We start from the raw sequence: 55107 nt of genomic DNA, 5'->3' as shown, positions 1-55107 counted from the left end.
CCGCACGGCGCTCGAGCAGAACCACCATGTCGTAACCGTCGAACCCGGGATCGCCGGGCGCGCGCGGCTAGCGGTCGAACGGATGCTGGCAGTTTGAGCGCCGACCTCCGCAGCTTCTTCGGGCGGCCCATCATCATCGGCGGCGGCATCGCCGGACTGATGACCGCGCTTCAACTGTCGCCGGAGCCGGTGCTTCTTCTGTCAAGGTCGCTGCTGGGAGCTGACAACTCGAGCACCTGGGCCCAGGGGGGCCTGGCTGCAAGTTTCGGCGAAGACGACGATCCGGCAATGCACCTGGCCGATACGGTTGCCGCCGGGGATGGTCTCTGCGACAGAGACGTGGCGAGCCGCATCCTCCAAGCCGCGCCCAAGGCCATAGAGGGGCTTGCGGGCTTTGGGGTTCGCTTTGACCGCACGCCGGAAGGATCACTGTGCCTCGGATTGGAGGCCGCACACAGCCGACGTCGCATCGTTCATGCGCATGGGGACGGCACCGGGCGTGAGATCATGCGTGCGCTGATCGCGGCTGTGCGTTCCACTCCGTCGATAGTTGTCGTGGAGGGCGTGGAAGCGCGCCGGCTCGCAGTGCGAGAGAATGCGATCCGAGGCGTCTGGGCGAGCTGTTCGATCGCACCTTTCTTCTTCGGCTCACGGCGGGTGGTTCTCGCCACCGGTGGCATCGGGGGACTGTTTCTCGACACCACGAACCCTTGGGGCAGTTGCGGACAAGGCCTTGCGCTTGCGGCCCGCGCTGGAGCTGTCCTAGCCGACCTCGAATTCATCCAGTTCCACCCGACCGCGCTTGACGGCCCAGAACGCCCTATGGCGCTGGTCAGCGAGGCTGTGCGAGGCGAAGGTGCTGCCCTGATCGATGAAACCGGCCAGGCTTTTCTCCAGAGCGTGCCAGGGGCGGAACTTGCGCCTCGCGATGTCTTGGCCCGCGCCGTGTGGAACCATCTTGCGGACGGCCACCATGTTTTTCTCGATGCCCGACAACGGCCAGGCCCGGCATTCGCTCGACATTTCCCGACAATCGCATCAGCCTGCCTTGGAGCCGGCATCAATCCCGCGCGCGATCTCATCCCCATTCGTCCGGCCCAACACTACCACATGGGTGGCGTTGCCGTGGACAGCTCGGGCAGGACCTCCGTCAAGGGGCTGTGGGCCTGCGGCGAAGTCGCTTCGACAGGACTGCATGGCGCCAACAGGCTCGCCAGCAATTCCTTGACGGAGGCAATCGTGTGCGCCCGCTGGGTCGCTGAAAGCGTCGCCGGAACGCCTGCGCGCAGAACAAGGCCTGCGTTTGCGAACGTTTACCCACCGCCCGCTCCGATAGCCGTGCGCGTTTTTCTGTCGCGCGCACTCGGCATCGTCCGGGATGGTCAAGCGTTGAAAGCAGCTGCGCGTGCCTTATTGCCGCTCGCCGAAAGCAAGGATGCGGTCTCGGATCCGGCGGCTGTCGGGCTAATGATTGCTGTTGCCGCCTTGTTGCGCGAAGAAAGCCGCGGCGCTCATTACCGGACAGATTTTCCTCATCATGCGACTGCCGCCCGACGGTCCGAAATCACGCTCGAAGCCGCCTTGGCGGCTGCGCGGGAACTCGGACACTCGCCAAGCTCCGAAGGTGCAAAGGGATGATGCTCTCACCGCTCCCCACGGTCCTGCTTGAGCCGCTTGTACGGGCATCTCTTCTTGAAGACCTTGGCAGAGCCGGCGACTTGACCACGGACGCCATCGTCCCGAAGGAATGCCAAGCGGGAACCGTGTTGGTGGCGCGACAGTCCGGAGTTGTCGCCGGCATCGATCTGGCGATGCTCGCTTTCGGCTTGATTGATCCTGGTGTCGAAATCTCCGTGGAGCGGGCAGACGGCTGCAATGTCGTGGATGGAGAGGTCATTGCATCAGTGGTTGGCCCGGCCCGGGCCATTCTCACAGCGGAAAGGACGGCACTCAATTTTTTGTGCCATCTGAGCGGCATCGCCACAGCAACGGCATCGATGGTCGCTGCGGTTCGTGGATATGGCGCGAAGATCGTCTGCACCCGCAAGACGACGCCCGGATTGCGGGCAGTCGAAAAGTATGCCGTGCGCGCAGGTGGCGGGTCCAATCACCGCTTCGGCCTGGACGATGCAATTTTGATCAAGGACAACCACATCGCGATCGCAGGCGGCGTCCGGCCAGCGCTCGAGCGAGCACGAAGAGCGGCCGGTCATCTCGTCAAGATCGAAGTCGAGGTCGATACTCTGGCCCAGTTGGAGGAGGTACTTGGCTTCGCTCCCGATGCGGTTCTGCTCGACAACATGTCCCTCCCCGATCTTCGCCGCGCCGTCGCAATGGTCGGTGGCCGCGCTATCACCGAGGCTTCTGGCGGGATCACGTCGCATACAGCGCGAGCGGTTGCCGCGACCGGCGTTGATCTGATTTCGGTCGGCCGACTCATCCACAGCGCGCCGATCCTGGATATCGGCCTCGACCATCGGGGCTCATGATTGTCTGAGTAACGAACAGGATTGGGTCAACTGTCCTTTCCGATCATCATAGTCAGATAGCAAAGACCCGCAAGACAGACCGGAGGAACAGCATGGAGATGCAAACGGCAAGTTCAACGCAGACACCGCCACAGGCCAAATCTCTTGACCCCCCTGACCCTGGAGCGTGGACCTTGGAGAAGGCTCAGGCACTTTACCATGCCCCCTTCAACAATCTCCTCTTCCTGGCGCAAACGGTGCACCGCCAGAATTTCGATCCAAACAAGGTCCAGCTCAGCCGGCTGCTCAGCATCAAGACCGGAGGATGCCCGGAGGATTGTGGCTATTGCAGCCAGTCGGCGCGTCACGAAACCGGGTTGGAGGCGTCCAAGCTGATGGATGTCAGGCGCGTCATCGCCGAAGCGACCAAGGCGCGTGATGCCGGCGCCACCCGTTATTGCATGGGCGCGGCCTGGCGAAACCCCAAGGCGCGCGACATGGATGCGGTGGTGGCGATGGTCGAAGGCGTCAAGGCGCTGGGCCTGGAGACCTGCATGACACTCGGCATGCTCGATCTTGAGCAAGCCGCTCGACTGAAGCAGGCGGGCCTCGACTACTACAACCACAACATCGATACGTCAGAACGCTACTATAGCGAGATCATCGGTACGCGGAGCTTTGCCGAGCGGCTCGAGACGCTTGACCACGTTCGCAAATCCGGCATCAAGGTCTGCTGTGGAGGCATTGTCGGCATGGGCGAGGAGCCGGTGGACCGGATCGACATGCTGGTGACGCTGGCCAATCTGCCGGAACATCCGCAAAGCGTTCCGATCAACATGCTGATCCCGATCGCCGGTACGCCGCTTGCAGACGCCAAGCCCATTGAGCCGATCGAATTCGTGCGCGTGATCGCGCTGGCGCGCATCATGATGCCGAAATCGCATGTCCGTCTGTCCGCCGGCCGCACCGCGATGACTGACGAGATGCAGGCGCTGTGCTTTTTTGCCGGCGCCAACTCGATCTTCTTCGGCGACACGCTGCTGACGGCGGACAATCCCGGTGAGGACAAGGATACCCTGCTGTTCCGGCGCCTTGGCATCGATCCGATGGAACTCGAGGCGCAATGAACGGGGCGCCGCTTGCCCGTTATGATGCGACCTTGCAGGGGCTAGCGCGCAAGGACCGGCTGCGGACGCTTTCGCCCCGCGCCGGGCTGGACTTCTCGTCGAACGACTATCTCGGGCTGGCCGCGTCCAGAAGACTTGGCGATGCGGTTGTGGCGGCGATTGCGCGGGGCACGCCGGTTGGCGCCACCGGGTCGCGGCTGTTGCGCGGCAATGCACCGGAACACGAGCAGCTCGAGGCAGACGCGGCGGCATTCTTTGGAGCCGACCGCGCGCTGTTCTTCGGCAGCGGCTACATCGCCAACTTCGCTCTGCTGAGCGCCCTGCCGCAGAAGGGCGATCTTTTGGTTGTCGATGAGCTCGCCCATGCCAGCATGCATGAGGGTGCGCAGGCCGGGCGCGCACAGTTCGTGCTGGCCGCGCACAACGACGCCACCGCTGTCGAGGATGCGATTACACGTTGGCGCGTCGCAGGTGGCATGGGATGCGTCTGGATCGCGGTGGAAAGCCTTTACAGCATGGATGGCGACTGCGCGCCTTTGGAGAGCCTGGTCGCACTTGCCGATCGGCACGGCGCATTCATCGTCATTGATGAGGCGCATGCCACCGGCGTCTGGGGACCGGATGGCCGGGGGCTTGCCGCCGCTTTCGAGGGCCGCGACAACATCATAGCGCTCCACACCTGCGGCAAGGCGCTCGGCGCATCTGGTGGGCTCGTCACCGGGCCGAGGGCACTGTGCGAATATCTGATCAACCGTTGCCGGCCATTCATCTACGCAACCGCGCCATCGCCACTGATGGCGGTCGTGGCGCGCGAGGCACTCGCAATGCTCGCCGACGAGCCTATGCGGCGTGTTCAGCTGCATGAACGCGTCGCCAGCGCCGGCCGGTTGGTCAATCGCTGGGGTGTGACACCAAGTGGCTCTCAGATCCAGCCCTTAGTAATCGGCGATGTCAGGCGCACCATGGCAGTGGCGGCGCGCCTGCAGGCCCGCGGCTTCGACATACGCGGCGTTCGTCCTCCGACCGTGCCCGAGGGCACGTCGCGGCTGCGCATCTCACTGACGCTCAATATTGGCGAAGCCGACATTTCCGCCATGGTCGAGGCGCTGGTCGAGGTGTTGGCCGAAACATCACCGGAGGCGATATGACCCAACGCATCGTCATCACCGGAACGGATACCGGAGTTGGCAAGACCGTGTTTGCGGCTGGGCTCGCCGGTTTGCTGGACGGCTTTTACTGGAAACCGGTGCAATCGGGCCTCGACGGCGAGACCGACAGCGAGGTTGTCGCGCGGCTTGCCGGCTTGCCCTCAGAGCGCGTGCTGCCGGAAGCCTACCGCTTGCGGAGCCCGCTGTCGCCGCATCGTTCGGCCGAGATCGACGGCGTGGCGATCAAGGCTGCCGATCTTGCTTTTCCCGTCCTACCGACGCCGCTCGTCATCGAAGGCTCCGGCGGCCTAATGGTGCCGCTCAACCGGCGCACAAGGTTAATCGACATCTTCGCTGAATGGCGGCTGCCCGTTATTCTGTGCGCCCGCACCACACTCGGCACCATCAACCACACCTTGCTATCGGTCGAGGCGCTCCGCGCCCGCTCCATCCCGTTGGCGGGCATCGCTTTCATCGGCGATGAGATGGCCGATACGCAACGGACCATCGTGGAATTCAGCGGTGCCCCGCAGCTCGGCAGGCTGCCGCACCTCGATGTGCTGACGGGGAAAACACTGAGGGACGCAATGGTTGCCGGCTTCGCCTTCGCCTCGATTACTGGAGGTGACTGATGTCGCAGTCTCATGTGTGGCATCCCTTCACCCAGCACGCACTCGAGCCTGCGATCCCAGAAATCGTCCTGACTGAGGGCGCCTATCTCCACAGGGCCGACGGCGCCCGCATCCTGGACGCCATCTCCTCCTGGTGGGTCGTCACACATGGCCACCGCCATCCCCGCATCATGAAGGCAATCGAGACAACCGCGTCGAGCCTCGACCAGATTATCTTTGCGGGCTTCACGCACGAGCCGGCAGAGCGCTTGGCCAAGGCGCTTGTCGGCCTCGCTCCCGCTGGACTCGACTGGGTGTTCTATTCCGACAGTGGCTCGACCTCAGTCGAAGTCGCGCTGAAGATGGCGCTCGGTTATTTCCGCAACATCGGCGCGCCGCGCTCGCGCATCGTCGTCATGGAGCACAGCTATCATGGTGACACGATTGGAACGATGAGCGTCGGTGCGCGTGGCGTGTTCAACGCCGCCTATGAACCCTTGCTGTTCGAGGTCGACATCATCCCCTTTCCGGCCGCGGGGCACGAGCAGGAGACGCTGGATCGTTTCGAGGCTGTGACCCGCGATCGACGAGCCGCAGCCTTGATCGTCGAGCCGCTGGTGCTGGGCGCCGGCGGCATGCTGATGTATCCAGCATCGGTTCTGGCCGAATTGAAGAAGATCACTGAGGCCTCCGGCTCGCTGCTGATCGCCGACGAGGTGATGACCGGCTGGGGACGCACCGGAACCATGTTCGCCTGCGAGCAGGCATCGATTTCTCCAGATATCCTGTGCACCTCCAAAGGCTTGACCGGCGGCACCATCCCGCTGGCCGTAACGCTTGTCACCGATGCCATCTTCCGGGCGCACTATTCCGAGGACCGGAAGAAGACGTTTTTCCATTCGAGCTCCTACACCGCCAATCCGATTGCCTGTGCGGCAGCACTCGCCAATGTCGAGATCTGGCGCGACGAGCCAGTGGCCGGGCGGATCACGGCCTTGAGCGTGATGCAGGCCGTCGGGCTGCAACGCTTTCGGGAAAATCCATATTTTGCCGACTGTCGAGCCACGGGAACGATCGCGGCGCTCGACCTGCGAACCGGTTCAGCAGGTTATCTCGCCGAGATTGGTCCGAAGCTGCGCGCTTTCTTCCTCGAGCGCGGCCTACTTGTGCGCCCGCTCGGCAATGTCCTCTATCTTCTGCCACCCTATTGCATCGCAGGCGACGAGCTCGAACGACTCTATGACGCCATCGAGGAGGCCGGGGAGCGCTTCGGGTCAAGGCCATGAGCAAGTCGTCGCGCATTCTCGGACTTGGCCATCACGTGCCTGGGCGCAAGGTGGCCAATGCCGAGATCGAGAGCAATCTCGGCCTCGAGCCGGGCTGGATCGAAAGGCGTACCGGAATCCGTTCGCGCTTCTGGGCAACGGACGAAGACACGCTGTCGGGTCTTGCCACCCGGGCTGGCGACATGGCGCTGGTGAACGCCGGTATTGCGCGCCACGACATCGGTCTGCTGTTGCTTGCCACCTCGACGCCCGACCATCTTCTGCCGCCAAGCGCGCCGCTGGTCGCACACAAGCTTGGCCTTGGCCGCGCAGGCGCGGTCGATCTGACCGGCGCCTGCGCCGGCTTCATCTATGCGCTGATGTTTGCGGACGGGTTCACCCGCCTGCATGGCAAACCAGCGCTGGTCATCGCCGCCAACATCCTCAGCCGCCGCATCAATCCAGCCGAGCGCGCGAGCTCAGTCTTGTTCGCCGATGCCGCCGGCGCCCTGGTGATCGGTCAGTGCGATGATGCTGATCGGGGCATTCTCGGTGCCTCGGTGGCATCGGACGGCTCGCGCTACGGGCTGATCCAGATTCCCGCAGGAGGAAGCAACACGCCGTTCCATGGCGACCTCGACCTCGGGCAGACCCGGATGACGATGACCGACGGGCCCGAAGTGTTCGCAAAGGCCGTCGAGATGATGACCGATTGCTCGACAGCCGCGCTAGCCACTGCGGGAGTGCGGCCACACAATGTCGGCCGGTTTGTGCCGCATCAGGCCAATACTCGGATTTTCGGCGCGGTCGGAAGAAACCTCGGCATTGCGGACCAAGCAATTGTCAAGACGATTGCCGAATACGGCAACTCTTCGGCCGCGACGGTCCCGCTGTCGCTCTCGCTCGCCAACCAGATGAAGCCATTCCAGCCAGGAGAGAAAATCCTTCTGGCGGCGGCGGGTGCGGGTCTCAGCGGCGGCGCTCTCGTGGTTGGAATCTAGCCGGCCGGCTCACGCGCGCAGGATTGGTCATGAACGGCAATAGGAGCAACAGAACCAATGCCAAAAAATGGCCTTCTGAAGCTCGACATGACCAAGCTGACGCAGCACGACCCGTGCGAGCCTCTGGATGAGTTCAAATGCAACACCCGTTGCACCAATCGTACCATCTGAATAAAGCTCAATTACAAAGGGTGAGCCGCCCCATATATGTCGGATACCCGACATTGTTCACATAAAAGGCTCGATGCTTACACGCTCTTTGCTGCCTGCTCTTTGCTGTCTTCTCTTTTCTCTTTGCTCTTTGCTCTTCCGTCTTGACTAGCAGGAGCCTGCGGCTTATCTCATTGCCGCGTTAGCACTCGCTTCGGCTGAGTGCTAGGCATGCTCCGGCAACGGAGCACCGTTCAACATCCGCACCAAGGAAATCCAAAAATGGCAAAGTCGAATTTCCGGCCGCTGCATGACCGCGTGGTCGTACGCCGGGTCGAATCCGAATCCAAGACCGCCGGCGGGATCATCATCCCGGATACGGCAAAGGAAANTGTGCTCTTCCGATCTCCGCATCCTGTTCGGCAAGTGGTCGGGCACCGAAGTCAAGCTCAATGGCGAAGACCTTCTGATCATGAAGGAATCCGACATTATGGGCATCATCGGCTGATTATCGGCCTCACCGTCAACTGAATTTCGGGCTTGATCGCAAGCCCCTGCCAGGAGCTAAAAAATGGCTGCCAAAGACGTAAAATTCTCCCGCGACGCCCGCGAGCGCATGCTTCACGGCATCAACATCCTCGCCGACGCAGTGAAGGTGACCCTCGGTCCCAAGGGCCGCAACGTCGTCATCGACAAGTCGTTCGGCGCACCGCGCATCACCAAGGACGGCGTCACCGTCGCCAAGGAAATCGAGCTTACCGCGCCCGGACCTTCCGTGCCCTTCACGGTCTGCGANGGCCGCAACGTCGTCATCGACAAGTCGTTCGGCGCACCGCGCATCACCAAGGACGGCGTCACCGTCGCCAAGGAAATCGAACTTTCCGACAAGTTCGAAAACATGGGCGCGCAGATGATCCGCGAAGTTGCTTCGAAGACCAACGACATCGCCGGTGATGGCACCACGACCGCGACCGTCCTGGCGCAGTCGATCGTCCAGGAAGGTAACAAGGCCGTTGCCGCCGGCATGAACCCGATGGACCTGAAGCGCGGCATCGACCTGGCCGTGACCGAAGTGGTCGCGGCTCTCGGCAACGCTGCCAAGAAGATCAAGACCTCCGAGGAAGTTGCCCAGGTCGGCACGATCGCCGGCAATGGCGACGAGTCGGTCGGCAAGATGATCGCCGAAGCGATGCAGAAGGTCGGCAATGAAGGCGTCATCACGGTTGAAGAAGCCAAGACCGCCGAGACCGAGCTGGAAGTCGTCGAAGGCATGCAGTTCGACCGCGGCTATCTCTCGCNGAAGAAGCTGTCCAACCTCCAGGCCATGCTGCCGGTTCTCGAAGCCGTCGTGCAGACCTCCAAGCCGCTGCTCATCATCTCGGAAGACGTCGAAGGCGAGGCTCTGGCCACGCTGGTCGTCAACAAGCTGCGCGGTGGCCTGAAGATCGCCGCCGTCAAGGCGCCGGGCTTCGGTGATCGCCGCAAGGCCATGCTGGAAGACATCGCCATCCTGACCGGTGGCCAGGTCATCTCGGAAGACCTCGGCATCAAGCTCGAGAATGTCGGCCTCAACATGCTCGGCCGCGCCAAGAAGGTGTCGATCTCCAAGGAGAACACCACCATTGTCGACGGCGCCGGCAAGAAGGACGAGATCCAGGGCCGCGTTGCCCAGATCAAGCAGCAGATCGAAGAGACCACGTCGGACTACGACAAGGAGAAGCTGCAGGAACGTCTGGCGAAGCTCGCCGGCGGCGTTGCGGTGATCCGTGTCGGCGGCGCGACGGAAGTCGAAGTCAAGGAAAAGAAGGACCGCGTCGATGACGCCCTCAACGCGACCCGTGCGGCCGTGGAAGAAGGCATCGTTGCAGGCGGCGGCGTCGCTCTCCTGCGCGCTTCGGCCAACATCAAGGTCACCGGCGTCAATGCCGACCAGGCTGCCGGAATCAACATCGTTCGCCGTGCACTGCAGGCTCCGGCCCGTCAGATCGCTTCGAACGCAGGTGCTGAAGCTTCGATCGTTGCCGGCAAGNGCGGCCGTGGAAGAAGGCATCGTTGCAGGCGGCGGCGTCGCTCTCCTGCGCGCTTCGGCCAACATCAAGGTCACCGGCGTCAATGCCGACCAGGCTGCCGGCATCAACATCGTTCGTCGTGCACTGCAGGCTCCGGCCCGTCAGATCGCTTCGAACGCAGGTGCTGAAGCTTCGATCGTTGCCGGCAAGATCCTCGACAACAAGGGCGCGACCTACGGCTACAACGCCCAGACCGGCGAGTATGGCGACATGATCGCCATGGGCATCGTCGACCCGGTCAAGGTCGTTCGTACCGCTCTCCAGGACGCGGCTTCGGTCGCCGGCCTGCTCGTCACCACCGAAGCCATGATCGCGGAGGCTCCCAAGAAGGAGTCTGCTGGCGGCGGCATGCCTGGCGGCATGGGCGGCGGCGGCATGGGCGGCATGGGCGGCATGGATTTCTAATCCAAGCTATCCGGCTTATGCATACGGAAAGGGCGCCGAGAGGCGCCCTTTTTGTTTTGGACTGAGCCCGTCAGCCGCATCTGCATACTCGAACAACAGCGCTGCTGGTGAGGCGGCGCGATTATCGCGCCTGTTGCTCGTGAAGGGACGACTATCTGCCAACGCTACTTCACCGGCTGGCAACGGATGCGCGCGCTCACGCCGCTGGTGGGCAAGTTTTCGGAAACGGCTTTTCTGCGCTTTACAAGGATTAGGCATCAATCGCCGGCGTTGTGGGCCAAACTGGACAAGTTAAGCACAGAAAGGGGTGGCGGCTCCCTGTCGGCATTGTTCCCGCGCAACGAAAGCTGGACCGCATTCTGGAAAGCGATGCTCGTACGCGCCGACGCGGTCGCCGATGTCAAGAAGCGCGACGAGGCAAGAAAGGCGATCGTCGAGCAGTTGGCTAGCCAGAACCTTCTCGACAGCGGGACCTAAATTTAGCGATTGGAATGCAGTTCATCCAGAAGCGTCATAGCCTTCGAATAGACGGCGCGCGACCTTGCCTCGCGGCCCTCGATCGGTGCCTGGAAACTGTAGCCAGCGAAAACGGTGCCATCGATCGAAAACGCGACGCGACATCGGTCCAACGAACAATCCATCAAATAGATCGCGTTGTCCGGCAGCCGCCAGCTTGGGTCGGTGCTGACCCAGTATTCAGCATTCGAAGGCATTTTATAGCGGACAAAACCGACTGCCGGCAGCCCAACGATCGGGTTGCCGCTGCCTGCCGATTTGGCAAGTCCTGCAGCAAGTTCTTCTCGCGGCGGCCCGTTGAGGAGAAAGGGATGCCTCAGCGAAAAATCCGACGATAGACCCACGACAAGCGTTTCGGGCCAGTCTGCCAATGCTTCGGGTGCATTGAATCTGTCGCACCACAGAGCGACCCAACCACCGGGTTTAGCCATGGTACAAAATGTTCGCTCGACGAGATTCGGCTTGCGGTGGTTCTTCAGATCGCCAAAGCGCAGGGAGAGTGAACTGGCGGTCAGGGGAATCAAACCATTGTCAGTTGCGCTGCACACCAGGCGCGTGCCTTTGGCACTGCTCAAACCGTAGTCGGCTATATAGCCGTTGCTGATCTGCACCACGGGCGCAGGCGGGGTCGAGAGCAAACGGCCGCCGATCTTGATGTGGATGATCGATGTCAGACAGGCTTGCGATGCCGGCCGTGCGTCAAGTTTCGGTTTGACGACAAACAGCCATGAAAATCCGAGCGCCAAGACCAGAAACGCGACGAGCACAGGCGACTGTACGATGGCCCTCTTCGCGCCGAACGAACTCAATCCCAACCCTATGCCTCGCGCGATGACGCCCACCGCCGCACCTATTGCCATTGCTGCCCACAGCACGGCAGCCAACAAGCCTCCCGGTCCGTCGAAAGAGCCATCGCCACGCAGGTAAGCGATGCCGGCAGCCAGGACGACAGCGCAGACGGCGAGACACACGCGGTTCGGCATTGCCACCGCGATGAAGAAGGGCACAAACAGAAACGGAAGCGGAATCAGGATCAAAGGCGTCAGCAAGACAAGCACTCCTCGGCGTTGGCCGATTGCCATTTGCTTGCCTATGAGCGCGGAACGATGGCGAGCCGGACCAGGCGCCGTGCAGATGCCGCGTAGATTTTCAGCACACGCATAGATCGGATCGGCCGTCCCTGCCCGTCGGCCATTGCCAGTTTGGCGCCGAGCATGACGAAGGCGCCGGCGAAGGTGCGGCGCATCCAGCTCAGCACCATCGGCCGCGACACGACATGGCTGCGGATCGAGGCGGCGAAGCTGGAGCGCCGATTTGCGGGACCGACCTCAGATAGCGGCGTCGGCGTGCCGCGCAACCTTGCCCGCAAGCACCGCCTGCTCGACCAATGCAGCCACCTCATCGGCCACCACCAGCACCGGTGCACGGTCGCGGGTGGCCCGCGCAATCACCATCAGCCCTTCCAGCGAGGATTCGACCAGCAGCGCCAAAGCGTGCGCGCGGCGTTCGGGCACCCCTGCCCTGACAAAGGCCTGTTGCAGCAAGCCGATCCATCGCTCGAAAGCCGATCGGCAGAGTTCCGCCAGTTCCGGCACATCGGTGGGTGAATCCAGCACCACCGGCGCGATGGGGCAACCCAGCGAAAAATCATTGTCCTCCAGCATGCGCCCGACCGACTGGTAGATGTGATGGACGGCCACTGCAGGATCGCTCTCGGCTGCCAGTGCTTCGCCCAGCCTTTTCGTGACGTCGGCAACGCTGTTGCGCGTCACCTCGATGACCAGTTGGTCCTTGCCGCCTGGGAAATGAAAATAGAGCGAGCCGCGCGGCGCCCCGCTGGCGCCCAGAATGTCGTTGAGCGAGGTGCCGTGATAGCCGCGCTGCCTGAGCAACAGGCCTGTGGTCTCGAGTATGCGGGTGCGGGTGTCGTTGGCCATGTCAACCTCTGTCAGCAGTGACGCATTATAGGCCTTGCCAAGAATATGACAATCGGTCTATATAATATGTGGATCAGTCTATATACTATTAAGGAGAGTGACATGCGCAGCTACCGTCTCGAAGGGTTTGGTGGAACCGAATCCCTGGCGATGCGCGACGAGGCGCGGACGGAACCGAAACCGCATGAGATCGTGGTGCGAGTCCGCGCCGCCTCGCTCAATCGGCGCGACACGATGATCCTTGGCGGCACCTATCCCTTGCCGGCGCGGCAAGGCATCGTGCCGCTGAGCGACGGAGCCGGTGACGTCGTCGCAATCGGCGATGCCGTCACCCGTTTTGCCGTCGGCGACCGCGTCACCGGCAGCTACTTCGCCCGCTGGATCGATGGCCGCATCAATGCCGGTCTGATCGACCAGCTCGGCTGTACGCTTGACGGCATGCTGACTGAGTTTGCCGTGCTCGACGAACAATGGGCGGCGCGACTGCCCGATCATCTGAGCTGGCACGAAGCGGCGACGCTGACCTGCGCCGGCGTGACGGCCTGGAACGCGGTGACCGGGACCCGGATTCCGAAGCCTGGTCAATGGGTTCTCACCATCGGTTCGGGTGGCGTTTCGCTGTTTGCTCTGCAGTTCGCCAAGTTGCTCGGCTGCCGGGTTGTCGCCATCACATCGCGCGCGGAGAAGGCCGACAGGCTGCGGGCGCTGGGCGCCGACCTCGTTGTCTCCAGCACCGACATACCGGAATGGGGCGGCTGGGCGCGCGAGCAGACAGGCGGCATCGACCTCGTCGTCGAAACCGGCGGCCCGGCCACCTTCGCGCAGTCGCTGATTGCCAGCACGCTTTATGGACACATCGTGCTGCTGACGCTGCAGGACGCCAGTGGCAGATCGATCGAGATGCCGGCAGCGCTTTATCAGCGCAGCCTCGCTACCATCAGCCGCCTGTTCGTCGGCAGCCGCAGCAATCTCGAGGCCATGCTGCGCGCCGTGTCGCAGCATCGCCTCAAGCCCGTTGTCGACAGGGTCTTCCCCTTTGCCGAAGCCCCCGAAGCGTACCGCCACTTCCAGCAGGGCGACGTGTTCGGGAAGGTTGTCATCGACTGCGCCTGACCCAATTGCCCGCTTTTCAACCCCGAACCAGGAGAACGACCATGACCATCCGTGAAGCTTCCGCAGAATGGCAAGGCACGCTGAAGGAAGGCGGCGGCCGTCTGCGGCTTGGCAGCGGCGTCTTCGAAGGCGCCTATTCCTTTCCGTCGCGGTTCGAGAACGGTCCGGGCACCAATCCCGAAGAGCTGATCGGGGCAGCACATGCCGGCTGCTTCTCGATGGCGCTGACCTTCATCCTCGGCCAGGAAGGCCACGTCGCCCGCACCATCCGCACCGTCGCCAAGGTGCATCTCGGCGCGACCGCCGCCGGGCCGACGATCACCCGCATCGAGCTCGAAACGGAGGCGGAGGTCACGGATCTCGCCGAAGACGAGTTCGAACGCCTGGCGCAGTCGGCCAAGGCGACTTGCCTCGTCTCGCGCGCCTTGGCCGGCGTGCCTCAGATCACCCTAAAGGCCGTGCTGGTCAAAGCCGTCAAAGATCAATGAAACCGGGAGAATATGATGAAACAGGAGCTTATCATGGACGCAGCCGGGAATGATTTGTCCCGGCAGACGGCCGAGATCATGCATCGCTTCAACGATGTGTTCCAGCTGCACGATCCGTCCGCGCTTGCCGAGTTGGTGGCGCAGGATTGCGTTATCGAAAACACCGTGCCGGCGCCGGACGGCGCCCGCCATGCCGGCAAAGAGGCGTGCATTGACCTATGGTCGGCGATCGCCACCCAGCCCGGCACGCGCTTCGACCTCGAGGAAACCTTCGTCGCCGGTGAACGGGCGACGATCCGCTGGCGCTACTTCATGGCCGACGGCAACTCCATCCGCGGCGTCAACCTGATGCGTGTCGCGGACGAGCTGATCGTCGAGGCGATGGGTTACGTCAAAGGATAGAAGCGTTGCCCGGCACTCCCGTTCCCAGCCCGGAATCTCGCTCAAGTCGAGTTTCCGGGCCGGTTTTCTGGTCACTGGATGACGCGGTGCAGCTTCACCGTGGTGCTGGGACTGTTCTGGATCGTCTGGAAGATCACGCAATAGCGATCCGTGAGTTCGAGCAGTTGGTCGAGCTGACTTTGGGGAGCGTCGGTGTCGATGTCGAACCGCAAGCGGATTTCCTTGAAGCCGACTGGAACACCCGCAGTCACGCCGAGCGTGCCGCGAAGATCGACGTCACCTTCCGCGGAAACTTCGGCGGACCTGATCGGAATTTCGAGCACGGCCGCCGCCGCGCGCATCGAGACACCGGCGCATGCGATCAGCGCCTCCAGCAGCATGTCGCCGGAGCACAGTTCCTGGCCGCTGCCCCCGGCCATCGGATGGATGCCGGCAAGCGCCAGCCCGCGTCCGGTCTCGACCTTGCAGGTCACGGTGGACGCGTCGGCGACGCCTTTGGCCTTCAAGGTGAGGAACGCGGCCTTCGCATCCCTGCGATAGAGATCCTTGATCGGCTCCTGCGTGGCGCGAAATGTTGCGATTTCCATGAACAATCTCCTGTCTTGAATTGTCGTTGTCAAAAATGGCGAGCAGTGGCCGGGCCTTATTCCGGCACCGCGATGCCGGAGCCGCCGAGCTCAGCCGGAAAGTCCCTGAGCTTGGGCAGCCCGTCCTTCATCGGCAGCACGGTCTCAGCGTAGTTGACGTGAACTCCAGGCGTAAATTTCACGCCTGGTATCGTTGCCGCATAGACATCGACCAGGCCGAGCGGCGGATGAACGGTCATCAGATGACCACCGCATTTCGTGCAGAACTGGCGATCGCTCATTTCGGTCTTCTCGAACCCGGACAGGAACTCCAGGCCCCCCGTGACCTTGACGTTCTGAGGCTTCCACAGCGTGAATGCGTTCACGGGAGACGCCGACCACGATCGACAAGAACCGCAATGGCAATAGCCCATTGCCTCGGCGGCTCCGTGCACTTCGATTTCCACAGCGCCGCAAAAACACCCGCCCTTATGTACCGTCATGACATTTGTCCCTGGTTGGTTTCGACAGCACTCAGCGCCCTCTCTCGGCAGCGCTTGAGCACCGGTGCAGGTTTAGGAGTTCTGGCCGCGAACTGAATGATACGGCGTCCGCCTCGCTTGACAGCGCGTCCGGAACTCGAAAGGGATGGCTGACCGGCTAGCCGGGTGCGGGACGAAACGGAATGGCCGGGGATGCTCTGTCTGACCTGTTGAGGACGGTACGCCTTACCGGCGCGACGTTTTTTGACGTTGAGGGCCACGAGCCGTGGGCCGTCTGCTCGCCGGCGCCATCGTCCATCCTGCCGAAGATCCTGCCCGGTGCGGACCATCTGATCTCCTACCATGTGGTAACGGCCGGTCGCTGCTTCGCGCGCATCGTCGGCCAGGAAGCGATCGCGCTGGAGGCAGGCGAAGTCGTCGTCTTCACCAGGAGCGACCCGCATATTATGTCCAGCAATCCGGCGCTGCGCGCCGATCCGCCGACAGCCGACGTTCTCGACATCGCAACAGCCGGTCGGATGCCGTTTTACATCAACTGCGCCGGCGACGGCGCGACCTCGGCTAGGCTGGTTTGCGGCTATCTCGCCTGTGATGCACAGCCATTCAATCCCCTGCTCGAGGCTTTGCCCCCGGTGATCAAGGCCGGAGATGCCAAAGGCGATGGCGGCTGGCTCAGCCAGTTCATCAACCTGGCTGTCACGGAGGTGGCGCAAAAGCGCGCAGGCAGTGAAACGGTGCTCACCAAACTGAGCGAACTGATGTTTGTCGACGTGTTGCGCCGTTACTTGGAATCGCTGCCGCCACAAACCACGGGATGGCTGGCTGGCCTGCGCGATCCGCACCTGGCGAGGGCACTGGCGCTGATCCACGACCGGCCGGCGCATAACTGGACGGTGGAGGCGCTGGCGAAGGACTCCGCGCTGTCGCGCAGCGTGCTCGCCGAACGCTTCACCAGGCTGGTCGGCATGCCGCCAATGCATTATCTCGCCAAATGGCGCATGCAGATCGCCTCGGAGCTGCTCAGCGCCGGCTCCAGCAACATGGCCAGCATCGCCGCTGAAATCGGATACGAATCCGAGGCAGCGTTCAGCCGCGCCTTCAAGAAGATGATCGGCCTTCCGCCCTCCGCCTGGCGTCTAGGCATCCGGACCGGATCCGGAACCGACGAAGAGTAGGCCGATGCCTGCCAGATCCTGTTCTATCGATCAGCAAGCGCCAGCTTGGCCCCAAGCATGACAAAGGCGCCGGCGAAGGTGCGGCGCATCCAGGTCAGCACCATCGGCCGCGACACGACATGGCTGCGGATCGAGGCGGCAAAGATGCCGTAAGCGACGAAGACGACGAAGGTCAGCAGCATGAAGACGCTCGAGAGCTCCAGCATCTTGGCAAATGCGTTCGGTTCGGTCGTGCTGACGAATTGCGGCAGGAAGGCAAAGAAGAAGATCGACAGCTTCGGGTTCAGGATGTTGATCAGGATGCCGGAGGTGATGACCTTGGCTGCCGAGCGGGGTGCCGCGTTTTCATCGACGCTCAGGCCGCCCTTCTCCTTCAGCGTGTTCCAGGCCATGTAGAGGAGATAGGCGACGCCGAGATATTTCAGCGTCTCGAAGGCGACAGCACTTGTGTGCAGCAGCGCCGCCAGGCCGGTGATGGCGGCGGCCATATGCGGGATGATGCCAAGCGTGCAGCCGAATGCAGCAGTGATCGAGGCGCGCGCGCCTCGCGAAAGCCCGGCGCTCAGCGTGTAGAGAACGCCGGTGCCGGGCGAAGCCACGACGATCAGCGACGTCAACAGGAATTCGATGCTCATGGTTCCTCCAACGCCCTGCCCGTGGTGGAAGCTATCGGGGGATGTGGGATGAGGCAAGGTGGGCGTCGGCTAGATCGTTGGCATCCCGTGCGCCTTGCGCGCCATCAGGCAATCGTCGCCGCCAGGCATGCAGGCGTGGCAGACGTCCGGGCGGATCTCGTAGATGCCGCAGGCTGTGTGCTTGCCGATCTCGCCCGTAAGCGCCGAACAGCGCACGCCCTCGCAGCGCATCCCGGACAGGTCGGCGGACACGAACTTTTCCGGAATCCGGTCAAGTTGCGCATCGTCCTCGGTCGAGAAGCGCGGCCATTCGGCCGAGTAGGAACAGCAGGCGCCGCAGCTCTGGCAATCGAAAACCGGCTGGTCGTCCTGTTTTGACGACCGGATATCCCTGGCGGCCAACGCGACCAGCCCAGGTGCTGCGAGATTGCGATCGGCTTGGTGCGGCAAGGCGCTATTTCTTCTTGCCTGCCTTGCCCTTGGGCGTGGCGGCTGGCGCCTCGAACAGATCGGTTGCCGACGGTTCGGCGGCCTTCGGCGCGGCAGCGGGCTTGGCCTGCTTTGCAGTGGCAGCAGCCGGCGCTGCCGGCTGGTCCTTGGTGGAAAACTTTATGGCCATGTCAGTCCTCGTCGGAAAAGCGGGATGATGGTGCGCGCGGATTGCGCAAGCGGCCGATCAGCGCCGAGACCGCTGTGATGTTCATTTCCTCGGGCGACCAGTTCCTCGCCTCGGCAATGTGGTGCGCCGCCAGTTCGCGATGCGTGCTGCCGCTATAGGCGGCATCCTGGTAGGTCACGCGCTCCTGGGTCTTTTTGTCCTCGCGGACATATTCGACCAGATAGTTCGGGGCTTCGGCACGGCCGCGCACGCCGACGCGCACCTGGGCATCGCCATGCGCGCGCTTGCAGCGCTCGAGCTTTTCCAGCACACGGCGGACATATTCGACCGGCTTGTCCAGGCCCGGGACCATGGACGCGATGGTCGCATCGGCATCGATCGGCGTCGGCGGTACGCGCTTGGTGGCCATCAGCGTTTGCCTGCCCGCTTTGGCAGCGCCGCAAGGACTGCGGCCGCTGCCATGTCGTCGGCTTCCTTTTCCTTGCGCAGTTCGCGCAAGCGCGCGGTCTTGGCTTCGCGCGCCTCGCTGACGGCATCACGCTCGGACAGGATGCGGTTGAGTGACATGGACTGGGTTTGCGTCTTGCTGAACAGCGAGCCGGCCTGGTCGGCGGTCTTGGATTGCGTGGTCAAAACTTTCTCCTGTCGGGAGCCTGGTGCCGATAGAGCGAGAGCGGTCTTCGATTAGGACCAAAGCAATACGGCAGCGGGGCAGTATGGGCGGTTCAGATTGCTGGAGCGTCCCTTAGCACGTTCCGGCCGGCGTGCGGCGCACTTTTAGCGGCATGACGCACAAAATGAAAAAGGCCAGGCACCGCCTGACCTTCCATGAAAGCGCCGCGCATCCAGTTGGATGCGCAAGGCGCTCCTTTCAGCCTTTCATCGGTGCCAGTACATCCGTGGTCACCGGAAGGCCGAATTCCTTATCAGGCCGCCTTCAACTGGTCGGCGGACATCTTGCCCGACTTGTTGTCGCGGGTCATCTCGTAGCCGAGCTTCTGACCCTCGACGATGTCACGCATGCCGGCGCGCTCTACGGCCGAGATGTGGACAAAAACGTCGGCGGAGCCGTCGTCAGGTTGAATAAAACCAAAACCTTTGGTGGCGTTGAACCATTTCACTGTGCCGGTGGCCATGAAGAACCCTTTCCCTGGCAAATATTCGTTCACCATCGTGCGACTGCACAACAGCGTTTTGTCTCGATTTTTGATGGGGAAGTTCGTCAAAGGCGCGCATCATGCGCGGATAACAAAAGTCGGTCAAACAAATATCGACATATTTCTTATAGACTTCTCTTAGCGCCGAGTCAATTTCTGGTTTGGCCGCAGACCAAATTCAACCTGAGGATGCCTGAGGCATAAGCCTCAACTGACGAGGTGGCGGAGCGCAAGGCGTTCCCAAAAAATATTTCACGCCCCGGAACCAATCGCAAGCCGGCGCATTTCCGTGGTGTCAGCAATTCAGAGAGCAATCTCGGTAATGCTGGCAAAAGGACGCCTCCCGCACATTAAACGGTGCGAGAGGCGTTCTTGTATGTGCCGTTGTCTGACACAATTCCCAAGGGAAAACCGTTTGCACACTTTTCCTTAAACTTACGCTCGCCTACAGGATCGCGCTGATCAGCGGCAGGATCTCGTAGCGGAAACCGCGGCCGGAGCTCGACACCGGATCGCCGTCGGTGACCGCTCTTGCCTCGGCTTCGCTGCCGACACGCAGGATCAGCAGACCCCAAGGGCCGGCGGCCGGGTCGGCGACCGGCCCGGCCAGGATCATGGTGCCCTCGGCAAGCTTGCCGCGCAGATAGTCGGCATGCCGGCCCATCAACTCCCTCTCCTCCTCCGTCAGGGTGAAGGCGAAGTCCGGCCGAGGCGGGATCAGCCGGCAGTGGAAGATTGTTGGCGCGGTAGTCTCACGCGGTCCATCATTGCTGGCCATCGGTCACTCACCGTGATGTCATTAGTGGTCCTATTCGTCCGGGCCGGGTTCCGGCCAAGTCTCCTTCGCTGCTTCCGCATACCAGTGCCGCATCGCCGGCGTTGCCAACACGGCGTCGACGTAGGCGCGCGTGTCGGGCGCGAGCTTGCCGCCATAGGTGTCGAAGCGGGTGACGACAGGTGCATACATGGCATCGGCCGCGGTGAAATGACCGAACAGGAAGGGGCCGCCTTTGCCGTATTGTTCCCGGCACTGGCGCCAGATCGTTTCGATGCGCGCGCGCTGCATTTCGCCTTCGGCGTCGAGCGGCTTGTGGCCCTTCGGCCTGCGCAAATTCATCGGCCAGCCATAGCGCACCTCGCGAAAGCCGGAATGCATCTCGGTCGCTACCGAGCGGGCCAGCGCTCGGGCGCCGATATCCTGAGGCCAAAGCTTTTTCTCCGGAAACAGGTCGGCCAGATATTCAAGGATGGCAAGGGTTTCCCAGACAATCCTGCCATTGTGATTCAACACTGGCACAAGGCCGGTGGGCGAGACTTTCGCCAGAGCGGCAAAGGTTTCGGGCGTGCGCAGGCGCACGAAACCTTCCTCGAAAGGGATGTCCAGATGCTTCATCGCCACCCATGGCCTCAGCGACCAGGACGAAAAGCACTTGTTGGCGATGATGAGCGTAAATTCAGCCAAGGCGGTCTCCCCAAAATTTCGTCACACTAGTCACATGATACGACGCGGCAAAGCGTTTCGGCGACCATATAAGCGACCAGATGCGACGATGATCGCCGCCCAGGGAACCTAAGCCAAGCCGGCCCGTTTGCCTCCTGCGAATGAATCCCCGGAATCCCAGGAGATGCAAAGATGGTGAACAAGGATCAGGTTGCCGGCGTGGCCAAGCAGGTCAAGGGCTCGGTCAAGGAGGCCGGCGGCAAGGCGACCGGCAACAGGCAGACCCAGGCCGAAGGCACTGCAGACAAGACCGCCGGCAAGGTGCAGAAGGTCTATGGCGACGTGAAGGACAAGATCAAAAAGGCGCTCTGACCCGATCTCGCAGGCAATGAGGAAGGCGGCTCAAGGCCGCCTTTTTCTTGTCAGAGGCTGAGACTCTTGCTGAAGGCGCTGGTGAACTTGACCTCGCCGTGGTCGCCGGCCGCCTCGCCCAGCACTACGTCCATGCTGTCCCCGGTTACCCTCACCAGCGCGAAGCCGCCCATATAGGCGGCCTTCGGCTTGAACAGGTCGAGGCCATCGCTCTTGTAGATCATCGGCACTTCGTGCTGATGGCCATGGAAGATGGCGATGACATTGTAGCCCTTCAGCGCCGCCAGCAGCGCCTGGCGGTCGGCCTCGCTCCACCAATGCGGCGCGCCTGCGCCGTCATCGTCATAGGTGCGCTTGGCCGGGTCCCAGCGCTCGACCGAGAAAGTGTCCCAGCCATAGTGCTGGAACAGGATGACGGGACGGCCATCCGCCGCGTAGGTCGCCAGATCCTGCTTCAGCCACGGCAGGCTGCTCACCGCGCCATGGCCGGTGTCGCCGGCAAAGCGGTGGGTCTGGACGAGATGCAGGCCGCCCCAGTCCCAGGAATAGCAGTCGGTGTCGACATCGTATTCGGTGGCCGGCACCGGCGGCTTGAAGAACACGCCGGGGCGGTGGTTGATCTCGACATAGTCGCGCAATTCACGCCGGTACCAGTCGACATGGGGCGGCGAGCCGTTCTGGTCGAGATCGTGATTGCCGAGGCCGACATAGACCGGCATGTGCACGCGATCGGGACCGACGCCCTGTTGATAGCGCTGGCTGAACTGCAACAGTTGCGTGCCTTCGCTGGGCTCGGTGATCTGGCCGCCGCCATCGTCGGTGATGTCGCCGCCGACAACGAGGCCGAGCGGCGCATCGATGCGGCCGCCGGCCGAACGCAGGCGGGTTGCAACGCCATCGATCTCGACTGGCCATTGCCGGCCGGCCAAGCCATTGAGGACAGCGACATTGCGCAGCAAGGCGGCGTCGGTCTTGCCTTCCTCCAGGCAGTTGGGGCTGAGGCCGCTCGACATGCGGCAGGCATGGACGTCGGCGATGAACAGAAAGGTGGCGTCGATGGGCTGGATGCGCTTGCCGGTCTGGCCAAGCGCGGCGCGCGGCAGCATGCCAGCCATGGTAAGGCCGGCTGCCTGTGCGAGGAAATTGCGACGGGAGAGGACGAGCTTGCGATTCATGACCTGAAATTCAGCACAGCCGGCGCCCCACCGTCCAGTTGCCAGGAATGGCAGGTCGACACGGCACTGTGGCTCTGGCATTTCTTGGGTCATGCTGGCGCGTAGCAAATACAAGCAGAGGGGGAGGATTTCATGAGAGCCGTTTCGATAGGCGTGGTGCTGGCTGGGTTGCTGCCGGCGGCTGCGGTGCATGCCGCCGATTGTGTCGACGCAAAATCGGCCAAGGCCGGCTTCGTTCTGGAAATGCCTGGCGTCCGCAGCGAGTTTCGGCCGGTGGCCGGCGGCATGGTGTCCGTCGCCAACAACTACGAATCGCAATCGCCGCAGACACAGTTCCTGTTTGCCGGCCTGGTCGAAGTGTTTCGCGACAGCGATACCGGACGGGTGGCGACGATTCCGTTTTCCGATCTGCGAAAACTGTTTCCGCTGAAGACGGGAGCCAAGAGCACGATCGAATTCGTCGAGTTGTCGCCGAACAAGCAGCCGAAGAGCACCAAGACACTGAGCCTGGTCGTCAAGGGCAAGGAGACGTTCAGCGTCGGCGGCTGCAAATACAACGTGCTGGCGGTCACGGAGACCTTCAAGAACGGCGCCGGCGAAACGCTGGACACATTCACCGCGCTTTATGCTCCCGATCTGCAAGCGTCTCTCGCCCGGCGTTACGACGAAGGGACCAGCGCGGAATCGGTGAACGGTTACGAGACGATCAAGCCGCTTTCCAACTAGAACAGCGCAGTTCCGGCCTCAAGGTTTTCCCGGCCGCAGCAGGATCCTGCGACGCCGCTTCGCTCTGCTCGGGAATGGCGGCGTTGAGCTGCCCTGAAGTTCGGCCAGGCAATCGCGCAGCACGCTGGCATCCTGTGCCGCCTTGGCCATCGACATGGCGCCGGAATAGGCGGCGATGGCGAGTGCCGCAAAGCGCTCGGGGTCGGTGCCCTGCTCCCTCCCCGACTGCTGGTCGGCTCGCACCTTGTCGGCAACCGCCTGACGCCATCCGGCAAAGATATCGTCCAGAGCGGCGCGGAAATCCGGGTCAGCGAGCGACAGTTCATGCGCCAGATTGTTGAGCGGACAGCCGCGCACGAAGCCTTGCTGCTCAAGCTCGGTCGCCACCGCCTCGAACACCGCGCGCACGCCTTCGCGCGCCGAGCCTGCCGCCCGTACAGGGTTGATCCAGGTTTCATCGAGGGCCGCTGCCACGCGCTCCTCGATCACCGCCAGAGCGAGCGCCTTCTTCGTCGGGAAATGATGATGCAGCGCGCCGCCGCTGACGCCTGCGGTCGTCATCAACTCGCCAAGAGCGGATGCATGATAGCCACGCGCCTGGAACGACGCTTCGGCGATATCGAGCACCTTGTTGCGCAGCCCTTCGGGATCGTTGGTGCGTTTTCGCGGCGGCCCTTTCGGAGCCCGAGCAATCTCTGCTGACATTTGCCAACGATAGCAGATTGACAAAACAGGACAACCGGTCTGTTTTATAAACCGGATGATCATCCTGTTTTTGGAGACGACACAATGACCGTACCCCTGAATGCGCCTGCGACGGCAAGCCTGCTCGCTTCGCCTGTCGTCGAGTTGCGGCAGTACACGCTGAAGCCGGGACGGCGCGAGACGCTGATCGACATCTTCGACAGTCGGTTCATCGAAGGCCAGGAACACGCCGGCATGACCATCATCGGACAGTTCCGCGACCTCGACCGCCCCGACATATTCGTCTGGCTGCGCGGCTTCGATGGCATGGAAGCGCGGAAGCAGGCGCTCACCGCCTTCTATGACGGGCCGGTGTGGACGGCGCACCGCGACGCCGCCAATGCGACGATGATCGATTCCGACGATGTGCTGCTCTTGAAGCCGGCATGGCCAGGCGCCGGCTTCGATCTGTCAGGCGCGCAGCGAGGCGCCATGCCGGCGGATGGAAAGCCAAGCGCAGACAATGGCTTGACCGGTGTTGTTGTCATCCAGATTCATCATCTGCGGTCTGGCGCCGAAGCCGATTTCGCCGGCAATTTCGAAACGGATGCCGTTCCGGTCCTTATCGGCGCCGGCGGACGGTTGCTTGGCGCCTTCATCACCGAGCACGCCGAAAACAGCTTTCCCCGCCTGCCGGTGCGCTTGAGCGAAAACGTCTTTATCGCGGTGACGGGTTTCAACAGTCCCGAGGCGCATGCCAGTTACGAAGCCGCAGTTGCCGCTTCGCCCCAATGGCAAGCGGCCGATGTGACCTGGCGGACCGAAACCTTGCGCCTGACGCCGACGTCGCAGTCGCTGCTGCGGTAACCGGATCGGCACGCGGCCAACCGAAGTTCATACTGAGCGATAGGCCGGCGGCTTGACCGCCCTCGCCGATCGGCATTGCCTTCGTGACGCGGGCAACAGCGAGAGCATTCGATGCGACTTGGCCTTCAATGAGACTTTCTGGCAAACGAGCATTGGTGACCGGCGGCTCGGACGGCATCGGCCTGGCGATATCGGAAGCTTTCTTGCGCGAGGGCGCCGACGTGCTGATCGTCGGTCGCGACACCAGCAAGCTCGAGACCGCCCGCGAGACCCTTGCGGCGGAGGGCAACGTCGGCACCCAGTCGGCCGATCTCTCGACCTCTTCCGGCATCGATGCCGTGGTCGATCGCGCGAAAGCAACCGGCCCACTCGACATCCTCGTCAACAATGCCGGCGTCGCCTATCTGGTGCCGTTCGAGACCGTCACCGAGCACCTCTTCCAGCAATCCTTCGCGCTCAATGTGACGGCGGCGTTCTTCCTTACCCAGCGGCTGCTGCCGCATCTCGGCGCCAACGCCTCCGTCATCAAAATCTCGTCCTACTTCGCCGACAAGATGATCCCGAAGCGGCCGTCGAGCCTGTATTCCTTGTCCAAGGGCGCGCTGAATTCGCTGACCAAGTCGCTGGCCTTCGAGCTTGGTCCGCGCGGCATCAGGGTCAATGCGATTGCGCCCGGCACGGTCGACACCGCCATGCGGCGCAAGTCGATCGACAACCTGCCGGCGGCAGCGCAAGCCGAGCTGAAAACCTATGTCGAGCGCAGCTACCCGCTCGGCCGCATCGGCCAGACCAGCGATCTTGCCGGCATCGCCGTCTATCTCGCCAGCGATGAGGCGGCGTGGACCAGCGGCGGCATTTTCGCGATCGATGGCGGGTATACGGCGGGGTGACCGTTTGGACGGCCCTCGGCCTCGAACAAGCGGAGCACTTGACCAAACTTCCGATACCGCGTCTGTCTGCAGATTGAGCAATGCTTCAGACATTCGTGGTGCCATGCCGTCTATCGATCCACTGATCCTCTTCTACACAACGTTCTTCAGCAAACCCGTCGATATCGCGTCGATACAGTGCGAAATGCCCGGGCGGTGGACACTGGACAAACGACGGATTTCCGAGGCCGCGGCAGTCGTCTTCCATATTCCGAACTTTCGCGAAGTTGGCGATGCCTACAAATACCCTGGTCAATATTGGGTCGCCTGGTCGATGGAATGCGGCCAAAACTACAAGCGACTTGCCGACCCCAAAATCATGCGGCACTTCGATATCATCATGACGCATGAATCCCGGTCCGATGTCTGGGTACCCTACCTTCCGCGTGCGGTGTGGTGGAAAGATGCGCTGGCCAGACCAATCGTGCCGAAAACGGAAGAAGCGCCGGTCGCACTCTTCCAGTCGGCCGGCCTGAATTATAGCGGCCGTGTCGATCTGGCGAACGAACTGGCGCGCCACATGAAGATCGATTCTTATGGCCGATATCGCAACAACCGATCGGTCTCTGGCCCCGATCTGGGCTCGAAGACCAAGATCGAAACCATTGCGCGGCACAAATTCTGCCTGGCCATGGAGAACTCGATCGAGGCCGACTATGTCACCGAGAAAATCTATGACGCGTTCATGGCCGGCACGGTGCCGATCTACCTTGGCGCTCCCAATGTGGACGAGTTCGTTCCGGAGCACTCCTTTATTGACGCCAGTGCCTTCGCCAGCGCCAGCGATCTTGCAGCCTATCTCCAGCGCCTGATAGCAACGCCGCAAGACTACGAGGCTTATTTCGACTGGCGCTCAAAGCCATTGCCCGACAATCTCGTCAAACGGGTGCAATCATTGGAAACACCCGCGTTCTGCAGACTGATGAGCGTCGTGCGCCAGCGTCTGGAGGCGCGGACAAGCAAGCCTTCCGGACGGCGAACACTTCCGTTCGGCTATAGATCCTATCTCAGGACAAAGCTGCGCCGTTGGAGGAAAAAGGTTCCGAGCTGACGGTCCGCGATCAGGCGCGCTTTCAGCAAAATACGGAGGACAAAGAGCGTCCCTTGCGACGTCGAGACGGCTTCGACCTTGCCGCCATGCATCTTGGCAATCCCCGAGGCTATGTGGAGGCGCTCCCAGGGTGGACTTGAAATTCTCGGCTTCGCGATCCGAAGCTCGATCCGGATGCGATGCCGGATTTTGGTCGGGAAACTGAACAGAAGGACAAGCGCGTAAGCTACCTCATCGCTGCTGTTGCCTGTGAGACGCCGGTACGGATGGTAGTTTGGATCGTGTGGCAGCGTCGCTCGTAGGTAGACGTGAATTGCGCATTGCTGATCCTGGGGGAAGTTTGCGTAGAGCAATCCGCCAGCTCGACATGATCTCATCGAGCAAATCCGCAAGTTTCCGTCCACTTTATGGGATCAAGCCGCACTGAGGAGCAATTTCCTTCACACGAAAGTGGAGGGTGCAGGATCCCGAAGGCCGGCGCTACCGCTTCAACCGATTTACTGCCTGCCGGCCGCAATCTCTGCTTGAAGGCCATTGTGCAACGCGATACGCCGTTGCCGAATTCGATCGTCGGAGAGACAAGTGACCGCTGCCAGGACCAGAACCGAAACCGACACGTTCGGCCCCATCGAGGTTGCCGCCGACCGTTACTGGGGCGCGCAGGCGCAGCGTTCCCTCGGCAATTTCAGGATAGGCTGGGAAAAGCAGCCGGCCTCGATCGTGCGTGCGCTCGGCATCGTCAAGCGAGCGGCGGCGGAAGCCAATATGGAGCTGAAGCGGCTCGATCCGGAAGTCGGCAAGGCGATCATCGAGGCGGCGCAAGAGGTGATCGACGGCAAGCTCAACGACCATTTCCCGCTGGTCGTGTGGCAGACCGGCTCGGGCACGCAGTCCAACATGAACGCCAACGAGGTGATCTCCAACCGGGCGATCGAACTTCTGGGCGGCGTCATGGGCTCGAAGAAGCCGGTGCACCCCAACGACCACGTCAATATGAGCCAGTCGTCGAACGACACCTACCCGACAGCCATGCACATCGCTTGCGCCGAGCGCATCGTGCACGATCTGCTGCCGGCGCTTAGGCATCTGCACGCCGCGCTCGAGGTCAAGACAAAGGCTTTCGCCCACATCATCAAGATCGGCCGCACCCATACGCAGGATGCCACCCCCCTCACGCTGGGCCAGGAATTTTCCGGCTATGCCGCACAGGTGGCCTCTTCGATCAAGCGCATCGAGATGACGCTGCCCGGCCTGCAGGAACTGGCGCAGGGCGGCACCGCAGTCGGCACCGGCCTCAATGCGCCGGTCGGCTTTGCGGAAAAGGTGGCGGCGCGCATCGCCGACATTACCGGCATTGCCTTCGTCACCGCGCCGAACAAGTTCGAGGCGCTCGCCGCGCACGATTCCATGGTGTTCTCGCATGGCGCCATCAACGCGGCGGCCGCCGCCCTCTTCAAGATCGCCAACGACATCCGCTTCCTCGGCTCCGGCCCGCGCTCGGGCCTCGGCGAACTGTCGCTGCCGGAAAACGAGCCGGGTTCCTCGATCATGCCTGGCAAGGTCAACCCGACGCAGTGCGAGGCTCTGACGCAGGTCTGCGTGCAGGTGTTCGGCAACAACGCCTCGCTGACCTTCGCCGGCAGCCAGGGCCATTTCGAGCTCAACGTCTACAACCCGCTGATGGCCTACAACTTCCTGCAGTCGGTGCAGCTGCTGGCCGACGCTTCGATCTCCTTCACCGACAATTGCGTCGTCGGTATCGAGGCGCGCGAAGACAACATCAAGGCCGCGCTCGACCGCTCGCTGATGCTGGTGACAGCGCTGGCGCCGACGATCGGGTACGACAATGCCGCCAAGATCGCCAAGACCGCGCACAAGAAGGGCACCACCTTGCGCGAGGAAGCACTGGCCACCGGGCTGGTCAGCGAGGCAGACTACGACCGGCTGGTGCGGCCGGAGGACATGACGCATCCGGGTTAAGCGATTCCAGGGAAAGTGCCTTGCGTTTCCTCGGGAAGCGCGCAGCCCCTCTTCTTGGGAATTGCGTCAACTAGAATCCGAATTGTGTGGCGGGACAATTTGCTCCCGCCGCTGCTGGCCGCGACAAGAATTTTGCGTCGGTCGAACGATCCCGAAATGTACGTCCTGTGAACAATGCGTCGCCGGACTGGCGGCTTTGGTGAACAGTCGGCTTGGTCTATCTGACGGGACATCAACCCTTTTCGGAGAGCCACCATGTCCATCAACACTTCCGCTGCCGGCGCCGGCATCGCGTCCAACAGTTCCACCACCATCCTGCTCGGCCGCATCCTGCTCGCCGCCATCTTCCTGCTTTCCGGCTTCGGCAAGCTCACCGCCATTTCGGGCACCGCCGGCTATTTCGGCGCCATGGGCCTGCCGGTGCCGACCATAACGGCCATTGTCGTCGGCCTGATCGAATTGCTCGGCGGCCTTGCCGTGCTCGTTGGCTTTCAGACCCGCATCGCCGCCTGGGTGCTCGCGGTCTTCACCATCGCTTCGGCCTTTGTCGCCCATACCGGCTGGGCCGACCAGAACCAGATGATCCATTTCCTGAAGAACGTCGCCATCACCGGGGGTTTCCTGCTGCTGGCTTCCTCAGGCCCTGGCGCCTACTCGATCGACGCCAAGCGCGGCTGAGCTTTCCCTCCCAAGCCTGAAAAAAGCGGCGTGGAATTTTCCACGCCGCTTTTTCGTTGTCTGCCCAAGCGCGCGCCCGTCCCATCCCTGCTAGGATCGGTCTCGAAACAGCCGGCGGACAGACAACGGAGATGACCATGCCCCGCGATGCATTGCTTCTGATTTCCCGGCTGCTGCTCGCCGCCCTGCTCGTTCCCTCCGGCTACCACGCGCTCGCCGACATTGCCGGGACGACCGGCTATTTCGCCGGCCTCGGCATGCCATTGCCGACGCTTGCCGCCTGGGGCACCGGGCTGTTCGAGTTGATTGCCGGTCTCTTGATACTGGTCGGCTTTCAGACGCCGGTCGTTGCGATACTTCTTGCCGCTTTCTGCATCGTTGCAGGCTCCATCGGCCACTACGGCCAGGGCGGCGATGACCCGATGCTCACCTTCCTGCACCAGCAGATGCTGATGAAGGATATTGCCATCGCCGGCGGATTCCTGGCGCTAGCCATGGCCGGCGCCGGGGCCTGGTCGATCGACGGGCGCGGTGCCGCGGTCTGATATCGTCAAATATCGTCCCGGTTGAACCATCGATGCCCGAGGCAGGTCGACCCCCACTCCGTCTCGGCTTCGCCGAGCCCCCTCTCCCCCGATCGACGGGGTAGAGGAAGGGCGCGAGCCTATTGCCGCCAACGCTTTCCAACGAGGCTCCCTTCCTTTCCCTCCGGGGGGGGAAGGTGGCGGTGCGAAGCAGCGACGGATTGAGGAAGCCGGTCCTCGAACGCGAGGCCGACGACGACATGGTTTTGCTGTCAGGCCGCGCCTACTTCACCGACACGCTCTGCCCACCCTCGACCGCCAGCACCAGCCGGCGGTTGGTGATCCGCGCCAGTTGCGCCAGCCGTCCGGCCGGGCGTTCGCCGTAAAGATCGGAAAGTGAGGCCGGCAGCACCAGCGCCAACGTGCCATTGCCGCGGTTTTCCCATTTCAGCCGCGGCATGACGCCGGGCATGGCCGCAGTCAGCAGATAGACGACGCGCAGCACCGCCGCCAGGATGCGGGCGCGATCGAGATAGCGCGGCGTCGCCAGGCCGCGGATTTCCGGCGCCGCATCGTTGAACACGCCTTCGTGGCGGAACAGGCCGACCAGCGCCAGGAAGGCACGGCCGGGGTGATCGACGCCGATGAAGGAGGCGTGGGCAATGATGTTGAGCGACTGCTTGCCGCGATATTCCGGGTGTGCGCGCCAGCCTATATCGGCCAGCAGACAGGCAGCGTGGCGATAGCGTGCCTCATCCTCCGTCTCGTCGATGCCGAAGGCGGCAAAGGTCTTGTCCGTCCATTCGACAAGCTCATGCGCATGGGTGACCGAGCGCGACCGCAGCCGCGCCAGTTCCTCCGAAGCGGAGACCAGCGGATCGGCCTTCTGCTCGGCAGGGTCGAGCAGCGAATAGAGAAACCCTTCGCGCACGCCCAATGCCGAGACGATGATCTTCGACGGTTGCATCGCCGCCATGATCTCCTGCAGCACGACCGCGCCATAGGGCAGCAGCGAACGGCGGTTCTTCGACACACCTTCGATGCCCTTGACCTTCTCGATCTCGCCTTTCGCCACCTGCTTCAGGAAATTGGCGGCGCTTTCGACACCGATCTCATAGTGGTGCATGACGCCAAGCGGGTAGTTGGTCATTTCCATGTGCAGCCGGGCAAGGTTTCGCCAGGTGCCGCCAACGGCGTAAAAGGGCCGTCCCAGCCCGCCCTTCAACAATTTGGCGCGCGCCAGTTCGTCGCGGGTGATCTTTGCCGCCTGGGCGAGCGAATTCCTGGCCATGTCCTGCAGCCGCAGGCCACCCAGCGGCAGCGTGATGCCGTCGCCGATCGCCTCGCCATTGATGTCGATAAGCTCCAGGCTGCCGCCGCCAAGATCACCGGCAATGCCATTGGCGGGGTGGAAGCCCGAAATGACGCCAAGCGCCGAATAATGCGCCTCCTGCCGGCCAGTGAGCACGCGGATCTCGGTCTTGAGCACATCCTGGGCGCGGTGGATGAAATCGGGGCCGTTGATCGCTTCGCGGGCCGCGGCCGTCGCCAACACATACATGTGCTCCGCGCCGGCCTGGTCGGAGAGCGCACGGAAACGGCGGAACTCCTCCATCGAGCGCGTCACCGCCTCGGGGTCGAGCTTGCCGGTCGAAACGATGCCGCGGCCTAGGCCGGCCAGCATCTTTTCGTTGAACAGCAAGGTCGGCGAGCGCGCCAGCCCCTCATAGACGACAAGGCGGATCGAGTTCGAGCCGATGTCGATAATGGACAGCGGCCGGCGATCCTGCAGCCGGCCTTGGGACGTTGAAATCATCAGCCGGTGTTCTTCTTGCGACGCTTGAACTGCGCGATGCGCTTGGGCGCATGCGACTTCAGCGCGTCACCCCGTCCCGACAGGCTCGGATTGGTCATGAAATATTCCTGCGCGTTGAACGGTTCCTCACCCTCCTCCAGCACGACGCGCCGGGAGGTTCCGTCAGCCAATACGTCGAAACTTTGCTGGTTGTCCATGATGTTGCCCAGCATGATCTGGCCAAGGATCTGTTCATGCACCGTCGGGTTGGTGATCGGCACCATGGTCTCGACGCGGCGGTCGAGATTGCGTGGCATCAAGTCGGCCGAGGCGATGTAGACGATCGCCTCGTCCGACGGCAGGCCATGGCCGTTGCCGAAGCAATAGATGCGGCTGTGTTCGAGGAAGCGGCCGACGATCGACTTGACCCTGATGTTTTCCGACAGGCCGGGCACCTGCGGCCGCAGGCAGCAGATGCCGCGCACGACGAGATCGATCTCGACGCCGGCACGGCTGGCGTCATAGAGCGCATCAATGATGTTGGGATCGACGAGCGCGTTCATCTTCATCCAGATGCGCGCCGGACGGCCAGCCAGCGCGTGGGCGACCTCGTCGGCAATGTGCTTGAGGATACGGCTGCGCAGCGTAAACGGCGAGATGGCGATCCGCATCTCATCGGTCGGCTCGGCATAGCCGGTGATGAAGTTGAACAGCTGGGCGACATCGCGCGCGATCGTCGGATCGGTGGTGAAGAAGGACAGGTCGGTGTAGATGCGCGCGGTCACCGGATGGTAGTTGCCGGTGCCGAGATGGACATAGTTGCGCAGCTTGCCGTCCTCGCGCCGCACCACAAGCGACATTTTCGCATGGGTTTTGAGTTCGAGGAAGCCGAACACGACCTGGACGCCGGCGCGTTCGAGGTCGCGCGCCCAGCGGATGTTGGCTTCCTCGTCGAAGCGCGCCTTGAGCTCGACCAGGGCGGTTACCGACTTGCCGGCCTCGGCCGCGTCGACCAAGGCGCGCACGATCGGGCTGTCGTTGGAGGTGCGGTAGAGCGTCTGCTTGATCGCCACCACCTCCGGGTCGGCCATCGCCTGGCGCAGGAACTGGACCACCACGTCGAAGGATTCATAGGGGTGGTGGACGACGATGTCCTTCTCGCGGATGGCCGCGAAACAGTCGCCGCCATGCTCGCGGATGCGCTCGGGAAAGCGTGGATTGTAGGGGGTGAACTTCAGGTCGTCGCGTGGCACGGCGACGATCTCGGAAATCTGGCTGAGCGCCAGCGGGCCGGTCAGAACGCTGATGCGGCTCGAAGAGACGCCAAGCTCGCCGGCGACGAACTCGCGCAATTCGCCGGGCATCGACTTGTCGAATTCGATGCGGATGACCGAACCGCGGCGGCGCCGCTTCAGCGCCGTCTCGAACAGGCGCACGAGATCTTCCGACTCTTCCTCGACCTCGATATCGCTGTCCCGGATGATGCGGAAGGTGCCGGAACCCTTGACCTCATAGCCGGGGAACAGCTTCCCGATATAGAGGCCGACAGCCTCCTCCAGTGGAATGAAGCGAACGTGCTGCTTGCGGTCGGGCAGGCGGATGAAGCGCTTCAGCGCCACCGGCAGGCGCAGAAGTGCGCTCATCTCCTCGCCATTCTTGCGGTGGCGCAATTGCAGCGCCATCGAGAAGCCGAGATTGGGAATGAACGGAAACGGATGCGCCGGGTCGATCGACAGTGGAGTCAGGACCGGGAAGACCTGGTCCTGGAAATGGTCTTCCAGCCAGACTTTCTCATCCTTGGTCAGTGCATCGCGGGTGATGCTCTCAATGCCTTCCTTGTTGAGCAGCAGCATCAGCGCCGAAAGGCTGTTCTGCTGGTCCTCCTGCAGCCGCTCGACCTCGCGCAGCAATTGTTCCAGCTGCTGCTCCGGCGTGCGGCCGTCGGGGCTCTTGAGCGCAATGCCTTCGCGCACCTGGCCGGCAAGGCCGGCGACGCGGACCATGAAGAATTCGTCGAGATTGGCGGCTGAAATTGACAGGAAACGGACGCGTTCGAGCAGCGGATGGTGCTGGTTCTGGGATTCCTCGAGCACACGCCGGTTGAACTGCAGCCAGGAGAACTCACGGTTGACGAACCGATCGGGGTTGCCGCCCTCGGGGCTCGCCACCTCGACATTGATGAATTCGCTCTGCACCGGCTTCAGTTCGTTCATGGTTCCTGCTCTTCCCCCGCCAACCGTCCCTTGGAGCGCCGCTGGACGTGCCATGCCTCTAACACGCTTTTGTGGCGCATGACCCTTCGGCGAAAACCGTTCCGATTTCAGGGACATGCACTTAACCGGCTCAACGTATCCTCTGACAGGCTTTTGCGACAGTTTCATTTCATCGATCTTGCAAACAGGCCTGTTATGTTCCAGATGCTTTTCGACGAGATCAAGGAGACGACGATGGCAGGCGGTTCCATTCCCCATTTCCAGAACGATGCGGGCCATCCGGCAATCGACATCGGCGTCAAGGAATTCATGTGCACCGGCGCCAACCCGCCCTTCGACCACCCGCATGTGTTCCTCGACATGGGCGACGACAATGAAAAGGTCTGTCCCTACTGCTCGACGCTCTACCGCTATTCGGCGAAGCTGAGGGCGACGGAAACGCTGCCGGCTGGTTGCCTTTATATCGACCAGGCCGCCTGATCCTTCCGCGACAAGCCCGATGGAAGACATCAGGTCCCGGCAGGTCATAATCGCCGGGGCCGGCATCGCCGGGCTGACCGCTGCCCTTGCCTTCGCCGGACGGGGTTATCCGGTAAAGCTTATCGAACAGGCACAGCACCTCGAAGCGGCCGGCGCCGGCATCCAGCTTTCGCCCAACGCAACACGCATTCTTGGAAAACTCGGCGTGCTCGACCGACTGCTGCCCGCAGCGTTGCGGCCGGAAGCGGTCGTGCTCAAGGACGCCGGGACGCTGCGCGAACTGGCGCGGGTACCGCTCGGGCACGCCGCCGAAGCGCGCTGGCAGTCGCCTTATCTCGTTGCTCACCGCGCAGATCTGCAGGCAGCGCTGTTGGCGCAAATGGCTGAACGGCCGGAGATTGAGTTCATCACTGGCGCCCGCGTGACCGGCATCGTCAAAGACGCGCAATATGTCGCCGTGACCGCCGAAGTGGACGGCCGCGAGATCGAGGCACGCGGCAAACTGCTGGTCGGCGCCGACGGCGTCTGGTCGGCGGTCCGGGCGCAACTCGCAGGCGAGGACTTCGTCAAAAGCCGTTTTTCGGGCGAACTCGCCTGGCGAGTCACGATCGCGGCCGAGAGCGCCTCCGGCGAAGCCTTTGTCGCGATCGGCGCCGCCGACTGCGTCACCACGTTCCTGCATCCAGGCTTCCACATGGTCGCCTATCCCGTCAGCAAAGGCCGGGCCTTCAATCTCGCCGCCTTCACCAAGGGCGAGCGCATGGCCGAAGGTTGGTCGGGCCATGCCGATCCCGCGATCCTCACGGCTGCCCTGCGCGGCACCGCGCCGGGCCTGACGAAGCTTGTGGCACTGGCCGGCCCATGGACGGCCTTTCCGATCCACACCGTCGAACAACAGCGGTGGACGAGCCCGCAGGGCATCGCGCTGATCGGCGACGCTGCGCATGCGATGACGCCGTTTGCCGCACAGGGCGCGGCAATGGCGATCGAAGATGCCATCACGCTTGCCGACGCTATCGCCGATTTCCCTGGCGATCTGCCCAGAAGTTTTCAAATCTGGGAAAATCTTCGGCGGCCGCGTGTCGCCAAGGCCGCGCGTCGTGGGGCCGTAAACCGCCTCGCCTGGCATGCTGCCGGCCCGGTGGCGATCGCCCGCAATCTGTTCCTGGCCATGCGCTCGCCCGACAAGCTCGCCGCCGACCTCGACTGGCTCTATGGATGGCGAGCGGACGCTCGGCAGTCTAGATCGTCGACTTAGCGATCCTTCCGACCGCCCTCTGTCCTGCCGGACATCTCCCCCGCAAGGGGGGAGATTGGATGTCGCCGTCGCCTTCGCCAAAATCGCCGGCGTCGCAGCAGGAGCGCCGCGGGCAAAACGGCTGATCTCCCCCCTTGCGGGGGCGATGGCCGGCAGGCCAGAGGGGGGTGCTGTCCCGCTGACTTCAAAAGATCCAACACTGTCGCGGTGCGATGAAGGACTGCTAGTTATAAAACCGCATCGACAAGCCCAGCGAGGCCGGCAGCGGGTTCCACCAGCCGGTGCGCAGGCCGGCGGTGCGCAGGCCGGCGGCTGTCCAGGTGTTACAGCCGACAAGCGCGTTGAAATGGCCGTTCGCCTCGAAGAAGCGGTCGAAGCTGGAATAGGCGGCGTTCTCGATGACGACCGGACCATGCGGCCCTTGCTGGAAACTCGCGTCGATATAGTCGAGCAGCGCTGCAAAACGTTCCTCATCGATGTCGAAACCGGTGACAGCAGGGTGCGGCTCGGCGATGGCCCCGGCGATATCGACATGCATGACCGAGGCGTCCAGTGTCAGCGCCTTGAGGACGGGCACTGCTTTCAGCTGCGACCAGCTCGGCGTCTCCAGATAGAAGGCCCGGCCGCCCCAGCCAAAGACGATGTAGCTCACTTCCGGGGCGTCGACAGGGATGCCGGCAGCGACCAGGAAATGGAAGCGCCGGCGCACCTCGTCATCGACGGGAATGGCGATGTCGGTGTGGATCGGATTCTCCAGCACCAGAATATGGCGCGTGCCCTCACCCGCCGCTGACGCCGGCCACAGCGGACGCGGCACCAGCGTGCCGAGCGTGGCAGCGAGCGCGACCACGATAATCAGCATGGCCACGAAACGCAGGGCTTTTCTCATGCGGCGGCGGCTTTGTGTTTCAATGGAGAAGATCAACCCCGACCCCAGATAGCAAAAGAGCCCGGCCGCATTACGGCCGGGCTCTTTTGGTTCGCATGAAAATGCTCAGTGCAGGATCTGCGACAGAAACAGCTTCGTGCGCTCGTGGCGCGGATGGTCGAAGAACTCGGCCGGCGTGTTCTGTTCGACGATCTGGCCCTGATCCATGAAGATCACCCGGTTGGCGACCTTGCGGGCAAAGCCCATTTCGTGAGTGACGCACAGCATGGTCATGCCTTCCTCGGCCAGGCCCACCATCGTCTCCAGCACTTCCTTGATCATTTCTGGATCGAGCGCCGAGGTCGGCTCATCGAACAGCATGATGCGCGGGTTCATGCACAGCGAACGCGCGATCGCCACGCGCTGCTGCTGGCCGCCCGACAGCTGGCCCGGATATTTGTTGGCCTGTTCGGGGATCTTGACGCGCTTGAGGAAGTGCATCGCGATTTCCTCGGCCTGCTTCTTCGGCGTCTTGCGCACCCAGATCGGCGCCAGCGTGCAGTTCTCCAGGATGGTCAGATGCGGGAACAGGTTGAAGTGCTGGAACACCATGCCGACCTCGCGGCGCACCTCGTCGATCTTCTTGAGATCGTTGGTGAGTTCCTTGCCGTCGACGATGATCTTGCCCTTCTGGTGCTCTTCCAGCCGGTTGATGCAGCGGATCATGGTCGACTTGCCCGAGCCCGAAGGACCGCAGATGACGATGCGCTCGCCGCGCATCACCTTGAGGTTGATGTCCTTCAGCACATGGAACTCGCCATACCATTTGTGCATGCCGATGATGTCGATTGCGACATCGGTGGTCGAGATGTGCATCTTCTTGGCATCGACCTTGATCTCTTCGGCGCTGACGGCGTTTTCTATGACCATGGCAGGTTCCCCTTTTTGTTCTGTCTTTTAGCTATGATGCATGTCGTTGTCCCAAAACCGCTAAACACTTTTGGGCGACATGCATCAACGTTTGTGGCCGGTGTCGAGCCGGCGTTCCGTATACATCGAATAGCGCGACATGCCGAAGCAGAACAGCCAGAAGACGAAGGCTGCGAAGATCAGGCCGGACTTGGTGGTCTGCGGCGTCGCCCAGTTGGGATCGGAGAAGTTCTGCTTGACGACACCGAGCAGGTCGAACATCGAGATGATGATAACCAGGCTTGTGTCTTTCAACATGCCGATGAAGGTGTTGACGATGCCGGGTATGACCAGCTTCAGCGCTTGCGGCAGCACGATAAAGTTCATCTTCTGCCAGTAACCGAGACCAAGCGAATCCGCACCCTCATACTGGCCCTTGGGGATCGCCTGCAGACCGCCGCGCACCACCTCCGCCATGTAGGCGGCGGCAAACAACGAGAAGCCGATCAGCGCCCTGAGGAACTTGTCGAAGGAAACGCCGGGGGGCAGGAACAGCGGCAGCATGACGCTGGCAAAGAACAGGACGGTGATCAGCGGGATGCCGCGAACGAATTCGATGAAGATAACGCACAGCATCTTGACTATCGGCATCTTCGAGCGCCGACCGAGCGCCAGCACGATGCCGAACGGCAGCGACACTGCAATGCCGACGAAGGCCAGGCTGAGCGTCACCAGCAGGCCGCCCCATAGCTGCGTCTCCACATGCGGCAGGCCGAACATGCCGCCGACCAGCAGCACGAAAGCGACGATCGGCAGCACCAGGAAAAGCAGGATCGCGTTCAGCCCCTTGCGCGGCACGCGCGGGATCAGCAGCGGCACCAGCAGCGCCACGAACAGTATGGCGACCAGGATCGGCCGCCAGCGCTCCTCAATAGGATAGCGGCCGAGCATGAATTGGCCGAACTTGGCGTTGACGAACGCCCAGCAAGCGCCGGACCAGCCATCCGGCTGAACGCCGCCTTGCGCCGCCGTGGCGCATACCGAGCGATCGGACCCTACCCACTGGGCGCTGATGAAGGCCCAGTTGATGATTGGCGGCAGGATCATCACCACCAGTGCGATGCCCAGTACGGTCAGGATGGTGTCGCCCACTGAACCGATCAGGTTCTTGCGGACCCAGGCGATGGGGCCCCGCACGCCGGCCGGCGCCTGTTGCGCCAGGGCCATTTCGGTCCGCACCCAGGCGGTATCGTGTTCCTGCATGGCCTTACCTCTCCACCAGCGCCATCCTGGCGTTGACCACATTCATGACCGCCGACGTCACCAGGCTGATGACGAGATAGACGACCATCATGATCAGCACGTTTTCGACCGCCTGCCCCGTCTGGTTGAGCACTGTGCCGGCGGTCGCCGTCAGATCCGGGTACGCAATAGCGATGGCCAGCGATGAGTTCTTGGTCAGGTTGAGATACTGGCTGGTCAGCGGCGGGATGACGATGCGCATGGCTTGCGGCACGACGACAAGCCGCAGGATCGATCCCGGCCGCAATCCCAGAGCACCAGCCGCTTCCGACTGGCCCTTCGAGACGCCGAGAATGCCGGCACGCACGATCTCTGCAATAAAGGAGGCCGTGTAGCAGGACAGCGCCAGATAGAGCGAAAGGAATTCCGGCCCGATGTGGAAACCGCCGGCCAGGTTGAAGGTCGATTGCTTCGGAAAATCGAAGGTCAGGGGAAAGCCGCTCAGCGCATAGGCCAGAAGCGGCAGGCCGACGATCAGCGCCAGGGACGTCCAGAACACGGGAAACTGCTGACCGGTCGCCATCTGCCGCTGGCGCGCCGTGCGGGCGACGAACCATGCCATGGCGATGCCGACAAGCAAGGCGACAAAGATCAGCCAGGAGCCATCACCCCAGATGGCACGAGGAAGATAGAAGCCGCGCTGGTTGAGAAAAGAGCCGAATGGCAGGTTGATGCTTTCGCGCACCACGGGCAAGACCGCCAGCACGCCCGAATACCAGAAGAAGATCACCAGCAGCGGCGGGATGTTGCGGAAAATCTCGACATAGACCGTGCAGATCTTGCGGATCAGCCAGTTGTGCGACAAGCGGCCGATGCCGACGATGAAGCCGATGATGGTTGCGGTGATGATGCCGGCAACGGCGACGATGAGGGTGTTGATCAGCCCGACGACAATGGCTTTGCCATAGGTGTCGTCCGAGTTGTAAGGGATGGCACTGACTGAGATATCGAAGCCGGCACGGCTTTTCAGGTAGCCGAACCCGGAAGAAATGTGCAGGCGCTGCAGATTGTCGATGACGTTGTGGACAATCCACCAGACGCTCGCCACCAGCAAGACGACAACCACCGCCTGGAAGACAACTCCACGGACTTTTGGATCGTTGATGAAGGAACCGCGGCTCGGCTCCTCGCGTAGGACTTCCTGCGACGCCATTGCCCATCCCCTGCAAAGAGAAACCGGAAGGCAGACAATCTGCCTTCCGGATCGCATTTCGATCAGCGGATCGGTGGCGCGTATTGCAGGCCGCCCTTGGTCCACAGCGCATTGATGCCGCGCGCGATCTTCAGCGGGCTGCCGGTGCCGACATTGCGCTCGAACATCTCACCGTAATTGCCGACTGCCTTGACGATGTTGACGACCCAGTCATTGCTAACGCCGAGATCGGTGCCGATCTTGGTTTCGGGTTCCTGGCCGAGCACGCGCTTGATCTCCGGGTTGTCCGAGGTCTTCATCTCGTCGACATTGGCCTGGGTGATGCCCAGTTCCTCTGCCTGCAGCAGCGCGAAATAGGTCCACTTGACAATGTGGTACCACTGGTCGTCCCCCTGGCGCACGGCCGGGCCGAGCGGTTCCTTGGAGATGATCTCGGGCAACACGACATGGTCTGCCGGCGCGCTGAGCGTCAGGCGGATGCCGTAGAGACCCGACTGGTCGGTGGTGTAGACATCGCAACGGCCCGCGTCATAGGCGGCGTTGACCTCTTCAAGCTTTTCGAAGACGACCGGGTTGTACTCCATCTTGTTCGCCTTGAAGTAGTCGGCGAGGTTGAGCTCGGTCGTGGTGCCGCTCTGCACGCAGACTGCCGCACCCGAAAGCTGCAGCGCCGAATTGACGCCCGGCAGCTTCTTGGCGTTGATCATGAAGCCCTGGCCGTCATAATAGGTGACGCCGACGAAGTTCAGGCCAAGTGCCGTATCCCGATTGATGGTCCAGGTGGTGTTGCGCGACAGGATGTCGACTTCGCCCGACTGCAGCGCGGTGAAGCGCTCCTTGGCGCTGAGCGGCGTGAACTTGACCTTGGTGCCGTCGCCGAAGACGGCGGCCGCGACCGCGCGGCAGAAATCCACATCGATGCCTTTCCATTCACCCTTGTCGTCAGGCGCAGCGAAGCCGGCAAGACCTGTATTGGTACCGCACTGGATGAAGCCTTTCGCCTTGACGTCGTCGAGCGTTGTCGCCGACGCGGCCGAAGCCATCCATCCAAGCGCAGCGGCACCGAGAATGCCAATTGCAATGTGTTTCATAACCCACAGACCCTTTTCTGTTTTCAGGTAAACCCTGATCCTCAGGCAAATCCTGATCTTTTCCCGCGTGAACCCGGCTCCCATCCGGCTCATTCCCGGAACCCCGCGTCGTAACCGACGCCCGGCCCCTCCCATTCACGAACTGCATCGAAGGCGATTATCTCTGTGAGGTCAAGGGAAATGACCGTTTCACGACAGCTTTGAAAACCAATTGCCGCAAATGCCTGAATTGCAGACAACAGCATCAGGAAAGCAGCAAGCCCCGCAAATAAAACCGGCAAAGTCCGTCGACGCTAATCCACATCCACTCATGAAATCCGCGGCTCTGGATCGCCACGCATTCCAGACTATTCATGGGGGAATTGGCCTATGCAAAGGGCACCGCCTGGCGGGCGCCCGCTGTTGCACGGCCAATGCCGCCGCTCTATGGCTAGCGCTTTCACCACAAGGCGAAGAGCAATGGCGACTGACGGCAACGAAATGGGTATCAACACGCGGCTTGCCCATTCGGGCAACAATCCGCACGACTATTTCGGCTTCGTCAATCCGCCGATCGTGCATGCCTCGACCGTGCTCTATCCCAATGCGTCGGTGATGGCGGCGCGCAGCCAGAAATACACCTATGGCACACGCGGCACGCCGACCACCGATGCGTTGGCGCATGCGATCGACGCGCTGGAAGGCTCCGCCGGCACAATAATCGTGCCGTCGGGCCTGGCGGCGGTGACCGTCCCGTTGCTGGCGTTTCTCTCGGCAGGCGATCACATCCTGATTGTCGATTCCGTCTACCATCCGACCCGCAATTTCGCCGACACGATGCTGAAGCGGCTGGGTGTCGAGGTCGAGTATTACGATCCGCATGTCGGCGCCGGCATCGCCAGCTTGATCAAGCCGAACACCAAAGTCGTGTTTACGGAATCACCGGCCTCCAACACCTTCGAGGTGCAGGACGTTCCGGCGATCGCCAAGGCGGCGCATGAAACGGGCGCCATCGTCATGATGGACAACACCTGGGCAACGCCGCTCTATTTCCGTCCGCTCGAGCACGGCGTCGATATCTCGATCCATGCGGCGACGAAATATCCGGCCGGGCATTCGGACGTGCTGCTGGGCACAGTGTCTGCCAATGCCAACTGCTGGAAGCAGCTTTGCGAGACGTTCTACACGATGGGCTGCTGCGCGGGCCCCGACGACGTCTACCAAGTCCTGCGCGGCCTGCGCACGATGGGCGTTCGGCTGGATCACCATCAAAAGAGCGCGCTTTCGATTGCCACCTGGCTTGAAGGCCAGCCCGGCGTGGCCCGCGTGCTGCACCCGGCGCTTCCCAGCCACCCCGACCACGCGGTGTGGAAGCGCGATTTTTCCGGCTCTAGCGGCATCTTTTCCATCGTGCTCAAAGGCGGCGGCCAGAGACAGCAGCATGCCTTCCTTGATGCGTTGAAAATCTTCGGTCTCGGCTATTCCTGGGGCGGCTATGAGAGCCTCGCCGTGCCGGTCTTCCTCGGCGACCGTACCGTCGCCAAGGGCCCCTATGACGGCCCGCTGATCCGGCTGCAGATCGGACTCGAGGATGTCGAGGACCTCAAGGCCGATATCCTGCGCGGGCTGGAAGTGGCCGCTGCGGCATGACACCAGCAAACTTGCGAAGCTGATTCCGCTGGTCCGCCCAACCCGTTGAAAGGATTGGCGAGCGACTTTCGCAGGCGATCGACGTCGCAAAGCCGCTCATGGGTCGACCAAGCGCAATGTTATTTCCCCAATGCGCGCTTTTTCGGATCGGTTTGACTTTCAAAATCGTCGGTCCAACGCCATTGCAGGCGCTGCGCGCACAATTCCAGCCGGACCGAGCTTGCCATGGCCTTTCGTCTCTTTGTCCCCATTCTCGCCGGCGCGACGCTGCGCGAGCGCCTCATCGCCTGCATCGGGGCGATGATCGGCATTGCGCTGACCGGCGCGATCGGCGCGCTGGTGCTTGGCAATGGCCCGCATGTGCCGCTGCTGGTGGCGCCGATGGGGGCGTCGGCGGTGCTGCTGTTTGCGGTGCCTGCAAGCCCGCTGGCGCAGCCATGGTCGATCATCGGCGGCAATACAATATCGGCGCTGGTCGGCGTGATCGTGGCCCATTTCGTCCATCAGCCCGTTCTCGCCACGGGCATTGCCGTGGCGATGGCGATCGCCGCCATGTCGTTCTCGCGCTGCCTGCATCCGCCGGGCGGAGCCGCCGCACTGACCGCCGTGCTCGGCGGGCCGGCCGTGATCGGTGCGGGCTTCCTGTTTCCGTTCGTGCCGGTGGCGCTGAACTCCATGATGCTGGTCGCGCTCGGCTATGCTTTCCACAGGCTGTCGCGACGCAGCTACCCGCATGTGCCGGCCCCTGCCCCGAAAAGCACGCACGGAACCATCGATCCGCCGGCTCAGGAGCGCATCGGCTTCCGGGCCGAGGACATCGATGCCGCGCTGGCTGCGCTCGACGAGACCTTCGACATCGACCGCAACGATCTCGAACAGCTACTGCGACAGGTCGAACTGCAAGCGACGATGCGCGCACACCGAACCATGTTGTGCGAGGACATCATGTCCCGCGACGTGATTTCGGTCGATGAACACGCGTCCGCCGATCGGGCGCGTCATCTGCTGCTCGACCACAATATCCGCACGCTGCCGGTTGTCGACAAGGACGCCAGGCTGGTCGGCACCGTTGGATTGAGGGAATTGGCGCGAGCCGACGAAGCCGTCGGAAGCGTTACGTCGACAGCGTCGACCGCCGCCGCCGCTACGCCCGCCATGGCCCTGCTACCGGTGCTCACCGACGGCCGCACCCATGCAGTCATCATCGTGGACGGGGACAGCCGCATCCTTGGCCTGATCACGCAGACGGACCTGCTTGCGGCCACGGCGCGAGTGCAGGCTGCTGACAAGCCGCTGGCGGAAGCAGTATTCTAGGCGCCGTCGGAGCCGGGCGAAAATGGCCGGGAACCTTTTGCCGGCGATGTCATCCAATGTCTTGATCGAGGTTTCGGACGGGGATTGGATCGAGGAACTGGCCATGCCTGCTATGTCTGTACCAATGCCCACGGCTGCTTCAAGCGAGATGCTTCTCGTGCGCCGCGCGCTGGCACGCGAAGGCAACGCCTTCTGCATCATCATGAAGACCCATAATCAGCGGCTCTATCGCATCGCTCGCGGGGTGGTGCGCAACGATGCCGAAGCCGAGGACATCGTCCAGGAGGCCTATGTCAGAGCCTTTGCCCATCTCGATGCCTTTCGCGGGGAGTCCTCATTGGCCACCTGGCTGTCGCGCATCGTCATCAACGAGGCGCTCGGTCGTCTGCGCAAAAGGCGGCGGACGGTGGCGAAAAACCCGCAAGCCGAAATCATCCAGTTCCCCCTCAATCCCAGCGACGATCCGGAGCGGACGATGGCGCAGCGGCAGATCCTCGAGTTGGTGGAACGGGCGACCGACAGCCTACCCGATGTTTATCGGACGGTGTTCGTGGCGCGGGTTATCGAGGGGCTCAGTATCGAGGAGACCGCCGAGCTGCTTGGCGTGCGGCCGGAAACCGTCAAGACAAGGCTACACCGCGCCCGCGCCCTGGTACGCAAGGCGCTCGACGACCAGATCGGGCCGGTGCTGCTCGACGCCTTCCCGTTTGCCGGCCGGCGCTGCGACAGCCTGACCAGCGCCGTCATGCAGCGGCTCGGCCTGGAGAGCTGATCATCGGCTGATTTGGCCGATTTCCCCGGGAACGTTTGCCGCCGCTGCGCATCCAATGACCGTCAACTGAAAAACACGGCCCGGCTCGATCCCGCGTCCGGGCGAAGGAGATGCCATGGTTACCCGACACACCGCCGCCCTCGCTGCCTTGCTGCTGCTTGGCGCTGCCCCGCTCGCGCAAGCCGCCGACAAGCCGACGGACCCGCAGATCGCCCACATCGCCTACACGGCAGGCGTCATCGATGTGGAAGCCGCCAAGCAGGCGATCAAGAAATCGAAGACCAAGGAGGTCGTGGATTTCGCCAACGACATGGTGCGCGACCACGAAGCGGTCAACGCGCAGGCACTGGAACTGGTAAAGAAGCTGAAGGTGACGCCGGAAGACAACGCAACCAGCCAGGCGCTGACCAAGGCTGCGGCCGAGGAGCGGGCGAAGCTCGCCAAACTCGACGGCGCAGCCTTTGACAAAGCCTATGTCGACAACGAGATCGCCTACCACAAACAGGTCGACGGCGCGCTTGAAACCCTTTTGATCCCATCGGCCAGTAATGCCGAGTTGAAGAGCCTGCTGGAGACCGGCCTGAAGATTTTCCAGGGCCATGAACAGCACGCCGAGCATGTTGGAGGTATGCTGAAGTAAGGACCAGGCTATGTCGAAACGGCAGCTGTGGATTGCACTGGCGCTGGTCTTCGGGACCTCACCCGTGCAGGCCGAAACCATCCAGGTCACCATCGACAAACTTGTCTTTTCGCCGGCCACCGTCGACGCGAAGGTCGGCGACACGATCAAGTGGGTGAACAAGGACGTGTTCGCACATACGGCTACCGTCAAGGGTGGCTGGGAAGTGATGATCCCGCCGAAGACAACAGCGAGCCTGACCCTGCGGAAGGCGGAAGCGGTCGAATATTTCTGCCGCTTCCACCCCAACATGAAAGGTCATGTGGCCGTGACGGCGCCTTGATCCCGGTCCGCAAGCCCGTCCTGCTGCGTTGAGGCTCGCCTGGCTTCATCCGGACGGGTGATGTGTGTCCACGAGCCGTCACAGCCCGGCTGGCGCCGTGCGATCCAGGCATCCAGCCCTTCGCGCAGATCAGCGGTCGGAGCCATGCGGGCGAACTGCTCGGCCTCGACAGCCAAGCCTTCCGCGATGCTCTGGTTCAGGCCCCGCGCCACTGCTGTGAGGATTGAGGCAATTGCTGCAGGAGAATGTCTGGTCATGCGCCGGGCAAGATCAATTGCGGTGGACATCAGCTCCTCATGCGGCACCACCTGGTTGACGAGGCCGAGTTCGACGGCGCGCGGCGGCGGGAACCAATCGCCGGTCAACAGCAGCTCGAGCGCCCTCTTGCGCCCTGCCAGTCTCGGAAGCCGCTGCGTGCCGCCGAAAGCAGGCGGCATTGCAAGGTTGATCTCAGGCTTGGCGAACAAGGCGCGGTCGCTGGCGATAGCGAGCGGCACGGCTTCGGTGATCTCGCAGCCGCCGCCGAAGGCGATGCCGTTGACGGCGGCGATGACGGGCTTGCGGAATGCCTCCAGCCTTGCCGTCAGCCGCTGTCCGCGCATGACGAAGTCGCGCAGGGCAACGTCGACGCCGATGGCCACGCTGCCTGAGAATTCATGGATGTCGCCGCCGGCGGAGAAGGCGCGCTCTCCTGCTCCAGTGAGGATGACGGCGCGGATGGCGTCGTCGGTCTCGGCGGCATCGAGGAGCGCAAGCAGGCGATCAATCAGCGCATAGTTCAAGGCGTTGAGCTTTTCCGGCCGATTAAGTGTGAGGATGGCGATCCCGTTGCGGGCCTCGGTGAGCACAAGCTCGGTCATGTCTTTTCCTTCCCTGTGTTTGTCGACGGAGAGGATCAGGCTTTCGGTTGTATGTATATTCACTGGTCGGTATACTTGCCGTATGAGCGAAGCACCGAGCCCTACCCGCAAACGCATTGTCGATGCCGCAACGAAGCTGTTCTATGCCGAGGGGATCGGCCGCGTCAGCGTCGATGCAGTGGCGGAAAAAGCCGGGCTGACCAAGCGCACGCTCTACTATCATTTCAAGAGCAAGGACGATTTGATCGCGGCCTATCTCGACGGTCGCGACCAGCCGAACCTCAAGCAGATGGCCGGCTGGTTCGAGACGGCCGAAGGCGGTGTCGAGCGCAAGGTCGAGGCGATTTTCACCAATCTGGCGCGCGTGGCGAAGCACCCGAAATGGAGAGGCTGCGGCTTTCTGCGCACGGCAGCCGAACTCGCTTCCATGCCCGGACACCCGGCCGTTAAAGCGGGGGCGCGGCATAAGCAGAATTTCGAGACCTGGCTGGCCGGCGAACTCACAGGCCACGGCGTCGACGAGCCGCAGACCCTGGCGCGCGAAATCGTGCTTTTGATGGACGGCGCGTTCTCGATCATGCTGATCCACCGCAACCCCGACTATGTCGAGGCCGCCGGACATGCAGCTGCAACGCTGGTTCGGGCAAGGTCAGGATCGGCGACTATCCGCTAGAGCGTTCACCGTTTAGTGGAGACGGCGAAACACGCTATCTCTTTGTTTTGACGCAATTCCGGACGGAAAAACCGCTTCACACTTTTTCCTGGAATTGCTCTAGAATCCAGCCGCCAGCCATGCCGTCCCGACGGCAAGGGTCAGCAGCGTCAGTGGCAGGCCGACCTTGAAGAAGGCTGAGAAGGACAGCTGCGTGCCGGCCGCCCGCGCCTGTTCGGCGACGATCAGGTTGGCGACCGAGCCAAGCAAGGTGAAGTTGCCGGCCAGCGTCGAGCTCATCGCCACCACCAGCCAGGCACGCCCGGGGTTTTCAAGGCCGGGTATGAATGGCCGCAGCGCCAGCACGGCCGGAACATTGCTCATGATGTTGGAGAGCACCGCGGTGAAGCCCGATAGACGCCAGACGTCGTCCAGCCCGAGGTTCTTGGCCGAGGCGATGATGTCGGGCGTCAGCAGCGTCTTTTCGGCGCCGGCGACAACGATGAACAGGCCGGCGAACATAAACAGCAGCGGGCCGTCGATCTCGCGGTAGATGCGTGCCGGCTTGATGGCGCGGGTGAGCAACAGGATGGCGCCGCCGATGAGCGCTGCCTTGGCAACCGGAACGCCGGCGAAGAAGGCGATGGCCAGGCCGATGCAGACAACCACCGCCTTCAGCACCTGTCCCGGCAGCATGCGGCCGCGATAGACTTCCGGGTTGAGATCGGCGGTGCGGGCGAATTCGGCGCGGTAGACGATGCGCACGATTACGATGACCGCGACGAGGCCGAAGAGGGCAACCGGCGCCAGGGCGGCCGAAAAGGCTGGGTAGGAAATTCCCGACAGCGCGCCGATGACCATGTTCTGCGGGTTGCCGGTGATGGTGGCGACGCTGCCGCAGTTGGACGCGGTGGCGGTGGCGATCAGATAGGGAATGGGATTGCGATTGATGACACGGGTGACGTGGACGACGATCGGCGCCATGACCAGGCAGATGGCGTCGTTGACCAGGAACGCCGACAACACGCCGGTCAACAGCGTCACCATCACCAGCAGCACGAAAGGCGCGTGCGCATGCTCGATAGCGTAGGCGCCAAGCGCCCGGAAGGCGCCGGACACCTTCAGATGCGCCACCACGATCATCATGCCGAGCAGCAGCGTAATGGTGTCGAAATTGATGGCGCGATAGGCATCTTCCATACTGAGTGCGCCGATGGCGATCATCGCCGCACCCCCCAGCAAGGCGATCCCTGCCCGGTCGAGACGGAGGCCTGGAATACGCCCGATTGCGACGCCGGCATAAGTCAGGACAAGGATCAAAAGTGCCGCTGCGCCCATCAATGTCATTGGCAGACATCCTTGTCCAAACGAACCGACGCAGGAACGGACTGTTCCCGCTCAGGCATTTGCCGGGCAGCTTTAACGCCGCTCCAGCAAAGCGAAAGCCTATAACGATCCGAATGCGAAAATCGGTGGTGCAAAATCGCGGGTCGACCGATGCCGGGAGCAACCGGAGCTTGATCTTGAGACGGCCGAGATTGGGAATGAGACACGCGCGGCGGACTGCAGGTGGCCTGAGATTGCCATCCGCGAACTTCCCCTCGGAAGGCTCTCGTGGCGTATGTAATTAAATTCTAATTTAGGCTTTCCGGGTATGGATGCTTAGCCATATTTCGGCCTTGGGGTATCAGATGGTCCAGGTTCTTGAGAGGGAATGCCGTGTCTCGGAGAACGAGGCTCTGCTGGCGCGTCCGATGGAATGTCCACAATGCCACGGAACCCGCAAGGTGTTTGTCTGTGCCCGGTGGGCCAGCTCGAACGGCCATTGCTGCCCCGGAGGAACACACCGGCTCAGTTGCCCCGGTCACAGCGTCGCGTGCACGGAGTGCGAAGAGAACCTTGAGCGTGTCTGAAGCGATCGCGACTATTTCCTGTCGGGAAAACGCAAAAAGCCCGCTCCGGCGAACCGGAGCGGGCTTTGCAACCATACGCCAAGAGTACCCTGCTGAGACCAGTACCCTGCCGAGAGCCGACCCGCTTTGCGTTTCCGCCACGGCAATAAATTGGTAGCGGCACTTCCAGAAAAGCGATTGTTGGCTAACCGCCGTCGAATTACTCGCCCGACTGGCCGTCGCCAGTCACACTGCTCCCCAGAATTCCAAAGTCCTGAGACTTAGTTCCTTGGCCCGCAGTCAGGAATCCATCCGCATCCAGGCCGCGCCGCAGCAGTTCCCGCACCGCCGCGGACCGGCTTGGCATGCGCTTTTCGAAGCGCCAGTTTTCCAAGGCAGCCAATTCCTCGGCTGTCAGCATGATCTGCAGTCGCTCGGGTCGTTCCAGCTCGGCCATTCGCGCCTCCAACCGTCAAGACCAAAAAATATGGTGAGTTAGTATGTGTCTCAATTGCAGTATAGCTAGGGGTCCCCGTGCAGCGCGTCAAGAGAGGCTGATGGGTGACTCACATAGAAGACCAACGATGAGGAAGACACGCCGATAGCACAACCCGCGCAGTCTGCTAACTACTTGATTTACTTAAGAATATTTTATATTCTTCTTGCCATCTGAAGGTCGTTGGCGCATCTTGACCACGACGGGACAACCGGCTCCTGAAAGGAAGGTTTCCATGCGCTACGGATATTCGGCTCGGCTACGGGAGGATCTCAATTCACGGGTCCTGGGCGCGCTGCGCTCGCGCGGAATGGTCAATATTGCGGTGGTTGCCGAGGACATACGATTGCGTAACCTGGACGAGAACGTCGCCCTTGAAGATGTCGAGCGGCTTGTGATGCAGACGGCCCAACTCTACGGCGCGGTGATGGAGTTGGACGGACTGACCTCCGTCGAGGCGGGGAGATTGACTTCGCTTGCCGACGATAAGCACGAACTGTCTGGCATCGGCAATTCCGACACCACAGGCGGTCAAACCGCTCCCCTGCTGGGATTGTCCTAAGGCGCGACCCGCCTTTCAATCGACAAAATCCGCGAGAGAGATTTGGACCGAGCTCAGCGGCGCTTTGAGCGTCCAGACGACGCCTTGTTCCCCAAATTCCAGTTGTCCGGTGCCGCTAAGCGCTTGTGGTGCAACCCGCTTGAGCACGACGGAGCCAAAACCGCGGCGCGTCGTCCCACTCAGGTTCGGCGGCCTCGTTGTAGAAGGTGATGCGGCCCTGTGTGTCGATGGTGTAGGCTGCAACGGGCAACGCTTCCAACAAACTGGCGGGCCCGACACCTGGGATTCCAATCCCCGCATGTTGGATGACGTATTCCCCTACCCCAAATTCCCCACCTGCTCGATTTGCCCGTTCCGCGGTAGCTGAAATGCACGTGCGAGGTTTCGGTTCCCGTCGTCCCCTTGGGACGGCAATTGTTCTCCTGCGAAAGGCGGTCACCCGCCGGGCGGCGGCGGATCTCAGGGCTTGCGCAAATGTCGACAACGAAGCGCAACTCAGGCCGTTTTTGTCGGAACCCCGTCAACCCGAGGCGGTTCTCCCGTTAGCTCGCCTGACGCCAGCAACAAGTCGCCTGGAAACGGTGTCGCCGACGGTAAACGACAACCGTGCGGCAAACAGGCCCTGATCGGCGTTCAGCTTCAAAGGCCGCGGAACGCTGTTTCGGAGCCTTTACGTTGCGCCGGCGGCTTCGCATCGACAGGAACCAATCAACGGTCAGAGCGTTTGCCGCTGCGTACTCTTTTCAGACATGGCCAATCGGAGTGAGGGACATGGCTTCATCGGCACTTATCGGCATTCTGATCACCTTCCTGGTGATCATCCTGGTGCTCTATCTCATCCAGCGTCTGCCGCTCGATGGCCGCACGAGGCAGATCGCGCAGATCGTTGTCATCATTATCGGCATTATTTCGCTGTTGAAATACCTGGCCATATTTTAGGATAAGGATCGCCATGACATCCCAAACAATCGCATGGATCATTGGAACGGCGTTGTTTGCAGCAACAAGCACGGCCTACGCCCGACCCGACACGCGTTCGATGACCTGCGAGGAGACGCAGCGCCTGATCCAGAGCCATCACTCGGCGGTGTTGACGACCGGCCGGAATACTTACGATCGCTATGTCAGCCAATACGGCAACGGGTGCGACTGGCCGGAGGTGCCGGTCGCTGCCTCCGTTCCGACACGTGATGGCCAGTGCCGTGTCTATTGGTGCCGGGAACCGGTGTTCGATTTCCCGAACTGACATATCCAGCAGCCTTGCGGCGGTCGTAGCCAGGCGCTGCCGGGTCCAGACAATGCATTGCGCGAGGCGACATGGAACCGTTGCGCTGCGCGTGAATTGATTGTGCGCATGGCGCTGCAAGATGTAGCGGTGTGATGCCCAACCAGATGGAGGAGCGGTCATGCCCAATGATACAAGGCGGAGCGGCAACTGCCTGTGCGGCGGCATCCAGTTTTCGGTGACGGGAGATCCCTTTCGGATTGGCCTTTGCCATTGCAAGGACTGCCGCAAGGCTAGCGGGTCGGCTTTTTCGACGTTTGGAGTGTGGCCGCTCGAGGCGTTCGAAACGACGGGTATCGTCAACAGCTACGGCGACAGAAGTTTTTGTCCTACCTGCGGCGGCCGGGTGCCTTTGGTTCGGGAGAATGAGGTGGAAGTGACAATTGGCAGCCTCGATGAGGTGCCCACCGAAGGGCTGGAGCCCAGCTATGAACTCTGGGTCAATCGCCGTGAGCACTGGTTGCAACCCTTGCCTGCTGCCCGGCAATTCGAGCACGACCGGGTCGATGACGAGCCGACAAACCGGACAGCCGAACCAATTTCTGACGGTGTCGAGACGCCGTCTAGCTTGCCGCAACGCAAGTCGGCCAGCGCGAGCGGCGCAGACAGCCGGCAGGCAGGAGATCGTTCTCGAAACCGCCCGATGCCGACAGGACCGGGTCCGACAACATTTCACCCGGCAGAAGCCAAACGCAAAAAGCCCGCCTTGGCGTCAATCCAAGGCGGGCGGTAGATCATCCGGCCTGCGCTGCCGTGGAACGATGGGTTGGCCAAAGCCCTGGGCTGAGACCCATGCCGTTTGTAACCGGCGATTGACTACGGAGCGTCCCCGGTCAGCTGGAATTCGTCTTGTGGTTGCAACGATGCTACGTTTGTTTGGAAACGAGAGCTTAAGACCACGCAATATCGTTACGTCAACTATGCTGTCCAAGCATCTCGTGGTGTGAACTGAAGGAATCTTCCTGTCTTGTACAAAAGAAGCTTTGTTTATTTTCTTTCCGTCACATAGTTTAGCGAATCTTGAAGCCGGATCGCGCGGCTTTCATGCAGCCAGCGCCTTCGCAGGATCGCGGTCCGCACCTGCAATATCCACTTCACGGCAATCTTCATGCAAGCATAGTCAGCGCAAAGTTCATGCGCAGACATTGGGGGGCACCAATGGACCAGCCGAGCAAAATGGAGAACCTGCAGTTCGCGCAAGGGATGCTGCGGGAGCTTCGGCAGAAAGCCGAAGCCGACGGCCAGAAGCTTCTGACCTACCTCATCGACATGGCCTACCTTGAAGCCAGCGACCGCATCCGTGCACATTGGGTCGGCAATCACGAGCCCGAAAACCGCAGGGCCAAGGGGTAGTGTCAAGGGGTAAACCCGAAACGGGGCTATGGTTGCCCCCACGGAGCGTTTGATCAGACGCTTGGGGCCGGCGAGGCCACCGGTCAGTTGGCAATACCGGCTGAGAGGTCAGCCAGAACCTCCCTCACCCGAGTTTCGCTGACGCCGCGCGTGTCCTTGACCCAGCTGGGCGTCGAAAGCGGCGGTTCGATAAAGCGAACATGGTTGTTTACAGGCCCATGCACATAGGGGCGATTCAGCCCGTAGATGAGCGCGCATGGGACGTTCAGGGCAGCGGCGGCGTGGGAAATCCCGCCATCAACCCCGAGGAACATGGTCGACGCAGCGATTTGGCACATCGCGTCAGCAATCGACGGGGTCGAGGTGAAGTCGATTGCCTCAGGAATGGCGGCGCGGATTTTTGCGGCACCGGCGTGCTCGCGCGGTCCGCCTACAATCCAGATTGCCCAGCCGCGATCATGATGGTCTCTGGCGATCGAAATGAAGCGCTCGACGGGCCATGAGCGGAAATTCTCAATGTCGGCAGTATAGAGCGCCAGTGCCGGTCGGTCGGCATCGATCTTCTTGTGCTGGCGCCATTCGTCCAGTTCGGCCCGATCGACCACAAGCCGGGGCGCCGGCCACTCTGCGCCCGCAGCCGGCTTTTCGCCAAGCGAGGCAATCGAGCAGACCTCCTCGAACAGCCGCGTCTTGCGGGGTCCGAAGGCCCATAGATGGGCCAACCAGCCGGCGGGGAAGCGATTGAGGAGGCCGAATTGCAACTCCTGCGGATAGCCGATGCGCTCCTCTATTCCGGCCATGAACGCCATCAGCGCCGCCTTGGTGCTGCTGGTCATCAGATAGGCCGTACGGTAATTTTCCTTGCGCAACTCGCCAACCAGGCGGCTGCGCTCGCCAAAACCGGGGCGCTGATGACGCTTGGCAAGCGCCCAGCCCTTCCTGACATGCGGCATCAGGCGCGCCAGCGGCGCTGCAACGGGCGAGGTGACGACATCTATGGGGCGATCAGGAAATCGCGCGGCAATGATCTGGATGGCGGAATGGCAACGGACGAAGTCGCCGACCGCGGGGAAGCCGACGAAGAGGATTGGATCGCCGGTCGTCAAGGAAGCGCTTCGCCGTCAAGGATGCGGGCATAGAGATCCAGATAGCCGCGCGCCGCTTTTTGGATGGGAAATCTCGTCGCGGCCGATTCGCGGCATTGCTGAGGCGTAAGGTCGGCGACGGCCTCGAAAGCGGCCGCAAATTCTTCATCGGTCTCAAAGAAGCGCCCGCTGTCGTCATCGACCGTCTCGGGCAATGCGCCTCGCGTCGTCGTCAGCACCGGAGTGCCGCACAACATGGCTTCGACCGGTGCGTTGCCGAACGGCTCCTCCCAGGCGATGGGGTTGAGGAAGGCTCGCGCTTCGCCGAGAAGGCGAAGCTTCGGCTCGCCGTCAACGATTCCGTGGAAACGGTATCGCCTGCCAAGGCTCTTGAAAAACAACCCTTCGCGGCGGGTCTGACTTCGGCCCAGCAGTTTCCAACGCGAGCCACCGGCGATATCGAGACCGAAATCGAATTTTTTGGCGAGATCGACGGCGCGGTTGAGGCCTTTGCTTGATCGTGCAATGCCGGCGAGAAATAGCAGGCGGTCGCCCTTTGCAGCCGACAAACGATAGGCGTCCACCGGAAAGCCATTGTAGACGAATGTCTCGCGCCCATGCTGGCGGGCATGATTGGCGCTGATAAAGCTCCAGTTCGCAACTGGCATGGGCTGGTCCGGCATAAAGCCGCGCTGCGTATTCAGCGTTGGAAATGGCACCTCGACGGGCCAACTATGGGTGTGGACGATTTGCGTGTCGCGCGGAATGGCTGCCCGGCATTCGGCATCGGTCGAAGCGTGCCGGACTTCGAAGAGCGGGTGGCTGGAGCCAGGGCCAGCGATCACCACGACTTCGTGTCCGAGACGAGCCATCTCCGTGGCCAGCCATTCGACCTGACGCTGAATCCCACCGTAACCTCGGCAGGGTATTACGCCCTTCAAAACGAGCGTCACCCGCATTGACCTTGCCTCACAATGCTCTCAAAGACGGCCCAGTTGCGTCACGGGCTGGGCATTGTCAAGGTCGCGCCAGAAACGCAAAAAGCCGCGGCGGCCTCGATCGGGTTACGGAATCGTTAATCAGCGCTTGCTACTATACCGGATGACCAAGAATCTCGGCAATGCACCCAGGACCATCTCCAGGCAACAGCCAAAGACCTCCGCTCTTGGTGGGCTGACGCCCGCCCTGTTTCCCCTTGTGGTCGTCGCGCTCGGATACATGATCGGTCGGCAATTCTTCGGCTTCTAGGGCGACTCGTCTAGGCGCGCAGGGTAAAGGCTCGCGCCACGCGGGGGACGCCGTCAATGTCCACCCAACCTCCAAAATCAACCGGCGGCACCGTACGCCGCTACCCACTGCCCCGCACGTAAGCAAATTTTGTGCAATAACGGGAA

General features: G+C 62.2%; 61 protein-coding genes and 5 pseudogenes (1 of these 66 only partly in view). 38 read left to right on the top strand and 28 right to left on the bottom strand.

What is annotated here, in order from left to right; translation table 11 throughout:
* The 13 genes and pseudogenes from nadA to X771_RS139995 all read left to right on the top strand — a co-directional run.
* Positions 1-97: the 3' end of a quinolinate synthase NadA gene (gene nadA, locus X771_RS139950; RefSeq protein ID WP_023689934.1), read on the top strand. 878 nt of this gene lie to the left of the window's left edge; the window shows 97 of its 975 coding nt (coding positions 879-975); its start codon lies off the left edge, out of view; it ends in the stop codon at positions 95-97.
* Positions 94-1638 (top strand): L-aspartate oxidase, encoded by a 1545-nt coding sequence (locus X771_RS139955; RefSeq protein ID WP_023689933.1) that lies wholly within the window; start codon positions 94-96, stop codon positions 1636-1638. Before nadA ends, X771_RS139955 begins: the two co-directional genes overlap by 4 nt.
* Positions 1635-2489 (top strand): carboxylating nicotinate-nucleotide diphosphorylase, encoded by an 855-nt coding sequence (gene nadC, locus X771_RS139960; RefSeq protein ID WP_023673637.1) that lies wholly within the window; start codon positions 1635-1637, stop codon positions 2487-2489. Before X771_RS139955 ends, nadC begins: the two co-directional genes overlap by 4 nt.
* A 92-nt stretch (positions 2490-2581) precedes the next feature.
* Entirely contained in the window at positions 2582-3595 is a 1014-nt protein-coding gene (bioB, locus tag X771_RS139965) for a biotin synthase BioB (protein ID WP_031203143.1), read from the top strand.
* The gene (locus X771_RS139970; RefSeq protein ID WP_023673639.1) at positions 3592-4743 is read left to right on the top strand and encodes an 8-amino-7-oxononanoate synthase; all 1152 of its coding nucleotides are present in this window, start codon (positions 3592-3594) and stop codon (positions 4741-4743) included. Before bioB ends, X771_RS139970 begins: the two co-directional genes overlap by 4 nt.
* Positions 4740-5375: a dethiobiotin synthase gene (gene bioD, locus X771_RS139975; RefSeq protein WP_023673640.1), complete on the top strand. Its 636-nt coding sequence runs from the start codon at positions 4740-4742 to the stop codon at positions 5373-5375. The genes X771_RS139970 and bioD overlap by 4 nt, the downstream gene beginning before the upstream one ends.
* Positions 5375-6640, top strand: coding sequence for an adenosylmethionine--8-amino-7-oxononanoate transaminase (locus X771_RS139980; protein WP_023689931.1), 1266 nt, complete (start codon positions 5375-5377; stop codon positions 6638-6640). The genes bioD and X771_RS139980 overlap by 1 nt, the downstream gene beginning before the upstream one ends.
* Positions 6637-7620 (top strand): beta-ketoacyl-ACP synthase III, encoded by a 984-nt coding sequence (locus X771_RS139985; protein ID WP_023685574.1) that lies wholly within the window; start codon positions 6637-6639, stop codon positions 7618-7620. The genes X771_RS139980 and X771_RS139985 overlap by 4 nt, the downstream gene beginning before the upstream one ends.
* A 432-nt stretch (positions 7621-8052) precedes the next feature.
* Positions 8053-8278: pseudogene (locus tag X771_RS04340) on the top strand (co-chaperone GroES).
* A gap of 63 nt (positions 8279-8341) precedes the next feature.
* A pseudogene (locus X771_RS1000000169455) lies at positions 8342-8476 on the top strand (hypothetical protein); the annotation flags it as partial.
* Positions 8477-8518: 42 nt separating this feature from the next.
* Positions 8519-9799 (top strand): annotated as a pseudogene (locus tag X771_RS0135000) (chaperonin GroEL); the annotation flags it as partial.
* A 1-nt stretch (position 9800) separates the two neighbouring features.
* A pseudogene (locus X771_RS139990) lies at positions 9801-10244 on the top strand (TCP-1/cpn60 chaperonin family protein); the annotation flags it as partial.
* A gap of 186 nt (positions 10245-10430) precedes the next feature.
* Positions 10431-10721 carry a hypothetical protein gene (locus X771_RS139995; protein WP_023689927.1) on the top strand — a complete coding sequence of 97 codons (291 nt, stop codon included), beginning with the start codon at positions 10431-10433 and terminating at the stop codon, positions 10719-10721.
* 2 nt (positions 10722-10723) lie between these two features.
* Here the strand turns inward: X771_RS139995 and X771_RS140000 are convergent, their stop codons facing one another.
* The 3 genes and pseudogenes from X771_RS140000 to X771_RS140010 all read right to left on the bottom strand — a co-directional run bounded on the left by X771_RS140000 (position 10724) and on the right by X771_RS140010 (position 12697).
* Positions 10724-11809 (bottom strand): hypothetical protein, encoded by a 1086-nt coding sequence (locus X771_RS140000; protein WP_155923297.1) that lies wholly within the window; start codon positions 11807-11809, stop codon positions 10724-10726.
* Positions 11810-11946: 137 nt separating this feature from the next.
* Positions 11947-12060, bottom strand: a pseudogene (locus tag X771_RS1000000167400) (LysE family translocator); the annotation flags it as partial.
* Between the two features lie 28 nt (positions 12061-12088).
* Entirely contained in the window at positions 12089-12697 is a 609-nt protein-coding gene (locus X771_RS140010; protein WP_023689924.1) for a TetR/AcrR family transcriptional regulator, read from the bottom strand.
* A gap of 102 nt (positions 12698-12799) precedes the next feature.
* Between X771_RS140010 and X771_RS140015 the strand changes: the two genes are divergently transcribed.
* Genes X771_RS140015 through X771_RS140025 form a run of 3 tightly spaced genes read left to right on the top strand, consistent with a single transcriptional unit; the run spans position 12800 to position 14700 of the window.
* On the top strand, positions 12800-13810 hold the full coding sequence (locus tag X771_RS140015; RefSeq protein WP_023689923.1) for an NAD(P)-dependent alcohol dehydrogenase: 1011 nt from the start codon (positions 12800-12802) through the stop codon (positions 13808-13810).
* A 41-nt stretch (positions 13811-13851) separates the two neighbouring features.
* Positions 13852-14298, top strand: a complete 447-nt coding sequence (locus tag X771_RS140020) for an OsmC family peroxiredoxin (protein WP_023689922.1) — start codon at positions 13852-13854, stop codon at positions 14296-14298.
* Between the two features lie 15 nt (positions 14299-14313).
* Positions 14314-14700 carry a nuclear transport factor 2 family protein gene (locus X771_RS140025; RefSeq protein WP_023828901.1) on the top strand — a complete coding sequence of 129 codons (387 nt, stop codon included), beginning with the start codon at positions 14314-14316 and terminating at the stop codon, positions 14698-14700.
* A gap of 71 nt (positions 14701-14771) precedes the next feature.
* Here the strand turns inward: X771_RS140025 and X771_RS140030 are convergent, their stop codons facing one another.
* Together X771_RS140030 and X771_RS0134995 are read right to left on the bottom strand one after the other, a co-directional pair.
* Positions 14772-15287 carry an OsmC family protein gene (locus X771_RS140030; protein ID WP_023671510.1) on the bottom strand — a complete coding sequence of 172 codons (516 nt, stop codon included), beginning with the start codon at positions 15285-15287 and terminating at the stop codon, positions 14772-14774.
* A 56-nt stretch (positions 15288-15343) separates the two neighbouring features.
* Positions 15344-15769: a GFA family protein gene (locus X771_RS0134995; RefSeq protein WP_031203141.1), complete on the bottom strand. Its 426-nt coding sequence runs from the start codon at positions 15767-15769 to the stop codon at positions 15344-15346.
* A gap of 182 nt (positions 15770-15951) precedes the next feature.
* Here X771_RS0134995 and X771_RS140035 point away from each other — a divergent pair, with 182 nt between their 5' ends.
* Positions 15952-16944, top strand: a complete 993-nt coding sequence (locus tag X771_RS140035; RefSeq protein WP_023689919.1) for an AraC family transcriptional regulator — start codon at positions 15952-15954, stop codon at positions 16942-16944.
* Between the two features lie 23 nt (positions 16945-16967).
* On the opposite strand, the gene X771_RS140040 is transcribed toward X771_RS140035, so the two are convergent.
* From X771_RS140040 to X771_RS140065, 8 genes are all read right to left on the bottom strand, one after another.
* On the bottom strand, positions 16968-17579 hold the full coding sequence (locus tag X771_RS140040; protein WP_023689918.1) for a LysE family translocator: 612 nt from the start codon (positions 17577-17579) through the stop codon (positions 16968-16970).
* A gap of 69 nt (positions 17580-17648) precedes the next feature.
* Entirely contained in the window at positions 17649-17981 is a 333-nt protein-coding gene (locus X771_RS140045) for a YkgJ family cysteine cluster protein (protein WP_023671506.1), read from the bottom strand.
* A 52-nt stretch (positions 17982-18033) separates the two neighbouring features.
* A complete protein-coding gene (locus tag X771_RS1000000168915) occupies positions 18034-18198 on the bottom strand; it encodes a hypothetical protein (RefSeq protein WP_023671505.1) in 165 nt (54 codons plus the stop codon).
* A gap of 1 nt (position 18199) precedes the next feature.
* Positions 18200-18607 carry a hypothetical protein gene (locus X771_RS140050; RefSeq protein WP_023671504.1) on the bottom strand — a complete coding sequence of 136 codons (408 nt, stop codon included), beginning with the start codon at positions 18605-18607 and terminating at the stop codon, positions 18200-18202.
* Complete coding sequence (locus X771_RS140055; protein WP_023689917.1) at positions 18607-18831, bottom strand: hypothetical protein; 225 nt, start codon at positions 18829-18831, stop codon at positions 18607-18609. Before X771_RS140055 ends, X771_RS140050 begins: the two co-directional genes overlap by 1 nt.
* 293 nt (positions 18832-19124) lie before the next feature.
* A complete protein-coding gene (locus X771_RS140060; RefSeq protein ID WP_023671502.1) occupies positions 19125-19334 on the bottom strand; it encodes a cold-shock protein in 210 nt (69 codons plus the stop codon).
* A 466-nt stretch (positions 19335-19800) separates the two neighbouring features.
* Complete coding sequence (locus X771_RS0134990; RefSeq protein ID WP_050587489.1) at positions 19801-20133, bottom strand: YciI family protein; 333 nt, start codon at positions 20131-20133, stop codon at positions 19801-19803.
* Positions 20134-20163: 30 nt separating this feature from the next.
* On the bottom strand, positions 20164-20817 hold the full coding sequence (locus X771_RS140065; RefSeq protein ID WP_023689914.1) for a glutathione S-transferase family protein: 654 nt from the start codon (positions 20815-20817) through the stop codon (positions 20164-20166).
* 171 nt (positions 20818-20988) lie between these two features.
* Between X771_RS140065 and X771_RS140070 the strand changes: the two genes are divergently transcribed.
* Entirely contained in the window at positions 20989-21168 is a 180-nt protein-coding gene (locus tag X771_RS140070; RefSeq protein WP_023671498.1) for a CsbD family protein, read from the top strand.
* Between the two features lie 50 nt (positions 21169-21218).
* On the opposite strand, the gene X771_RS140075 is transcribed toward X771_RS140070, so the two are convergent.
* Positions 21219-22343: a metallophosphoesterase gene (locus tag X771_RS140075; protein ID WP_023689913.1), complete on the bottom strand. Its 1125-nt coding sequence runs from the start codon at positions 22341-22343 to the stop codon at positions 21219-21221.
* A gap of 132 nt (positions 22344-22475) precedes the next feature.
* On the opposite strand from X771_RS140075, the gene X771_RS140080 reads away from it, so the two are divergent.
* A complete protein-coding gene (locus X771_RS140080; RefSeq protein WP_023689912.1) occupies positions 22476-23069 on the top strand; it encodes a hypothetical protein in 594 nt (197 codons plus the stop codon).
* Between the two features lie 18 nt (positions 23070-23087).
* On the opposite strand, the gene X771_RS140085 is transcribed toward X771_RS140080, so the two are convergent.
* Positions 23088-23774, bottom strand: a complete 687-nt coding sequence (locus X771_RS140085; RefSeq protein ID WP_023689911.1) for a TetR/AcrR family transcriptional regulator — start codon at positions 23772-23774, stop codon at positions 23088-23090.
* An 84-nt stretch (positions 23775-23858) separates the two neighbouring features.
* On the opposite strand from X771_RS140085, the gene X771_RS140090 reads away from it, so the two are divergent.
* From X771_RS140090 to X771_RS140115, 6 genes are all read left to right on the top strand, one after another.
* Entirely contained in the window at positions 23859-24620 is a 762-nt protein-coding gene (locus X771_RS140090; protein ID WP_023689910.1) for an NIPSNAP family protein, read from the top strand.
* Positions 24621-24748: 128 nt separating this feature from the next.
* Positions 24749-25510, top strand: a complete 762-nt coding sequence (locus X771_RS140095; protein WP_031203138.1) for an SDR family oxidoreductase — start codon at positions 24749-24751, stop codon at positions 25508-25510.
* 4 nt (positions 25511-25514) lie between these two features.
* Positions 25515-26600, top strand: coding sequence for a glycosyltransferase family 10 (locus X771_RS140100; protein WP_245262757.1), 1086 nt, complete (start codon positions 25515-25517; stop codon positions 26598-26600).
* Between the two features lie 582 nt (positions 26601-27182).
* Positions 27183-28580, top strand: a complete 1398-nt coding sequence (fumC, locus tag X771_RS140105; RefSeq protein ID WP_023671491.1) for a class II fumarate hydratase — start codon at positions 27183-27185, stop codon at positions 28578-28580.
* A gap of 255 nt (positions 28581-28835) precedes the next feature.
* Complete coding sequence (locus X771_RS140110) at positions 28836-29258, top strand: DoxX family protein (protein ID WP_023671490.1); 423 nt, start codon at positions 28836-28838, stop codon at positions 29256-29258.
* Between the two features lie 137 nt (positions 29259-29395).
* On the top strand, positions 29396-29803 hold the full coding sequence (locus X771_RS140115) for a DoxX family protein (RefSeq protein WP_023715186.1): 408 nt from the start codon (positions 29396-29398) through the stop codon (positions 29801-29803).
* A 262-nt stretch (positions 29804-30065) separates the two neighbouring features.
* On the opposite strand, the gene ppx is transcribed toward X771_RS140115, so the two are convergent.
* Complete coding sequence (gene ppx / locus X771_RS140120) at positions 30066-31598, bottom strand: exopolyphosphatase (RefSeq protein WP_023689906.1); 1533 nt, start codon at positions 31596-31598, stop codon at positions 30066-30068.
* Positions 31598-33790, bottom strand: a complete 2193-nt coding sequence (locus X771_RS140125) for an RNA degradosome polyphosphate kinase (protein WP_023689905.1) — start codon at positions 33788-33790, stop codon at positions 31598-31600. Before X771_RS140125 ends, ppx begins: the two co-directional genes overlap by 1 nt.
* Before the next feature lie 234 nt (positions 33791-34024).
* Between X771_RS140125 and X771_RS140130 the strand changes: the two genes are divergently transcribed.
* Positions 34025-34270, top strand: a complete 246-nt coding sequence (locus tag X771_RS140130) for a zinc-finger domain-containing protein (protein WP_023705697.1) — start codon at positions 34025-34027, stop codon at positions 34268-34270.
* 19 nt (positions 34271-34289) lie between these two features.
* On the top strand, positions 34290-35528 hold the full coding sequence (locus X771_RS140135) for an FAD-dependent monooxygenase (RefSeq protein WP_023689904.1): 1239 nt from the start codon (positions 34290-34292) through the stop codon (positions 35526-35528).
* Between the two features lie 223 nt (positions 35529-35751).
* Here the strand turns inward: X771_RS140135 and X771_RS140140 are convergent, their stop codons facing one another.
* The 6 genes from X771_RS140140 to X771_RS1000000168360 all read right to left on the bottom strand — a co-directional run bounded on the left by X771_RS140140 (position 35752) and on the right by X771_RS1000000168360 (position 41132).
* On the bottom strand, positions 35752-36417 hold the full coding sequence (locus X771_RS140140) for a TIGR02117 family protein (protein WP_023820019.1): 666 nt from the start codon (positions 36415-36417) through the stop codon (positions 35752-35754).
* 105 nt (positions 36418-36522) lie between these two features.
* The gene (locus X771_RS140145; RefSeq protein ID WP_023671483.1) at positions 36523-37326 is read right to left on the bottom strand and encodes an amino acid ABC transporter ATP-binding protein; all 804 of its coding nucleotides are present in this window, start codon (positions 37324-37326) and stop codon (positions 36523-36525) included.
* Positions 37327-37410: 84 nt separating this feature from the next.
* The gene (locus X771_RS140150; protein ID WP_023689902.1) at positions 37411-38568 is read right to left on the bottom strand and encodes an amino acid ABC transporter permease; all 1158 of its coding nucleotides are present in this window, start codon (positions 38566-38568) and stop codon (positions 37411-37413) included.
* Between the two features lie 4 nt (positions 38569-38572).
* Positions 38573-39760, bottom strand: a complete 1188-nt coding sequence (locus X771_RS140155) for an amino acid ABC transporter permease (protein ID WP_023689901.1) — start codon at positions 39758-39760, stop codon at positions 38573-38575.
* A 62-nt stretch (positions 39761-39822) separates the two neighbouring features.
* A complete protein-coding gene (locus X771_RS140160; RefSeq protein WP_023689900.1) occupies positions 39823-40851 on the bottom strand; it encodes an amino acid ABC transporter substrate-binding protein in 1029 nt (342 codons plus the stop codon).
* Positions 40852-40940: 89 nt separating this feature from the next.
* On the bottom strand, positions 40941-41132 hold the full coding sequence (locus tag X771_RS1000000168360) for a hypothetical protein (protein WP_023684328.1): 192 nt from the start codon (positions 41130-41132) through the stop codon (positions 40941-40943).
* A gap of 178 nt (positions 41133-41310) precedes the next feature.
* On the opposite strand from X771_RS1000000168360, the gene X771_RS140165 reads away from it, so the two are divergent.
* The 5 genes from X771_RS140165 (at position 41311) to X771_RS140185 (ending at position 45528) form a co-directional block, all read left to right on the top strand.
* Positions 41311-42480 carry a cystathionine beta-lyase gene (locus tag X771_RS140165; RefSeq protein WP_023689898.1) on the top strand — a complete coding sequence of 390 codons (1170 nt, stop codon included), beginning with the start codon at positions 41311-41313 and terminating at the stop codon, positions 42478-42480.
* Positions 42481-42705: 225 nt separating this feature from the next.
* Positions 42706-43794 carry an HPP family protein gene (locus X771_RS140170; protein WP_023689897.1) on the top strand — a complete coding sequence of 363 codons (1089 nt, stop codon included), beginning with the start codon at positions 42706-42708 and terminating at the stop codon, positions 43792-43794.
* A gap of 103 nt (positions 43795-43897) precedes the next feature.
* Complete coding sequence (locus X771_RS140175) at positions 43898-44566, top strand: RNA polymerase sigma factor (protein ID WP_031203135.1); 669 nt, start codon at positions 43898-43900, stop codon at positions 44564-44566.
* Positions 44567-44681: 115 nt separating this feature from the next.
* Positions 44682-45206: a DUF4142 domain-containing protein gene (locus X771_RS140180; RefSeq protein ID WP_031203133.1), complete on the top strand. Its 525-nt coding sequence runs from the start codon at positions 44682-44684 to the stop codon at positions 45204-45206.
* Between the two features lie 10 nt (positions 45207-45216).
* Positions 45217-45528: a cupredoxin family copper-binding protein gene (locus X771_RS140185; RefSeq protein WP_023689894.1), complete on the top strand. Its 312-nt coding sequence runs from the start codon at positions 45217-45219 to the stop codon at positions 45526-45528.
* On the opposite strand, the gene X771_RS140190 is transcribed toward X771_RS140185, so the two are convergent.
* Positions 45504-46388, bottom strand: coding sequence for a crotonase/enoyl-CoA hydratase family protein (locus X771_RS140190; RefSeq protein ID WP_031203132.1), 885 nt, complete (start codon positions 46386-46388; stop codon positions 45504-45506). The two genes, X771_RS140185 and X771_RS140190, sit on opposite strands and share 25 nt — an antisense overlap.
* Positions 46389-46470: 82 nt before the next feature.
* On the opposite strand from X771_RS140190, the gene X771_RS140195 reads away from it, so the two are divergent.
* Entirely contained in the window at positions 46471-47061 is a 591-nt protein-coding gene (locus tag X771_RS140195; RefSeq protein WP_023689892.1) for a TetR/AcrR family transcriptional regulator, read from the top strand.
* Between the two features lie 99 nt (positions 47062-47160).
* Here X771_RS140195 and X771_RS140200 read toward each other — a convergent pair whose 3' ends face one another.
* Positions 47161-48387, bottom strand: a complete 1227-nt coding sequence (locus tag X771_RS140200) for an anion transporter (RefSeq protein ID WP_031203129.1) — start codon at positions 48385-48387, stop codon at positions 47161-47163.
* Positions 48388-49152: 765 nt separating this feature from the next.
* On the bottom strand, positions 49153-49389 hold the full coding sequence (locus tag X771_RS140205; protein ID WP_023671471.1) for a hypothetical protein: 237 nt from the start codon (positions 49387-49389) through the stop codon (positions 49153-49155).
* Positions 49390-49663: 274 nt separating this feature from the next.
* Between X771_RS140205 and X771_RS01000000165425 the strand changes: the two genes are divergently transcribed.
* The 5 genes from X771_RS01000000165425 (at position 49664) to X771_RS140210 (ending at position 52628) form a co-directional block, all read left to right on the top strand.
* On the top strand, positions 49664-49990 hold the full coding sequence (locus tag X771_RS01000000165425) for a hypothetical protein (RefSeq protein ID WP_023727873.1): 327 nt from the start codon (positions 49664-49666) through the stop codon (positions 49988-49990).
* A gap of 771 nt (positions 49991-50761) precedes the next feature.
* Positions 50762-50929: a Thivi_2564 family membrane protein gene (locus X771_RS1000000167385; RefSeq protein ID WP_023689889.1), complete on the top strand. Its 168-nt coding sequence runs from the start codon at positions 50762-50764 to the stop codon at positions 50927-50929.
* Between the two features lie 13 nt (positions 50930-50942).
* Positions 50943-51236 carry a hypothetical protein gene (locus X771_RS0134975; protein ID WP_031203127.1) on the top strand — a complete coding sequence of 98 codons (294 nt, stop codon included), beginning with the start codon at positions 50943-50945 and terminating at the stop codon, positions 51234-51236.
* 160 nt (positions 51237-51396) lie between these two features.
* On the top strand, positions 51397-52008 hold the full coding sequence (locus X771_RS1000000169915; protein WP_084566827.1) for a GFA family protein: 612 nt from the start codon (positions 51397-51399) through the stop codon (positions 52006-52008).
* 425 nt (positions 52009-52433) lie between these two features.
* Positions 52434-52628: a hypothetical protein gene (locus X771_RS140210; RefSeq protein ID WP_023689885.1), complete on the top strand. Its 195-nt coding sequence runs from the start codon at positions 52434-52436 to the stop codon at positions 52626-52628.
* Between the two features lie 83 nt (positions 52629-52711).
* Here the strand turns inward: X771_RS140210 and waaF are convergent, their stop codons facing one another.
* Positions 52712-53734 carry a lipopolysaccharide heptosyltransferase II gene (gene waaF / locus X771_RS140215; protein ID WP_023689884.1) on the bottom strand — a complete coding sequence of 341 codons (1023 nt, stop codon included), beginning with the start codon at positions 53732-53734 and terminating at the stop codon, positions 52712-52714.
* The gene (locus X771_RS140220; protein WP_031203126.1) at positions 53731-54672 is read right to left on the bottom strand and encodes a glycosyltransferase; all 942 of its coding nucleotides are present in this window, start codon (positions 54670-54672) and stop codon (positions 53731-53733) included. The genes waaF and X771_RS140220 overlap by 4 nt, the downstream gene beginning before the upstream one ends.
* Positions 54673-55107 lie beyond the last annotated feature (435 nt).

The organism is Mesorhizobium sp. LSJC269B00 (assembly GCF_000502815.1).
In the GTDB taxonomy this organism is placed as follows: Bacteria; Pseudomonadota; Alphaproteobacteria; order Rhizobiales; family Rhizobiaceae; genus Mesorhizobium.
This window is presented reverse-complemented; position numbering and strand designations above follow the sequence as displayed.

What these genes read in the sequence shown, in the direction of transcription:
- nadC (WP_023673637.1), top strand. Translation starts at nt 1,635, where the DNA reads ATGATGCTCTCACCGCTCCCCACGGTCCTGCTTGAGCCGCTTGTACGG.
- bioB (WP_031203143.1), top strand. Translation starts at nt 2,582, where the DNA reads ATGGAGATGCAAACGGCAAGTTCAACGCAGACACCGCCACAGGCCAAA.
- X771_RS139970 (WP_023673639.1), top strand. Translation starts at nt 3,592, where the DNA reads ATGAACGGGGCGCCGCTTGCCCGTTATGATGCGACCTTGCAGGGGCTA.
- bioD (WP_023673640.1), top strand. Translation starts at nt 4,740, where the DNA reads ATGACCCAACGCATCGTCATCACCGGAACGGATACCGGAGTTGGCAAG.
- X771_RS139980 (WP_023689931.1), top strand. Translation starts at nt 5,375, where the DNA reads ATGTCGCAGTCTCATGTGTGGCATCCCTTCACCCAGCACGCACTCGAG.
- X771_RS139985 (WP_023685574.1), top strand. Translation starts at nt 6,637, where the DNA reads ATGAGCAAGTCGTCGCGCATTCTCGGACTTGGCCATCACGTGCCTGGG.
- X771_RS139995 (WP_023689927.1), top strand. Translation starts at nt 10,431, where the DNA reads ATGCGCGCGCTCACGCCGCTGGTGGGCAAGTTTTCGGAAACGGCTTTT.
- X771_RS140010 (WP_023689924.1), bottom strand. Translation starts at nt 12,697, where the DNA reads ATGGCCAACGACACCCGCACCCGCATACTCGAGACCACAGGCCTGTTG.
- X771_RS140015 (WP_023689923.1), top strand. Translation starts at nt 12,800, where the DNA reads ATGCGCAGCTACCGTCTCGAAGGGTTTGGTGGAACCGAATCCCTGGCG.
- X771_RS140020 (WP_023689922.1), top strand. Translation starts at nt 13,852, where the DNA reads ATGACCATCCGTGAAGCTTCCGCAGAATGGCAAGGCACGCTGAAGGAA.
- X771_RS140025 (WP_023828901.1), top strand. Translation starts at nt 14,314, where the DNA reads ATGAAACAGGAGCTTATCATGGACGCAGCCGGGAATGATTTGTCCCGG.
- X771_RS140030 (WP_023671510.1), bottom strand. Translation starts at nt 15,287, where the DNA reads ATGGAAATCGCAACATTTCGCGCCACGCAGGAGCCGATCAAGGATCTC.
- X771_RS0134995 (WP_031203141.1), bottom strand. Translation starts at nt 15,769, where the DNA reads ATGACGGTACATAAGGGCGGGTGTTTTTGCGGCGCTGTGGAAATCGAA.
- X771_RS140035 (WP_023689919.1), top strand. Translation starts at nt 15,952, where the DNA reads ATGGCCGGGGATGCTCTGTCTGACCTGTTGAGGACGGTACGCCTTACC.
- X771_RS140040 (WP_023689918.1), bottom strand. Translation starts at nt 17,579, where the DNA reads ATGAGCATCGAATTCCTGTTGACGTCGCTGATCGTCGTGGCTTCGCCC.
- X771_RS1000000168915 (WP_023671505.1), bottom strand. Translation starts at nt 18,198, where the DNA reads ATGGCCATAAAGTTTTCCACCAAGGACCAGCCGGCAGCGCCGGCTGCT.
- X771_RS140050 (WP_023671504.1), bottom strand. Translation starts at nt 18,607, where the DNA reads ATGGCCACCAAGCGCGTACCGCCGACGCCGATCGATGCCGATGCGACC.
- X771_RS140060 (WP_023671502.1), bottom strand. Translation starts at nt 19,334, where the DNA reads ATGGCCACCGGCACAGTGAAATGGTTCAACGCCACCAAAGGTTTTGGT.
- X771_RS0134990 (WP_050587489.1), bottom strand. Translation starts at nt 20,133, where the DNA reads ATGGCCAGCAATGATGGACCGCGTGAGACTACCGCGCCAACAATCTTC.
- X771_RS140070 (WP_023671498.1), top strand. Translation starts at nt 20,989, where the DNA reads ATGGTGAACAAGGATCAGGTTGCCGGCGTGGCCAAGCAGGTCAAGGGC.
- X771_RS140075 (WP_023689913.1), bottom strand. Translation starts at nt 22,343, where the DNA reads ATGAATCGCAAGCTCGTCCTCTCCCGTCGCAATTTCCTCGCACAGGCA.
- X771_RS140080 (WP_023689912.1), top strand. Translation starts at nt 22,476, where the DNA reads ATGAGAGCCGTTTCGATAGGCGTGGTGCTGGCTGGGTTGCTGCCGGCG.
- X771_RS140085 (WP_023689911.1), bottom strand. Translation starts at nt 23,774, where the DNA reads ATGTCAGCAGAGATTGCTCGGGCTCCGAAAGGGCCGCCGCGAAAACGC.
- X771_RS140090 (WP_023689910.1), top strand. Translation starts at nt 23,859, where the DNA reads ATGACCGTACCCCTGAATGCGCCTGCGACGGCAAGCCTGCTCGCTTCG.
- X771_RS140095 (WP_031203138.1), top strand. Translation starts at nt 24,749, where the DNA reads ATGAGACTTTCTGGCAAACGAGCATTGGTGACCGGCGGCTCGGACGGC.
- X771_RS140110 (WP_023671490.1), top strand. Translation starts at nt 28,836, where the DNA reads ATGTCCATCAACACTTCCGCTGCCGGCGCCGGCATCGCGTCCAACAGT.
- X771_RS140115 (WP_023715186.1), top strand. Translation starts at nt 29,396, where the DNA reads ATGCCCCGCGATGCATTGCTTCTGATTTCCCGGCTGCTGCTCGCCGCC.
- ppx (WP_023689906.1), bottom strand. Translation starts at nt 31,598, where the DNA reads ATGATTTCAACGTCCCAAGGCCGGCTGCAGGATCGCCGGCCGCTGTCC.
- X771_RS140125 (WP_023689905.1), bottom strand. Translation starts at nt 33,790, where the DNA reads ATGAACGAACTGAAGCCGGTGCAGAGCGAATTCATCAATGTCGAGGTG.
- X771_RS140130 (WP_023705697.1), top strand. Translation starts at nt 34,025, where the DNA reads ATGGCAGGCGGTTCCATTCCCCATTTCCAGAACGATGCGGGCCATCCG.
- X771_RS140135 (WP_023689904.1), top strand. Translation starts at nt 34,290, where the DNA reads ATGGAAGACATCAGGTCCCGGCAGGTCATAATCGCCGGGGCCGGCATC.
- X771_RS140140 (WP_023820019.1), bottom strand. Translation starts at nt 36,417, where the DNA reads ATGAGAAAAGCCCTGCGTTTCGTGGCCATGCTGATTATCGTGGTCGCG.
- X771_RS140145 (WP_023671483.1), bottom strand. Translation starts at nt 37,326, where the DNA reads ATGGTCATAGAAAACGCCGTCAGCGCCGAAGAGATCAAGGTCGATGCC.
- X771_RS140150 (WP_023689902.1), bottom strand. Translation starts at nt 38,568, where the DNA reads ATGCAGGAACACGATACCGCCTGGGTGCGGACCGAAATGGCCCTGGCG.
- X771_RS140155 (WP_023689901.1), bottom strand. Translation starts at nt 39,760, where the DNA reads ATGGCGTCGCAGGAAGTCCTACGCGAGGAGCCGAGCCGCGGTTCCTTC.
- X771_RS140160 (WP_023689900.1), bottom strand. Translation starts at nt 40,851, where the DNA reads ATGAAACACATTGCAATTGGCATTCTCGGTGCCGCTGCGCTTGGATGG.
- X771_RS140165 (WP_023689898.1), top strand. Translation starts at nt 41,311, where the DNA reads ATGGCGACTGACGGCAACGAAATGGGTATCAACACGCGGCTTGCCCAT.
- X771_RS140170 (WP_023689897.1), top strand. Translation starts at nt 42,706, where the DNA reads ATGGCCTTTCGTCTCTTTGTCCCCATTCTCGCCGGCGCGACGCTGCGC.
- X771_RS140175 (WP_031203135.1), top strand. Translation starts at nt 43,898, where the DNA reads ATGCCTGCTATGTCTGTACCAATGCCCACGGCTGCTTCAAGCGAGATG.
- X771_RS140180 (WP_031203133.1), top strand. Translation starts at nt 44,682, where the DNA reads ATGGTTACCCGACACACCGCCGCCCTCGCTGCCTTGCTGCTGCTTGGC.
- X771_RS140185 (WP_023689894.1), top strand. Translation starts at nt 45,217, where the DNA reads ATGTCGAAACGGCAGCTGTGGATTGCACTGGCGCTGGTCTTCGGGACC.
- X771_RS140190 (WP_031203132.1), bottom strand. Translation starts at nt 46,388, where the DNA reads ATGACCGAGCTTGTGCTCACCGAGGCCCGCAACGGGATCGCCATCCTC.
- X771_RS140195 (WP_023689892.1), top strand. Translation starts at nt 46,471, where the DNA reads ATGAGCGAAGCACCGAGCCCTACCCGCAAACGCATTGTCGATGCCGCA.
- X771_RS140200 (WP_031203129.1), bottom strand. Translation starts at nt 48,387, where the DNA reads ATGACATTGATGGGCGCAGCGGCACTTTTGATCCTTGTCCTGACTTAT.
- X771_RS140205 (WP_023671471.1), bottom strand. Translation starts at nt 49,389, where the DNA reads ATGGCCGAGCTGGAACGACCCGAGCGACTGCAGATCATGCTGACAGCC.
- X771_RS01000000165425 (WP_023727873.1), top strand. Translation starts at nt 49,664, where the DNA reads ATGCGCTACGGATATTCGGCTCGGCTACGGGAGGATCTCAATTCACGG.
- X771_RS1000000167385 (WP_023689889.1), top strand. Translation starts at nt 50,762, where the DNA reads ATGGCTTCATCGGCACTTATCGGCATTCTGATCACCTTCCTGGTGATC.
- X771_RS0134975 (WP_031203127.1), top strand. Translation starts at nt 50,943, where the DNA reads ATGACATCCCAAACAATCGCATGGATCATTGGAACGGCGTTGTTTGCA.
- X771_RS1000000169915 (WP_084566827.1), top strand. Translation starts at nt 51,397, where the DNA reads ATGCCCAATGATACAAGGCGGAGCGGCAACTGCCTGTGCGGCGGCATC.
- X771_RS140210 (WP_023689885.1), top strand. Translation starts at nt 52,434, where the DNA reads ATGGACCAGCCGAGCAAAATGGAGAACCTGCAGTTCGCGCAAGGGATG.
- X771_RS140220 (WP_031203126.1), bottom strand. Translation starts at nt 54,672, where the DNA reads ATGCGGGTGACGCTCGTTTTGAAGGGCGTAATACCCTGCCGAGGTTAC.